35 protein-coding genes and 2 tRNA genes are annotated in these 46635 nt (G+C 43.7%); 9 read left to right on the top strand and 28 right to left on the bottom strand.

Annotation, left to right across the window (positions count from 1 at the left end; all coding sequences use genetic code 11):
• Positions 1–490: 490 nt before the first annotated feature.
• The 4 genes from HMPREF9969_RS08115 to HMPREF9969_RS08100 all read right to left on the bottom strand — a co-directional run bounded on the left by HMPREF9969_RS08115 (position 491) and on the right by HMPREF9969_RS08100 (position 3018).
• Positions 491–880 (bottom strand): hypothetical protein, encoded by a 390-nt coding sequence (locus HMPREF9969_RS08115; RefSeq protein WP_009435334.1) that lies wholly within the window; start codon positions 878–880, stop codon positions 491–493.
• 432 nt (positions 881–1312) lie between these two features.
• On the bottom strand, positions 1313–1729 hold the full coding sequence (locus HMPREF9969_RS08110; protein WP_009435316.1) for a ferritin-like domain-containing protein: 417 nt from the start codon (positions 1727–1729) through the stop codon (positions 1313–1315).
• Positions 1730–1759: 30 nt separating this feature from the next.
• Positions 1760–2254 (bottom strand): MarR family winged helix-turn-helix transcriptional regulator, encoded by a 495-nt coding sequence (locus tag HMPREF9969_RS08105; protein WP_009435314.1) that lies wholly within the window; start codon positions 2252–2254, stop codon positions 1760–1762.
• A 299-nt stretch (positions 2255–2553) separates the two neighbouring features.
• On the bottom strand, positions 2554–3018 hold the full coding sequence (locus HMPREF9969_RS08100; RefSeq protein WP_009435322.1) for a MaoC family dehydratase: 465 nt from the start codon (positions 3016–3018) through the stop codon (positions 2554–2556).
• Positions 3019–3125: 107 nt separating this feature from the next.
• On the opposite strand from HMPREF9969_RS08100, the gene HMPREF9969_RS12875 reads away from it, so the two are divergent.
• A complete protein-coding gene (locus tag HMPREF9969_RS12875; protein WP_156787968.1) occupies positions 3126–3434 on the top strand; it encodes a hypothetical protein in 309 nt (102 codons plus the stop codon).
• Here the strand turns inward: HMPREF9969_RS12875 and HMPREF9969_RS08095 are convergent.
• From HMPREF9969_RS08095 to HMPREF9969_RS08030, 13 genes are all read right to left on the bottom strand, one after another.
• Positions 3407–4729 carry a hypothetical protein gene (locus HMPREF9969_RS08095; RefSeq protein WP_009435327.1) on the bottom strand — a complete coding sequence of 441 codons (1323 nt, stop codon included), beginning with the start codon at positions 4727–4729 and terminating at the stop codon, positions 3407–3409. The genes HMPREF9969_RS12875 and HMPREF9969_RS08095 overlap by 28 nt on opposite strands.
• Before the next feature lie 223 nt (positions 4730–4952).
• On the bottom strand, positions 4953–5606 hold the full coding sequence (gene rbr / locus HMPREF9969_RS08090) for a rubrerythrin (protein ID WP_036895507.1): 654 nt from the start codon (positions 5604–5606) through the stop codon (positions 4953–4955).
• 716 nt (positions 5607–6322) lie between these two features.
• Positions 6323–10069 carry a leucine-rich repeat domain-containing protein gene (locus HMPREF9969_RS08085; RefSeq protein ID WP_198005082.1) on the bottom strand — a complete coding sequence of 1249 codons (3747 nt, stop codon included), beginning with the start codon at positions 10067–10069 and terminating at the stop codon, positions 6323–6325.
• Positions 10070–10077: 8 nt separating this feature from the next.
• Positions 10078–12453, bottom strand: a complete 2376-nt coding sequence (locus HMPREF9969_RS08080) for a S8 family peptidase (RefSeq protein WP_009435335.1) — start codon at positions 12451–12453, stop codon at positions 10078–10080.
• Positions 12454–12456: 3 nt separating this feature from the next.
• Positions 12457–14073 (bottom strand): hypothetical protein, encoded by a 1617-nt coding sequence (locus HMPREF9969_RS08075; RefSeq protein ID WP_009435313.1) that lies wholly within the window; start codon positions 14071–14073, stop codon positions 12457–12459.
• 199 nt (positions 14074–14272) lie between these two features.
• Complete coding sequence (locus HMPREF9969_RS08070) at positions 14273–15583, bottom strand: DUF4302 domain-containing protein (protein WP_009435326.1); 1311 nt, start codon at positions 15581–15583, stop codon at positions 14273–14275.
• A gap of 12 nt (positions 15584–15595) precedes the next feature.
• Positions 15596–16531: a putative zinc-binding metallopeptidase gene (locus HMPREF9969_RS08065; protein WP_009435324.1), complete on the bottom strand. Its 936-nt coding sequence runs from the start codon at positions 16529–16531 to the stop codon at positions 15596–15598.
• Positions 16532–16553: 22 nt separating this feature from the next.
• Entirely contained in the window at positions 16554–18110 is a 1557-nt protein-coding gene (locus HMPREF9969_RS08060) for a RagB/SusD family nutrient uptake outer membrane protein (RefSeq protein ID WP_009435320.1), read from the bottom strand.
• 25 nt (positions 18111–18135) lie between these two features.
• Positions 18136–21444, bottom strand: coding sequence for a SusC/RagA family TonB-linked outer membrane protein (locus tag HMPREF9969_RS08055; protein WP_009435329.1), 3309 nt, complete (start codon positions 21442–21444; stop codon positions 18136–18138).
• Positions 21445–22427: 983 nt separating this feature from the next.
• Positions 22428–22500 (bottom strand) — tRNA-Met (locus tag HMPREF9969_RS08050).
• Positions 22501–22704: 204 nt separating this feature from the next.
• Positions 22705–23646, bottom strand: a complete 942-nt coding sequence (locus HMPREF9969_RS08045) for an HAD family hydrolase (protein WP_083835311.1) — start codon at positions 23644–23646, stop codon at positions 22705–22707.
• A 442-nt stretch (positions 23647–24088) separates the two neighbouring features.
• The gene (locus tag HMPREF9969_RS08035) at positions 24089–24655 is read right to left on the bottom strand and encodes an RsmD family RNA methyltransferase (RefSeq protein WP_009435302.1); all 567 of its coding nucleotides are present in this window, start codon (positions 24653–24655) and stop codon (positions 24089–24091) included.
• 41 nt (positions 24656–24696) lie between these two features.
• Positions 24697–25512, bottom strand: a complete 816-nt coding sequence (locus HMPREF9969_RS08030) for a DUF3822 family protein (protein ID WP_009435307.1) — start codon at positions 25510–25512, stop codon at positions 24697–24699.
• 270 nt (positions 25513–25782) lie between these two features.
• Here HMPREF9969_RS08030 and HMPREF9969_RS08025 point away from each other — a divergent pair, with 270 nt between their 5' ends.
• The gene (locus tag HMPREF9969_RS08025) at positions 25783–26250 is read left to right on the top strand and encodes a CidA/LrgA family protein (RefSeq protein ID WP_009435297.1); all 468 of its coding nucleotides are present in this window, start codon (positions 25783–25785) and stop codon (positions 26248–26250) included.
• Positions 26247–26996, top strand: a complete 750-nt coding sequence (locus HMPREF9969_RS08020) for an LrgB family protein (protein WP_009435308.1) — start codon at positions 26247–26249, stop codon at positions 26994–26996. The genes HMPREF9969_RS08025 and HMPREF9969_RS08020 overlap by 4 nt, the downstream gene beginning before the upstream one ends.
• A gap of 101 nt (positions 26997–27097) precedes the next feature.
• Here the strand turns inward: HMPREF9969_RS08020 and HMPREF9969_RS08015 are convergent, their stop codons facing one another.
• From HMPREF9969_RS08015 to HMPREF9969_RS12870, 11 genes are all read right to left on the bottom strand, one after another.
• Entirely contained in the window at positions 27098–28198 is a 1101-nt protein-coding gene (locus HMPREF9969_RS08015) for an Mrp/NBP35 family ATP-binding protein (protein ID WP_009435303.1), read from the bottom strand.
• Positions 28199–28217: 19 nt separating this feature from the next.
• Positions 28218–28592 carry a hypothetical protein gene (locus tag HMPREF9969_RS08010; RefSeq protein ID WP_009435300.1) on the bottom strand — a complete coding sequence of 125 codons (375 nt, stop codon included), beginning with the start codon at positions 28590–28592 and terminating at the stop codon, positions 28218–28220.
• 165 nt (positions 28593–28757) lie between these two features.
• The gene (locus HMPREF9969_RS08005) at positions 28758–29981 is read right to left on the bottom strand and encodes an NAD(P)/FAD-dependent oxidoreductase (RefSeq protein WP_009435311.1); all 1224 of its coding nucleotides are present in this window, start codon (positions 29979–29981) and stop codon (positions 28758–28760) included.
• A 452-nt stretch (positions 29982–30433) separates the two neighbouring features.
• Positions 30434–31699: a hypothetical protein gene (locus tag HMPREF9969_RS08000; RefSeq protein ID WP_009435332.1), complete on the bottom strand. Its 1266-nt coding sequence runs from the start codon at positions 31697–31699 to the stop codon at positions 30434–30436.
• Positions 31700–32276: 577 nt separating this feature from the next.
• Complete coding sequence (locus HMPREF9969_RS07995; protein WP_232212663.1) at positions 32277–32603, bottom strand: helix-turn-helix domain-containing protein; 327 nt, start codon at positions 32601–32603, stop codon at positions 32277–32279.
• Positions 32604–32703: 100 nt separating this feature from the next.
• The gene (locus HMPREF9969_RS07990; protein ID WP_083835309.1) at positions 32704–33345 is read right to left on the bottom strand and encodes a hypothetical protein; all 642 of its coding nucleotides are present in this window, start codon (positions 33343–33345) and stop codon (positions 32704–32706) included.
• A 228-nt stretch (positions 33346–33573) separates the two neighbouring features.
• On the bottom strand, positions 33574–34236 hold the full coding sequence (locus HMPREF9969_RS07985; protein WP_009435333.1) for a ParA family protein: 663 nt from the start codon (positions 34234–34236) through the stop codon (positions 33574–33576).
• A gap of 34 nt (positions 34237–34270) precedes the next feature.
• Positions 34271–34984, bottom strand: coding sequence for a hypothetical protein (locus tag HMPREF9969_RS07980; protein WP_009435318.1), 714 nt, complete (start codon positions 34982–34984; stop codon positions 34271–34273).
• Positions 34981–35742: a hypothetical protein gene (locus HMPREF9969_RS07975; protein WP_009435310.1), complete on the bottom strand. Its 762-nt coding sequence runs from the start codon at positions 35740–35742 to the stop codon at positions 34981–34983. Before HMPREF9969_RS07975 ends, HMPREF9969_RS07980 begins: the two co-directional genes overlap by 4 nt.
• Before the next feature lie 264 nt (positions 35743–36006).
• Positions 36007–36720, bottom strand: a complete 714-nt coding sequence (locus tag HMPREF9969_RS07970; RefSeq protein ID WP_009435312.1) for a hypothetical protein — start codon at positions 36718–36720, stop codon at positions 36007–36009.
• A 3285-nt stretch (positions 36721–40005) separates the two neighbouring features.
• Positions 40006–40455 carry a hypothetical protein gene (locus HMPREF9969_RS12870; RefSeq protein WP_009435309.1) on the bottom strand — a complete coding sequence of 150 codons (450 nt, stop codon included), beginning with the start codon at positions 40453–40455 and terminating at the stop codon, positions 40006–40008.
• 268 nt (positions 40456–40723) lie between these two features.
• Between HMPREF9969_RS12870 and HMPREF9969_RS07965 the strand changes: the two genes are divergently transcribed.
• From HMPREF9969_RS07965 to HMPREF9969_RS12865, 6 genes are all read left to right on the top strand, one after another.
• Positions 40724–41926 (top strand): replication-associated recombination protein A, encoded by a 1203-nt coding sequence (locus HMPREF9969_RS07965; RefSeq protein WP_009435336.1) that lies wholly within the window; start codon positions 40724–40726, stop codon positions 41924–41926.
• 620 nt (positions 41927–42546) lie between these two features.
• A complete protein-coding gene (locus tag HMPREF9969_RS07960) occupies positions 42547–43497 on the top strand; it encodes a D-2-hydroxyacid dehydrogenase (protein WP_009435319.1) in 951 nt (316 codons plus the stop codon).
• A complete protein-coding gene (locus HMPREF9969_RS07955; protein ID WP_009435323.1) occupies positions 43494–44141 on the top strand; it encodes a trimeric intracellular cation channel family protein in 648 nt (215 codons plus the stop codon). Before HMPREF9969_RS07960 ends, HMPREF9969_RS07955 begins: the two co-directional genes overlap by 4 nt.
• A 102-nt stretch (positions 44142–44243) precedes the next feature.
• Positions 44244–44317 (top strand) — tRNA-Arg (locus tag HMPREF9969_RS07950).
• A gap of 753 nt (positions 44318–45070) precedes the next feature.
• Entirely contained in the window at positions 45071–45502 is a 432-nt protein-coding gene (locus HMPREF9969_RS07940; RefSeq protein WP_009435315.1) for a hypothetical protein, read from the top strand.
• A 561-nt stretch (positions 45503–46063) separates the two neighbouring features.
• Complete coding sequence (locus tag HMPREF9969_RS12865; protein WP_155716547.1) at positions 46064–46234, top strand: hypothetical protein; 171 nt, start codon at positions 46064–46066, stop codon at positions 46232–46234.
• The last annotated feature ends 401 nt before the right edge of the window (positions 46235–46635 follow it).

Genomic DNA, 46635 nt, shown 5'->3' with positions numbered 1-46635 from the left:
TCTATTTGATTCATAACCAAACAGACGCTTCTTGTACTACTTCTCTGTTTATGTAAATCTTTTCAAAGAACTCTTTCTTTATCGCTTTAAGCACTCATAAGCAACTAGCTTATTTCGTAAAAGCGAGTGCAAAGGTATATACTTTGCTAGAAACTACCAAATGTTTTGAGAGAAAAAATCAATAAAAAGTGGTTTTTATTGCGCCTGAGAGGAAATAAAAGGCATTACACCTTATTTATATATAGGCATAGGGAATATTTATATATAGGCGTGTGGAGATGAGAGTAAAGTATGAAAATGGTGGCAAGAGAGGCAAGCGAATATTAGTATTCGTTGTTGGGAGTATTGGTGATGGGGTGTGAGAATACTGCTAAAGGCATATTGTAAAATGCTGAAAGAGGGTTAATAGTAGTGCTAAAAGCTAACATCAACCAGAAAGAAGATCGTTTTCTAAAGAAAAGGCGCCTACCTTTAACAGCACAAAACAATATTATTCCCCTATGCTCTCCACTGTTGGTTTCTTGATTTCAGGCTTCGGAACCTTAACAGAAGGCGCCGACTCCGTCTGTCCTTCAGGCACACTCGGAACGATAACAGGCTCCTCTGGCTCCTCTGCCGACTCTTCCTTCTTCGACTCAACGGGCTTCGGAGTCTCCTTTTTAATCTCCTCTTTCACTTCTTCTTTGACCTCCTCTTTCGTCAAAACAGGCGTCTTCGGACCATTATCAATACCAATAACATCACCCGACATATCCACCTCATACTTTCGAGGCGGCGCCATCTCGCGTGTCTCCATGAGTACCCCCAATGTAATAGCCCCTACTGCCAAAACGATGGCGCAGGTGGCTACTGGAACCTTATAAGTTGGTTTTTTCTTCATTTGTTCACGTATATCTTACATCCTCGTGCACGTAATCTGTACGTTACAAAATTATTAAATAGTTCAGAGAGAAGCGTTATTCAACAAATGATTTTAGTTTTTTTAAGACAGAAGAGCAGCCTTACACAATCTTACTACCGCATATTTCCAAGACATAATAACATCTATCAAGGCTATTCAATACAAACAAATGAACATTGAAATAGCCTCTTTAAAAGACATAAGAACCTCGTAAATAATCACTTGAAAACCAAAGATACCACGCAAAGAGACACCAGAAAAACCATCAAAAGACACACAAAGAACAATTATAACGACGGTCTTTCAAGACAGAAAAAAGGACTCTATCAAATCATCGCTCCCCCACGCTCACTCGCAGATAGGTATGATTTGACACAGTCCTAATGAACTAACAGCCTTATAAACAGGCGTTTATTGTTTATATTTCGCAAGCAGTTCGCCCAACACTTCACCATGATGAACCTCCTGCCGTATATACTCTTCAATCTGTTCGGCGACGTCATCTCGCCCCAACTCACGCACCTTGTCAGCCAAAGGTTGTAGGAACTTTCCTGCTCCCAACTCGCCTTTCTGCATGTTTTCCATCATCTGAAACACATCCGAAGGATACTTTGCATTCAGCGTCGCATAGTACCCTGCATGCACAGACTCCTGATTGGCTAACTCACGAAGACGCTCTGCCAACTCCTTCGGAAGCCCCTGTTCTTCAGCCATCAACGCCAACGAATAATGATTCATCACGCCCATTGCCTTGCCCATAGCGGCAGCCTCGATGAGTTTCTCCAGTCCCGTCCCTTTCGTCAGACCATATATACTCTTCTTCTCCATGCTTTATTCAAATCTTTTCTATAGCCCCGATTACAATATATAACGACACTCTTTGTCCTTCGCAGCCGCTTTATCCTGTGCTCGTTGTTCAGAGAGAGTATTGATTAGAGCGTCTAATTCAGCAGATAACAAATGAATATCATCAACACTTGTACGGTCACTTAGCACCTTTCCTAACATACAAGCAGGTACGCTTGCAGCCTGCCTTTCAAGTCCTTTTGCCTTGTCCGTGAGATAAACGTAGGTCTCTCGTGCATCCAACTTACCCTTCACTCTCGTCACCAGACCCTCGCTTGCCATGCGTTTAACAAGCGGTGTCATCGTGTTTGAATCGAGGTAGAGTCGATGCGCCAACTCCATCACCTTCTGTCCATCCTCCTCCCACAAAGCCATCAAAACGAGGTATTGTGGATAGGTAAGTCCTAACTTCTCGAGCATTGGAAAGTAAGTCTGGGTAATCAATCGACTAGCTGTGTACAATCTAAAACAAAGTTGATTCTGCAATTTCAGTTGGTCATAAGCCATACTTCTAAGTCTTTTTTTAATTTGTGTTCGCCTGTATCAAACATCCTTACAAGCTGATGTTTGTATAATGTTATCCCTCTTAAAAGGTTTTGCAAAGGTACTATAATGTTCCAACTAACGCCCCCGCATATCAAACATTTAACACTTTTTGACTACAAAAGGGCTGTTTCATAGGTCTATTTTACTATTATTCATAAGTTATATAAGCTCATATACCTTATAATAATAGCATTGCGTGTACACGTCTCATGCACCCCAACCTTTGAAACAACCCTTTCGGTTATCGTTACAAATTATGCTTATTCAAAATAGTAAAGGAAGGTTGCGATCCCTTCTAGGGCTGGTTTGCGTTCGCCCTCAATCTCGATTTGGAACTTGATACCCGCCTTGCAAATACCACGGAGGTTCTCAATGCTATCGAGGCTGGCTACCAAACGAATGCGCGAACCTGTCAATACGGGCTTACCAAAGCGCATCTTGTCCATGCCATAATTGACCATCATCTTCAGATTATGCACCTCGATAATCTCCTGCCACATGTGTGGAAGTAGCGAAAGTGTCAAGTAACCATGTGCGATAGTACTCTTATAAGGACTCTCCACCTTGGCACGCTCCTGGTCAACATGAATCCATTGATGATCGAGGGTAGCGTCAGCAAAAAGATTGACACGCTCTTGGTCAACTGCTAACCACTCACTTTCTCCTAGCTTCTCACCCAATCGGGCAGCTAGCTCTTCGTAGTTATTTACAATTAATTTTGCCATTGTCTTAATTTATTATGATGTTTATTTCAATTCTAAAAGATAATCTGTTTTAGTCGACGAGTGGACAAGTTCACACGTCAAAGAGTTGTTTCTTCCATCGGAGAGCCTTGTCACACAATAGGAGAAAGCTCTTTCAACGGAACTTCCGTGAGGCTTTCTTCCTCATCGAAAAGGCTGGGCAGGATTTCAACAAAGGCTCTTCTCCATTCGAAGAAGGCGTTTCCTTCATGCCAAGAGGGGCTCTCTTCATGACAAAGAAACGCCCTCTTGATTTGTCAACAAGCCCATTCACGCCGCTTACCATTCGGAGAGCGACTGACAATGAGCCGCTTTGTAGAGCCTATGACGCAGTGCAAATATACGAAAAAGAATCCGAACTGCAAAGTAATCAATCGATTGTCTCGAACGCACCATGATGTGAACGGAAGAATTGCAACAGCTCTTCTCTCACCTCCAAATCGGCTTCCCACAATGATTCCTCACCTTTCTGATGGCGTTCCAAACGCTTCAAACAACGGGCAATCTTGCGTTTGTTGTTGCGCATCTGTAGTGCATCAGCCTGCACGGGAGCAGCCTCATCAAGTGAAGCACGACGCAGTTTCTGCATGAAACGATCGAACTGATTATATTGTAAAGCCAGTTGCATCATCTTCTCTTGATCCTGTTCTATGTCGTTAAGTCCCATTAGTTGCGCCAGATGTTCATGACTCCAATCATCCGACTTGAGCCAGAACCACTGGAAAAAGTGGTGCTCCTCCATTTCAATCAGCTCTCGCATCAGCGCATCTTCCGCCTCATCTGCCGTCTGAAAGCGGGTGAATACCATTCGAGCAAGTGCCACAGGGTCCAGTTCCAAAGCCTCATCAGTCTTCATAGCCTTCGTCACAACGATACGCCAACGGGTGTCCTTATGTTTCACGAGGGCGTTGCGCGAACCTTGCAACAGCTCTGACAGCTTACCTTGTGCAGCCTGTTCGCGCACCTTCTCCATCTTTTTTCTTAGGTTGCGAACCGACAATGTGCCATCCTCATACCATATATATTGATAGCTTTGAGCCAAATCGTCAAGGCTAACAGCAAATCTATCGTCATCGTCACTGCCCACGAAACTATAGTTATAATGGTCTAACTCGGTGGAAGGAATCGTCAGATCGCCCACAACCATCGCCCCATCTTCAGCCGTGATATTAAATCCGACAAAGGGTAATTGCAGTTCCAAACTGAACGACTCGCCCCCTTTATCGGGCGTGAGGATGCACTTCAACGTCTTACCATCTGCACAATCAGCCTTCTTAACAACGTATCCTTCATCAGTTTTCGTCGCTCCCTCGACCCTTACCTCACCATGAAACCAATCAATCTGAAAGGTTGTTGAGTCGGCATCCTGGCGCACCATGGTCAGAAATTCGGCTGGTTCTACACCCAAATTGATTACTTCAGCAGGGCGCACCTCCTCGTCATCATCAGCTAAGACCATCGCCTCAATGCGTCCCAAAGGGGCATCATCTTCCCACTCTTCCGCACCTTTCTCACGGAAAACAACGAAACTCTGGCGCACCTGCTGGGGCTCTTCTCCCGTGCGACAGAGGCTGAATCGTGTGGCACGACTTAGTAGCGCAGCCTTCACAAAAGGGTTATAATCATCGGGTTGGTGATTCACTTCAGTCCATGCCAGTAGACTTTCTGTTTCGTTATCCTTTGCAGTTTCCATTGTAGAATATTAATGTTTATGTTGTTGCCAAAGGGCAAAAAGTGGCGCAAAAGTACGAAAATTATCTGATAAAACGGGCACTTTAATAGCAAAAGGTGCTATAAAAAAAGAGTTGTATCAGCATTGATACAACTCTTATCGTTCGTTCTCTCACTCGTGACAAAGCCTGTGGAATTACAAAGACAGACGATTATGTCTTGTCGGCGTCACGATGAATGAGGATTTAGTAATTGCTTTCCTCAACCTGGAAGAAGCTCTGTGGGTGGTTGCAAACAGGGCAAACAGCAGGTGCCTTCTTGCCTATAACGATGTGACCACAGTTGCGGCACTGCCAAATGCAATCGCCATCACGCGAGAAGACAACCTTATCCTCGATGTTCTTCAACAACTTGCGATAACGCTCCTCGTGGTGCTTTTCAACCTTACCAACGCCACGGAACTTAACAGCCAACTCTGGGAAGCCTTCCTCCATAGCCTCTTTTGCCATCTGCTCATACATGTCTGTCCACTCGTAGTTCTCGCCTGCAGCAGCATCAGCAAGGTTCTGTGTTGTTGTTGGGATATCGCCCTCATGCAAGAACTTGAACCATATTTTAGCATGCTCCTTCTCGTTACGTGCGGTCTCTTCAAAGAACCCTGCGATCTGCTCGTAACCATCTTTCTTAGCCTTAGAAGCGTAATAGAGGTACTTAGTGTGAGCCTGGCTCTCACCTGCAAAAGCATTCATAAGGTTCTGCTCAGTCTTTGTTCCCTTCAAAGCAGCTGGGTTGAACTCCTTGAACTTGTCGGCCTTTGCGTGGCAAACTGGGCACTCTGCTGGTGCTTCAGCACCCTCATACATGTAACCACATACTGTGCAAATAAATTTCTTCTTCATAATGTTTTTGTATTTAAATAATGTATTTCTTCATCATGCCGCATTGATAGCTCCACTCCTTCTGATGGTCTTCTCGCTATCAAGTGTTATCCTTTTGGCATATTGTAATTATTCCAAATCACACTGCAAAGGTATGAATTATATACGAAACAAGCAATACTTTCACTTCACTTTTTGCCTTTAACGCCTCTATTTAGACGATGAAAAATTAACAAAAACGATGTTGCGTGGGGGCTTATATATAAATAAGGTGAGACAGAAGAACAGGCTTTTCAGACAGAAGGACATAGTTCTTTAGACAAAATGACATAAAGACATATTGTTGTAAGGACATATTATTAAGACAGAGGGACATAGTTCTTTAGACAAAATGACATAAAGACATATTGGTTTAAGGACATATTATTAAGACAGAGGAACATAGGAACAAGAGTCATGATAGCGAAAGGGTAAAAAGAAGGAAACGCCCTTCTCCATTTGAGAAGGACGTTTCGTCTTATCGAAGAGAGCCTTTCTTTACACCTACAAAACGCCCTCTTTATCTGAAAATAATAGTCTCTACTCCCCTCTCCATTCGGAGAGGGGTTGGGGGAGAGGCTTCTTCTTTATCTACAACCAGCAGTCTTCACTCCCCTCTCCATTACTTCCCTTCGGTCAGTGACCGTTGGTTCGGAGAGGGGGTGAGGCTGTAGATGGATTGGTGTGAGGCTTCTTCTTTACTTCAAACAGATCTTTGAAGCCTTATTGCCTACACGTACAATGTATGTACCAGGAGCCAATGAGATGTGCATATCAGCTGTAGCTGCCTTTGCACGATAGATAGTCTTACCATCAATAGAGTAAACAGCTACAGGGCTGTTCTCACCTCCTACGATGTTAATACCACCTGCCACGAACTGAATCTTGACCTCTTCATTGGTCTTCACAGCGTCAATACCCGTTGGAACATACTTAACGTAATCAGTGTGAAGAACGGCACTTGGGAAGGCAAGATTGGTCATTACACAAACGAGATTGTTGATTGGATTATCCAGTTTCAATGTAGTGACACCATTCTCAAGAGTGTATGATTCATTGAGTTCTAGCTCTTCGCCTTGCAACTCACCATCAATAACTTGAACGTTACCAACGAACCAACGGAATGTAGTTGGCTTCCCACCAGCTGTTACCTCAGAGCTGAGATCAACCTTACCATCGACACATTCAACCTTAATTGGGTCCTGAAGGTTGTATGAGTACTTGTTAAAACGCTGTACTCTAGTACCAGCTTTCGTCACTCTCTCAGTAGCAGGAGGCATGGTAGAGAAGCGTAGACGATTGCCAACAAGGTTGAGAACAGTTAGCTCAGGGTTCTGCTTATAAGGTACAGAAACGGCTGTCAATCTATTAGAAGCTAAGAACAACTGTTGCAACTTAGGCAACTTTGACACGTCGATAGACTCTAGTTTGTTCACACTCAAGTCTAAGTTCCACAAGATTGGGTTATCAAGTACAATACTTGTCAAGCTGTTGTTTGAGATCATCGCAAGCTCTAACTTCTTTGCAGAAGAGAGGTCGATAGAGGAAATCTTATTGTCTGCTAATGACAAGAATGACAAGTTTGGATACTTAGACACATCAAAGCTAGCGAGCTTATTACCGCTTAGGTTGAGCTGAGTAATGTACTGTGCATCAGCTGGGAGCTTAACACTTTCCAAGCCAGTATTCGATAGCGTGATAGCGTGTGTGCGTCCCAGTTTAGAGAGATCAGCGTTCTCCATCTGTACATTTGATACACTGAAGACTGAAAGCTCATCGGTTGGGTTAGCAACAAGTACGCGTACTCTAGCTCCTGCCTTAGACTTAGCACGGAAGCGAGTGTAGGTGTCCTTTAGTGTATACTGGTAGACATTGTTGTCGCCACTCCACTCGAAATAAACCGAAGTACCTGCTACTGGACTAGCCAAAGAGAGGTCTACACTATCAGTCTGGTTGACTGTTGTGAACTCTGCCAATACGTTTGTTGGCATTGGGATAGGTGTAGTATAGGTTGTTCGGAACACATTGACACCCTTGAAATCAGGGTATGCCTCATGGGTCATCTCACAATAGATACGACCCGTATTGGTGTTCTTAAACTTAGAAGAACCATTGTTGATGGTATAGTCAGTGCCCTCAGTAAGAGCTTGATTATTCGACTTCTTCCATTTGTACTGAGTAACTTTTCCGTTCTTGGTTATATACTGTTCAGATAGGTCGATACCAGGAGAAGCAGTAGAGATCTCCAATGGGTTCTGTGGAGCATATAGGAACTTACCCTGTCCGAGAGCAAGATAATCAGGCATAGTAGCCAATGTGAAGAAGTTACCACGGATGTCCAAAGTCTTTAATGGAGCATTAGCAGGAACGTAGAACTTCGACAGTTGGTTATAAGAAATATTCAGATTCTCAAGCAACTCACTATGGTTCAGCAGCATGGTGTTGAACTGGTTGTGTGAAGCATCAAATGAGCGGAGGTTGTCGGCATTGTTTACTCCGAGTTTAACAAGTTTGTTGTAACTTACATCAAGATTACGAACAACAGTGATGTTGTTATACTCGATTGTCTCCAAATTGTTGTGACTAAGGTTGATGTCAGTCAATATACTCTTATCGAAGTAAGTAGAAGGTCCCTTCAAGCTCACCTTTCTCATGTTGTTATTTGAGAGGTCTAACTTCTCGAGCTTGTTGTTATAACCGAGGTCAACAGAGTCCATTGCGGCATGAGTCAAAGCGAGTTCACGAAGCTGAGGGAGGTTAGAGAGGTCGATCTTAGACAACTGTACACCGTCCATCTTCAATGATGTAATCTGCTTATCCTGTGGTACATAAACCGTAACAACGTTTGACCCATTAAGAGTTCCTGTAACATTAACAGCGGTAGGAAGCTCGTCTACAACAGTTTTCTCTACCTTCGTGCCATTACCAAAGTCGATCTTCACCTTTACAGGAACAGCTGCCGTAGCACCCTTCACACCAATTGTCATGTTGATGGCAGAGCCTTGTGCGTTGCCAGTAACAAATGAGAAAGCCTTGTCGTCTTGCCCAAATTCAGCTGCAGTCTTTATTCTGAAGTTCTCAGTACGTAGTGAGTAATCCTTCAAGACAGAGTTATCATACTGGATGAAGACTTCATCGTCCAGCGCACGTTTCAGTGTTACCTTACCCTTGTCATAGTCGTAATAATCGTCAGAGAGCTTCTCTGGCTTCGTTGGGTCATCCTTTGGTACACGATAGAGCACACCATTTGTGGTTGAGCTAGGACGATTAACACGACTAGAAAGGTCGACAACAGACCCTACACTATAGGTTGGATTCACCTCAAGATTGTTCTGTTCGTGATAATACTCGAACCAGTTACCAGGCTGAGGGAGCGTTACGAAGTCAAGATAGTTGTAACGGACATTCACGCTATAAAGCTTTGTATTCTTGGTTAAATCAAGGTTTCTTAGCTTATTGCGAGCACATGAGAAAGTGAAGAGTTCAGGGTTTCTTGAGAGATCAAGATTGGTTAAGTTGTTACCATCACAATAGAAGATAGTAAGTAGCGGACAGTATCTTACATTGATATTATCAAACTTTACGTCTGTATTAATACTACCTGATGAGTGAGAGGCATACAACTGTTTAATCTTTGAACTACGGCTCAAATCAAGGGTCTTAATGCGTGAGTCGCTGACATTCAACACCTCCAAAAGAGGGTTCTGACTAAGATTTACAGAAGAGACAGAAGTCATATCCAAGCTCAAACGGCGTAGATTAGGACAACCAGTAGGGTCACAAGAAGTTAGACTTACCGTGTGGTAAGCATCGAAAGACACAAGATTAGGGAAGTTCTTCAATGTGAAACTTGGTGAGATATAGCCTATTTGCGTTACTTCCAATACCTGGAGGTTAGGCAAACGACCAATCATCAACGGCGTTGCAGCTGTGAAGGGGTTATCTTCCAAATAGATTACTTGTAACTTCTGGAGCTTATTAATGTTCAAAGCCTGCAATGAGTTATGCTCAAGATTGAGAATCTTTAAACCTAACTGATCGCTGAACTGGATTTGATCAATCTCTTGACCAGAAGCATTGAAATAGTCGATCTTGCTGGCATCACCATAGATCTTCACCCAGCCGTTAGCATCTACTTGCACAGAAACAGGCGATCCCTTCACAGCGACTTCGCCCTGTTCAGTGGTCGTCAAGTCGGCTTTTCCGACCTCAGCCTCTTCTCCGCCGTTACCGCCATCGACGCTAAGTGTAGTCGAATCGGTGGCTCCGAGAGATAGATAAACCATTGGTGTGGTTCCAGCACTGGTAGCCTTCGCATAGATATTAGTATGGAAGGAGATAATAGGATCGCCCTCTTGTGCATGCACAACAAGCGGACATAAAAGCATCGCCACTATCCCTATGAGGAAAGATGACAGATAGGTAAACTTTTTATTCATATCCATTGAATAAATTAATAAATGATAATTCGTTTTGAAACTCCGCCTGCTACTTGTACAAGGTACACGCCCTTGCCCCATGAAGTGGCATTAACATCAGCCTCATCGCCCACACACTGCTGTGCATGAACAAGCTGTCCAGAGACGGTATAGACGCGCAAACCAAACTGTTTAGCACCTGCGAGGAATACACGGAATGAACGATCGCCAGTCATGGTGATAACAGGTTCTGTCTTCTCAGCCACTGTCTTCACACCATCAATACCTGCTGCCATCTCACGCAACACCTCTTTTAATCCATCATAAGCATTGAACTTGCCCGCACCCCACTGCACAGGATCGCCTGTATGGAGCACTTTATCATCCTTAACAGCAGTCTGCTGGATAATACGGAACACATCCTCGTACTTCAATCTAGGATTAGCTTGAAGCCAAAGAGCAATGGAACCTGCTACAACAGGCGTTGCCATAGATGTACCTAACGTCTGCGCCCAGTAATAAGTCTTGTTCCCTTTCTTCAACTTACCCTGTAGTCCGGCATCAGTAACACCATTGGCAGGGTCGTCAACGAAGTAGCCATTATAAGAAGAGATGATAGCTGCTGCACCAGGAGCACATATATTAGGTAGGCTTCTGCCGTCAGCAATAGTGCCATAAGATGAGAATCGAGTGGCTTCTCCATCTGGATACTCATCGATACCATTCTTTACATTATAGCCATAGACCCATCCGTCGAGACAAGGCCAGTGTTTGCGAACATTGTAACTGCCCACGCTAATAACATTCTTGGCACATGCCATATCACTAATTGAGCCATTGCGCGAACCTTTGTCGAACTTAGGTAGACCATAGTTATCGAAGTAAACAAACTGTGCATCACCATAGGCATCAATGCGCTGACCGGCTTTCTTGCTCTTAAACAAGAGTCCGAGCTTGTAGTGCCCATCCTTATTTGTGACTTGATTGTCGCTGGTCAGGAACTGAGCCAGGGCGTAGTAACGACCCGTTTCAGGGTCTTTCATTGACGCAAGACCGATATATCCATCGAAAGCCTTTGCGAAGCCAGCATCTGTGGAAGCTCCACTAATAGCATAGTCACCACCTGATGAGATGGTAACGGGCTGACCATTAGTATTGTTCTTAACAGTGTATCGCTTAGCAATAGCCTTTGTTAAACCATTGTAAATGATGACTTGCATCTCGAACTCAGTGGAGTCCTGACTATAAACAGCTACCTGCCCATTACGCAAGTTATAGTAGGTTTTGCTCGTCATCTTAAACTCTCCCTCTGACATTGGGCGTATGAGGGTTTGCTTAATCTGCTCTGGTTGATCGAACTTAGCCGTATATGCCACAGGATAACTAGCTTCATTACCTGCTGCCACACAGATGATTACATCCTTACCACACTCTGCAAGGAACTTATTCATCACACTTGTAGAGTCGTGAGCACCAACGTTACTACCTAAAGAAAGGTTGATAACGCAGGGTTTAGGCTCTTTGCCAGATAACTTCGCATAGTTGACAATGTCGTCAACACCCATTGCGATAAACATATCTTGCAAGTCGCCGCATGAAGCAACAAGCTCTGATTCGGGCGCACAGCCGTAGAATGGATTCGGACCAACAGTCTGGACGGATGTAGAATCAGTCACTCTTTTGGCATAAGTGATGTTCCCACGATAGCCACCAGCCATGATTCCAGTAGTATGAGTGCCATGGAAGCTCTTTTCAGAGTCGGTTGTGAAGTCCTTCTCTATCGAATAAGTCTCATCCTTGTGTGCCATAGTGTCCATCACAGCCTGTGGATAATAATTCTGATAAAGGTAGCCTTCCTTTGTAGCTGTTGACTTTGTTATCTTACTGATGTAACCGAAACGTGTGGTGCCATCAGACTTGAGGAAGTTAATATGGTTAGCCTCAATACTTCCATCAACGATACCCGTCACAACACCTTTACCAGTGTAAGCCTGTGGGAGGTCAAGCCCTTGATGAATCTTGTCGACGCCTATCTCCTTACGCACCACATCCATCTTCTGATACACACGACGTGGAAGTTCCATGCGAGAAACGCACATCAGACTTGCAACACGCTCTACATCAGCAACAGGCAAAGAGACAATTGCGATGTTACCACGCACACGGAGCACCTTTACACCTTCTTCCTCGAGCTTTCGCAAGGCATCATCACCCTTAAACTCAACCATTGCCATGGTTCCTTTTGGCAACGATGTTTGGGGCTCATAAGCACGTGTCCGACTATTGTAAGTAGGTATAGAGGTATTGCGCATACGTAATAACTCCATCTGACTCTGTAGGTCGAGCTTGGACTGACCATGTGCAGTCCAAGCCAAACCAAGGCTTAAAATGGTTAATAAAAACTTTTTCATCAATTATTTGATTATAACTTTCTTACCATTGATAATATATATTCCACGTGGCAACTTGGTCTCATTTACACGTGTTCCATCCAAACGATAAACTTCGTTCTTGCCGTTTGCTGATTGGCGAACAGCCTCAATTCCCGTTGGATCTCCCTTAATATTAATCTCTAAGCGATCGCCATCCTGCAATGTTACCTCATATGAAGTACTATTAGGATAAATACTTGCAACCTTCTGACCATTGAGTTTTACAACCATCGTATTGGCGTCTGCTCCATAGGCAGAGAAGCGGAATGGATTGTCATCAGATGTGAACATGAGAGTGTTATCACCTGTATTCATGGTGATTGCAGAGTGATCGGCACGCTCGAAGTTGAAGCCATAAGGACTTGCAGAAAGGTCATCGATAACAATGGTTGCCTTCTTATCTCTTACAATCTTAGAGGTCTTGATCTCAACATTTGCACCATCGGTCAGATTCAACTGATAAGATCCGTCATAGCTAGCAGATTGTGGAATGCCATCAATCTTGACACTATTAATCTTACAACCAGAAACTGGTTTTAACTCAAAATACTTATTGCGCTCACCAAACTCGATGTTGTTTTCGCCTGCAACAAGGCTGACTACCTTATTTTGATAGCTTTGTCCACGATAGAGAGTGATATTCGCAGGAGTGTCAACAGATACTTTTGCGTGAAGCATAGCATACTTATGTGCCTTCACGTCAATAGTGGTCTCATCTGCAACAAGGTAATCGTAAGAGATTCCATAGATGGTGATTTTCTTACCATTAACCTTTAGTTCGTCTAATGCGTAGTCGTTAGTATTGAAGTTCAAACTAATCTTCTTACCTGCTTTCACTGTGAAGTTGCTAGCAAGGTAATTATTAACTTCTTGTCCATCGACCATCACCTTGGATAGAACTCCCTTAATCGCTTCATCGGAGAAGTTGAACTTTACAGGGCAATCAACATCTGGGTAATTAGCTTGAACACTGACAACTGTGTTAGGAGTGAGCGTCACACGATATTCACCATCATTACTTGGAATATCTTTACCATCTTGTGTCACCTTATATATAGGTGCCCCGCCATAGCTAGCAGAACCTATCATAAGTGTGTTTTCAAGTTGATCTACGAATTTAATAGAGTTATCACCATTCTGCAAAGAGAGGCTTGTTTGGGTTTCAGCCAAGCTAGCACGAACCTTTGAGGCATCATCCACTTTCAATGTAAAGGATACATCACGATACTCTTCAAAAGTACCTGACTCTACATCTACAGATATACCAGCATCAAGGTTGGCAACATAGATTGAGCAGCTCTTATGATAGCTGATAGGCTGGTCAACAGGATCTTCTCCAAGCTTACTTCTCGTCACTCCTAAAAGGAAGCAACCTGTTTTTGCCTCAATCTGAATCGATCCATACTGTGGCACCTTCACAGTATTCTCACCATTTTGTAAGTCTAGTGGCTGACCATAATTGACACGTACTGCCACGCGACTAACATCATCCACGTTAACTGTTATGGCTGTCTCCTTATTGTCTTCACCTTGTGCAAAGGTGTTAACAGACAGGAGTAACATGACAGCCAATAGCATAATAGAGTATAATTTCCTCATACTATTTATTTTTATTGATTATTAATTAGTTCATCTCTTGTATATTTCCTCTTATATTATTAAGCGGCATTTAGACTGCTATTTACTGATTAGGAATAGGTAAGGATAGTAGCAAGAAGAGGCACGCCGCATCTAGCAACGTACCTCCTCTCTGCTTATTTATCTATGAATACCCTATAAATTCCATCTCAATTCGTTCTTAATTAAAGTTGACAAGACTAATTCCCTTATTAAAGACTAGCTTGTAGGTAGGATCCAAAACAGATGTTAATGTTATCTTCGTTGGGTTCTTTGGATCATTGAGCGATACCTCATAAGCTGTTTCCAAACCATTCAGTTTGAAACGAACAAGTACATCATCAAAGCGGAATAACCGCTTAAAGGCACTATAGTTATTGTTTTGTGCTCCATTCAACTTGGCTGTTGCTGGCTCATTAGTGCCTATGAACGTAATGTGATTATCGTCATTTATCTCGTAATCATATACTACTCGACCTCCAGCTTGACCAAACACAGCACCGATAGTGAATACTTCATCACCATCATAAGTACCGATGAACAGACTTCGGAACGGGTACCTATTACCAGAAATAGCACTTGCATAAGCATTTACAGTCTTCCATACATCTACAGTCTGGGAGTTTGTTTCAGTCAAATTGACTGTCCATTGACCAGAGATAAGCGCTTCCACTGGTGAAGGATAGTATGGCATGAGCATAACGGTATTGTCGTTTCTGTCCGCCCACTTGTCATTTTCAGAGTAAGTGAAGTTCCTTACGATCTTATCATGCACTTTCTTTGGTGTAAGCAAGTCCATTCCTTTATTGGTATAGATGAATGGGAGGTCGATAACAACACCATTTGTATCTGTTACCGCAATGACATTATAATCCGTCTTAATGGCTTTTAAAGTGTCATTTCCTAGAACAAGACGATAGCGATCAGAGGTCATCAACGTCTTCATATAGTGTGCATCGGCAATGTAATCACTCCATGTTTGATTCTCAGGCACAGGTGTCATGACGATACGAGCCTCTCCCTTCTTACCTTGAAGAACAATACTATCCTTTGAGCAAGACAACACACGGAACTCAAAGTCGCCTTCGAAGCCCTTACCAGCCTGCCCTACTTGTGCGCCATCGAGCTTTCCAACAGGATCAGAGAATTTGTGGAAAGCTTTATTGAAAGTGTCAAATGAGAGCTGAACACCCTGAGACTGACTTACAGTATAATGTGACTCAGCTTCCGACATATCGGTTTCTTCCATCACTTTCACATTCTCCGCCGTATCGAACTTACAGAATATGTTGTATCCACCATACTGCTCAGCACCATAATAAGCCATTCTCCATCCATTAGGAGCAGAGGCCAAAATCGCCTTTGTATTACTGATTGATTCAGCTATACGATTCGCAGAAGACTTGTCAAAGACACTATCTACTTCAGGTGTACAAGCACCTAGCAGCAGTATTGATGTCAGTGCAAATAATAAACTATATAACTTCTTCATAATCTAAATCTCTTAATTTAATGTTTCAAGATCCAAGCTACTTATCTCGCTCTCACGCCTTAATACAATCTTACGTAACTTATCAATATCAACGCCCCAAGAGTCCATTAGGTAGCTGCGAATCAATGATAACTTAGCGAGAATAGCATTCTTTCCATCTTCTTTACCACCCGCTGCGGTTACAGCCTGTGCCAATCTCTTCTGCCACATCTCGTCTGTATCGGTCACATAACATGCGAATACCTCAGCAAAGTCCTCGTTATATTCACCACTGGCATAGCCTGTAACGAATCCTTCTGCACCTGATTTCAGATTGCTGACATTAACCCAGTCAGATGAATGATACTTGCCCTGAGAAATCGTACGGAAGTCTGTTGAATAGTTCTTGAGCTGCGTTAGGATATGAGCAAACTCATGGTGCATTGTGTGGAAGTATGAGAAATTCAAATCAAAGACGCCCGATGTGTTATAAGGGTCATGCTCCTCAATATAGAGGTTATTAAAGTCAAGGTTGTTAACCTGGAACAAGTTCACACGTACACCACCCTCTGCAAAACCCAAGGTAATTGATCCTTGACCATTGTACTGAGCGGATCCAATGAGCTGAAACTCACGGAAACAATGCTCTTTCAAGAACGTTGGTCCCATTAACTCGGTATATGCGTCCAACCAAACATGCTTGATGATCTTTGCCAAAGCGATAGAACGTTTCAGCTCAGCAGGCGTCACATTATAGCTAAGATTGGAGTTCTGGTCAACGTACTTGTAATTAAATCTAATATTGTAAGGCTCGGTGTAATTTTTATACAACCACTTATCAAAATCGTTCTGATGCTCCGCTGTCTTTGTAGGGAATATTGAATTCCCCTTATCAACGTCATCGTTTGAACAAGCGACAGCCGTTAGCACGAGTACAGCTGCTATAAGCATTAATTTTATATTCTTCATATTATATTACCTCCTTCATCGTTTAGTTACGTGGATTAGCTTGTAGTCCACTATTGATAACATCGGATGGCAACTGTATAGCACCACGTAAATCGCCAGCCACGAAATAGATTGGATCTTCACCATCTATGCGGTGCGTAATCTCAATACCATAGCGTTTAATATCCTGGAAACGCAATCCCTGCTGCCAAGTCTCTATACGACGCATCTGTAAGAGGGCGTAAAGCATATTGGTCTGTGTGCCATCTTCTACGCTAAAGCCTTGTGGATGTAATGGTTTCTTTACACCCATCTGTGCATCCATCATCACCTTTGCAGGAACTGTTGAAAGCCCATTAAAGAAGCTGTTGATTGATGCCTCGGTCAGAGTAGGACGTGTTGCAGAACCCACAGTCTCCTCTGTGTGTGATACAACCCACGCATTCATATCAGCCAAAGCTGCTGTGTAATTCTTCAACAAGATCTCTGCCTCTGCACGTACCAATAGCGTTTCATCAGCCGTCAACACAGCATCCAAACTATGGACATAGCCTGTCGTCTTTGCAGCATTGGTGTACTGTATCTCGGACATAATCTTTGGGAAGAACGTAAGCTGTGTATTACCATAGAGCATACGAGACTGATACAGCGTGTTATTCTGTGAGCCTCTACCCCATGGCATAGGTGCCCAGAAGAGTTCTTTCTCTACCAATAACTGTGCAAAGTTAAAGCGGAGTGCACCCGAGCTGATCAACCGTCCCAATGAAGAGTAAGCTGTTTGAAGCATGTAATTAGCCTTCTCACTTGAACTAATGTAGGCATTGTGGATATCTATCGAACCACTGAGTGTCTTATAATGTGCCCAATTACGCAAATCAGCTGATGGTGTTGAACCCAACGACTTAGTAGCATAATCGATCGCTTTCTGCCACTGTCCATAATAGAGATTGAAGCGAGCTGCGAAGGCATAAGCCGCCCGACTGTTGAAGTGATACTTAGGAGCTGTCAAGTAACTATCGTCCAGTAACGGCAGAGCTTCTTCAATGTCTGCATTGATATTCTCGTATAGTTGCTTCAAAGTTCCACGTTCGTTAACAGATACTCCAGGCTCCTTTGGATAAGGGAGACCTAAGTATTGGTCGGCTTTCGTACCATCGTATGCCATACAGAAGATGTTTGAAAGGCGGAACATTGTCCATGCTCTGCACAACAAGGCTTCTGCACGTACTGGTGAAGGATCGCGATCTTTCACCTTACTAAGGCTTGCTAACACCTCGTTGGCATGCCCTACTGCGAGGTAAGAATTATTCCACACGCTGCGTGGATCATCATTTTCTGTGGTCGTAACAGGCTTCCAGCGATAGACTTCACTTTGGTTCGTTTGATACAAGAAAGTCTTACCATTATCCATGACGTTATCGCTACTCCATTCCATTAGAAAGGCTGGAGAACCCTCTGCATAGGCTGAAGCTACGAGCTTCTTAGCTTTCTCAAAGGTATTAACCTCTGCTCGATCATCAGGCAACTTATCTAGGAAGTCGTTGCAAGAGGATAGGGCAATAAGTCCTAATCCAGCAAGCAGTATATTTAAATTCTTCATGTTCTTGTCTATATATAATAATGTGTTAGATGCCAAGACGCAATGTCAAGGTGAACTGACGAGGTGTTGGAAGAGCCACACCACCTGCATTCATAAACTCTGGGTCTTGTCCGTTGAGCTTCTTATCAGTGTAGATAAGGAAGAGATTGGTTGCTTGGAGCTTCAAACTGAGCGCACTCAATGACAAGTGACGAATCAGTTGTGCAGGGAAGTCATACGATAGTGAAATCTCTTTCATACGGATGAAGTCGCCCTTTGCAATACGCTCGTTCGAATAGTTATAAGCGTTATAAGCACGATTGAGGTAACCATCCTGCTGCAGAGTACGTAGGTCGGCAATAGCAGGGATAGTGGTTTTCTCTTCATCACCAGCCTTTGTCCAACGGTTGCGGAACTCCTTAGGCATAGCCAACATATCGCTATAGCTTGTGCTAAAGAACGGATCCAAACGAACCTTATTACCAAAGGCATAGGTCATAAAGAAGCTCAAGTGCCATCCCTTATAACTAAAGGTATTGTTCAAAGAACCGGTAATGGTTGGGTCAGTTGGACCTTCATACTTCAAGTGAGTGAGGTCATAACTCTGGAAGTCAACGTCACTTGTAGTCAATTTACCATCTTGATTGATTACCTGAGGGATACCATCTTTATTCAAACCTTTGAAGTCGAAAGAGAAAAGAGCACGATAAGGATAACCCACCATGGTAAATCCTGTACCTGAAACCATCGACATAATACGTGAACGACTATCGAGTGATGTAACCTCAGTCTTTACGTGTGAGAAGATGAAGTCGGTGCTCCATTGGAAGTTCTTCTTCAATATGTTCTTGCTTGAAATAGATAGTTCTTCACCATGAGACTTCATAGATGCAACGTTAGCATACTCTATGATTGAACCCTTTGTACCATTAGTTGTACGTGGACCAATGAGGTCGTAGTTGTTACGAGTGTACCAATCGAAGACTACATTCAAGCGATTATTGAAGAAACCAAGGTCTGCACCAATGTTAAACTCATGCTTCTTCTCATAGGTCAGATCCTTATTTGCGAACTGACTGATATATAAACCTGACTCCTGATCGACAGCGAATGGACGCCAGATGTTGGTACTGCGGATAATTACCTGTGAGTTGGTAATAGCTGGCTTATCACCTGTCAATGAGTAAGATGCACGAAGAGTAGCGTGAGTCAAAGAGTTCTTAAATGTCTGTTGGAACCATGGCTCCTCATGTACATTCCATACTCCTGATACGTTCCAAGTAGGCAACCAACGTGCAGAACGTGCCTTACCCAATCGGTTACTACCCTCGTAACGGGTGGTGAAGTTAGCTGCATAGCGTCCTTTCCACGAGTAGTTAGCTGTACCAAAGAATGAAACGTCACGCATATAGCTGTTGCTCAACTGGTAATAGAGGTTACCATCTTCCACTGCCTGCTTGAAGTAGTGGTAGTCGTAACTAGGAAGGTAACCCATATCATACTGCATGCCGACACCATCGTAAGCACTTTGTTTACGAACAATGTTGTTGACTTCCATACCACCATATAGGTTTACAATGTGACGATCATTAAAGACATCATTGTAACTAGCCGTTGCACGGAAGTCCCAACTATTCATCTTATACTTTGTCTCATTGTAGAAACCACCCTGAGGAAGCACTGAGTACTTCAGAGAGTTAGGTAGGTCAGGGTCTTGATAGAGCCATGGATTGTTGTCACGGATAGTGGCATCATCCATAGCACGATAAGCCATTGCCATGTTAGAACGCTCGCGAACCTGTGAAGCCTGCGTCGTTGTAGAGAACTTATAAGCACCGAGTACAGCAAGTGTAAGTTTAGTGATAGGCTTATACTTCAACTCTGCTTGCACCTTCATATCGAGCACATCAAAATCGAGGAAGTTGTTGTTAAGCTCGTTATGGATGTTGAATGGAGCATAATTACGTACGTAATATGCCTCTGGATCCAATGCTCGTGAAGCATTCATTGCGTATGAGAACGGGTTGATATCGAAGTTTCGACTCACCGCACCAGACGTTGGATCAACCTCTTGATTGAATGATCCTGGGGCGCGTTGCTTACGATATGAGGTGTTACCAATTAGGTTTAACGACACCTTCTTATTGATATTGTAGTTCGCATTAATTGAATATGTCATACGTCTAACCTTGCTCTGCTCGGTCCATCCTGGGTCATCCATGAATGAGAAAGAGGTGTAGTATTGAGCCTTGTCAGTACCTGAAGACATAGAGACAGAGTGGTTCATTGAAACCGAGTTAGTAAACAACTCGTCAAACCAGTTAGTGTTTCTCATCTCCGCCTCACGCAGGTAAGCATTCATAGCATCCTCTGTGTTGGCAAGACCAAACTTGCCTGTGCTTGCGTTGTAGCTGTTGATGAGATTGTACATCTTACCATAGATACCACTTGTGGCAGCACGAAGTGTACGAGAGAAGGAGAACAATCCGTCTGCAGCCATCTCTTTGTAAACACCCATCTGCTCCTGTGAGTTCATGATATTAAACTGTGAGTAACTAGGACGAAGACGCATAGTATACTCGCCAGTGTAGCTTATTCGGTTACTTCCTGCTTTACCTTTTTTGGTCGTAACTACGATGACGCCACCCATTGCACGTGCACCATATATAGAGGTGGCAGAACCATCCTTCAATATCTGGAAGCTCTCGATGTCATCGGCATTGAGTCCTGCAATAGCCGAAGAAATCAATGTTGCAGCATCACCTGATGATAGGTTGTCGGCATTCACCTCAGCTACATCGTCCATGATGACGCCATCTACAACCCAAAGTGGTTTAGAAGATCCATAGATAGAAGTGGCACCACGCACACGAATCTTCGGTGCTGTACCAAAGGTACCAGACACGTTTTGAACGCTGACACCTGCTGCACGACCCTCCAAAGAGCGACTCACATCAGCCACACCATCGAGTTTTGCCTTCGAAGCATCAATCTTTGTAGCTGCACCAGAGAACAATCTCTTGTCCTGTTGGGTCATACCTGTAACGACAACCTCCGTGAGTTGGTGGTTATCATTGGTCAGTGTGACCTTCATACCATCCTTAGGTGTGACGGTCTGAGTGGTCATTCCAATGTAACTAACTACGAGTTTCTTACCTGCAGGAACGTCAAGTGAGAACTTACCGTCTATATCGGTAACAGTTCCAGTCGTCGTGCCCTGTACCATGACAGAGGCTCCGATGACCCCTTGACCATCGTCCTGAGAAACTACGATACCATTGATTCTTGTCTGACCAAACGCTGTGCCGATGGACAGCAATAGCCCGAACAAAAATAAAGCGAATCTTTTTTCCATAGATCTCTTTTACTTAACTGAATTTTATATAGTGATACTTTCTTTCATTACGTCAACTCTGTACACTGACAGAAAATAGTCTTCTCGAACACTTCTTTGTGTCATCTGTCTTTATGCAGGACACCTTATTATATATATAACAAGTAACAATTTGTTATGTAATCGTGCCTTTTAAACATTGACAGAACCTATGTCTACAAATTTAGGGAATGTTTAGATTAAATGCAAGAGATTCACATAAAAAATTACAATCAGCACTTACTTTTGTTTAAAACATTAATATTTATAATCTAATAATGCGTTTTTACTGCAACTATATGCACTTTTTTTAAACGAAGAGTGTACGCAATACAAGTTTCAATTCGTAACTATCTCCATGCTTAGAAGTGTGTGTGTACATAAATCGAAGGCGTTATTTTTATTTAAGAAAAAGCCTCCCCAAGCCCCTCCAACAGCCTCACCCCCAACCCAACTACAGCCTCTCCCCCGTCCATCTACAGCCTCTCCCCCAACCCCTCTCCGAATGGAGAGGGGAGTGAAGACTGCTAGTAGGATGAGAGAGGATGGTTAGCAGGAATAGAGGTAATTGTGTTTTGGAATTAAGGAAACAGCCTCACCCCCGTCCCCCTCTCCGAATGGAGAGGGGCGTGAATACTACTAGTAGGATGGAAGAGGATGATAAGTGGGAATAGAGGTAATTGTATTTTAAAATTAAAGAGACGCCCTTCTGCAATCGAGAAGGGCGTTTCTTCGTTATGAAGAGAGCCTTTCTTCACACCAACGAAACGCCCCTTTCATTTGCAAACAATAGTCTTCACTCCCCTCTCCATTCGGAGAGGGGTTGGGGGTGAGGCTGTAGATGGCTGGGAATTGGGCTTGTAGTTGGGTCTTTGTTGGGCTGTAGCTAGGCTACCATAAGGCTTTCCCTTCCCCCAAAAACAAACTTAGGAACCCTCGAATGAGGATTCCTAAGCGATGAAAAGTTGCGGGTGCAGGACTCGAACATGCGACCTCCAGGTTATGAGCCTGGCGAGCTACCAACTGCTCCAACCCGCGATATTAACCAGAGAAACTCACTAACTATGTTAGTATCTATCCTGAATTGCGTGTGCAAAGGTACTACTTTTTATCCGAACTACCAAATAATATTGGAAAAAATATCACTTTTCTCTTATCTTTCCAGGCTTTTAAAGCGGTTTTGAATGTCTCTTCATACCTAAAAAACAAGAGTTTCGCTGACTGCAGATAGTATTTTTCTACCTAATTTCCAGTACTATTTAGGGCCACCACTGGGAGCAAATTATTCGCCATGAGATACCGCTCAAGCTGCTTGATGTCGCTTATCACTCGTTCAGCACCTGCCTTTTCGAGACTCTCACGACTCCCATTTCCACAACTGACGCCGATGGTGTGCACACCAGCATGGCACCCCATAAGGATGTCAAACTCGGTATCGCCCACGACAACTGTTGCCTCGGGACGGACATCGAAATGCTCCATAGTAACTAAAACGGACTCTGCATCGGGTTTATGATGTTGCACATCATCCGAACCAATAACGTACTGGATGTAAGGACTAAGCCCTAGGTCGTCCACCAAACTAGACAATGTTCGATGGCAACGACTACTGGCAATCGACATAAGGAAACCCTTTTCATGCAATCGTTCCAGCGTTTCCTTCACCCCAGGGAAGAGCGTCACAGCCCCCTTAACATTCTTCTCGTCGAAGATACGGCGGTAGGTTTCCTCACACTTGTCAGCCTCCTCATCGGTCAAGGTCATTATACTCGTGAAGCACTCACGGAGCGGAAGTCCGATGGTACTAGCGAATTGCTCACGTGTTGGAGAGGGCAGTCCGAGTTCGTCAACAGTGGCAAGCATGGTGTCAGTAATGAGTTTCTGCGAGTCGCCAAGCGTACCATCAAAGTCGAAAATCACCAATTTTATCCTTCCTCCCTTGACGTTCTTGCGTCTCAGTCTGCGCTTCAGTCGCTTGTAGCCCTCCACTCCTAAGATGGTAATTCCACTATATTGAAACAGCTTCGCAATGCCGAAGAACACTGCCCATAACACACCCTTTGCACTCGTTGAGAGGGGTAAAAGCATTTGAGCAAAGGAGATAATATAAAACGGAATACACATCAGAAGAACGATAGTACCCGTTCTGAAGGATAGTCCTTGTAGCTTCGTTTTTATAGACATAATACTGAATTGATTTCTAATTGAGGCTACAAAGGTACACATAAAATTGTGTTTCTATCATGCAAAAGGAATATTTCAATATGGGAGAAGAAGCCTTACCACCAACCTATACAGGCTTACCACCAGCCCATCTACAGCCTCACCCCCGCCCCCTCTCCGAATGGAGAGGGGAGTGAAGACCATTGTTTGCAGATAAAGGGGGCGTCTCTTTGATGCAAAGAAAGGCTCTCTTGGATACGAAGAAACGCCCTCTTCAAAATGAAGAAGGCGTTTCCTTGTTTTTAGTTCTTCTGTTCCAGCTAACGAGGCACAGCCTCGCTACACAGAAACTATATTACACGGGCATTCTGGCACAGCCTTATATCAAACAGAACTAATCATAATTTTGAATTGTGAACTTTGAATTTTGAATTAAAGAAAAGCCTCCCCTAACTCGCTCCCGTTAGGCAACATCCCCTCCTTCGGAGGGGCTTGGGGAGGCTTTAAACAGCGTGAAATTAACGCTGCCATAGCTTCGGTGCTCCAGAAAATGGGGGTGTGACGAGAAGTCGTTATGCTTTCCATGCTCGAAAACGAAGAGTCCATCGGGCGCAAGAAGGTCTTGCGAGAAGATGAGATCAGGGATGGTTGGCAGCTCTGGGAGGGCATAAGGAGGGTCAGCAAAGATGAAATCGAATTGCTGATGACAGCTCTTTATGAATCGGAAGACGTCGCCCTTGATCAATACATGTTCATTGGCACCTATCTTCTCCATGCACTGTGCGATGAAACGAGCATGGTCTCTGTCCTTTTCCACACTAACTACTTCCTTGCAGCCACGCGATAGTAATTCCAGAGAAATGCTCCCCGTACCCGCAAAGAGATCGAGTGCTACCGTCTCATCCCAGTCCAGATAACCATTGACAACATTAAATATATTCTCTTTAGCAAAGTCCGTTGTGGGTCGTGCCTTGAATGTGCGAGGGATGTCAAAGTGCCTTCCCTTATATTTTCCCGTTATGATTCTCATTCGTTATGTAGTATTGTTATCTTGTGAAGTCGTTGTTTTGATTAATCCAGATAGATGGCTTTGATATCGTAAGGAATATCTTTCCTTTCTGCCAAGGCATGATGTTGTGCGAAGTCATCCGCCTGCTCCACCACGCGAGAGAAGCGCAGATACTTAGCCAGTTCATCAGTGAGCAGCTCCGCTTGTGGCATATCTCCAATCAACAAGAGTTCGTCTTGTTGAGTATCCAAACCCGTCAACTTCCATATATATAATAGGTAGTAGAGGGCATCTTGGGCGTTTTCTGTTTCGTAAGTATTGGCAAAGCGAAATCTATTCTGCTGAAAGCTAAACACTTCCATACGCTTTTCATGGAAATAGGCATATAACTTTCGGCGTGCTCCAGCGTATGTTCTACGATAGAGATGCGTCCAGACAGGGCACATCAAAGGCTGTATGCGTATGTCTTCGAAGTGATCCTCGATAACGAGCCTCAAGTCTTTATTCATTGAGAACACCGTTACCACATTCAGTTCCTTTAGTTGGTAAGCAAGCACCTCATCGTTCCCCTTGTGATGAAAGGTGTGATAATAAAGCGTATCCACATCCTGCGTTTCATACTCCTCAATGGGCATGAGCATAACAGGAGAGTCCATCTGAACAAGCACCCGTTTGTATCCACTCTGCAAGAGTTCCGATGTTCTGAATGCGTCCCGAAGGTTAGCAGCCACCGAGATACCCGTATTCATTTCATAAGGTTCGTATGCCAAGACACCATTCTCTTGTGGGTCTCCAACGGAGAAGGTCATGTTATTACGACCAATCCTTATGGTTAATCGAAGTTTCTTATCGGATATCTTGTTATCAATCTCAGTCATTCTGATGGGGACATAAACGTTTTTAAAATATCTGCAAACTTACACAATTTATTTTGATTATGGTCGTTTTCTTCTTGATAAATGTCATCTACTTGCCCTCCAAAGGCTCCTTTCTGGGCTAGATAAGTGATAAGCTGGTTAAAAAGATATACCTTTGCAGCCACTTTTCTGCACTCTGTCAGATGATTATTCAGCGTTAAATGCTGTCATTGATATTACATCTTTTCTAAATGGCAATACAGTTTTTTTGTTATCTTCGGATGCCTTGCATTGGGAGAGCTTATCGTATGGGCGACAGGAGTTAAGCTGCCGTCCAGTATCATTGGTATGTTGTTTCTCACCTTATTCCTTAAGTTGGGATGGGTAAAACTTAGTTGGGTTGAACACTTATCGGAGCTTCTTATCGCCAATCTGGGCTTCTTCTTCGTTCCACCTGGGGTGGCGTTGATTCTTTATTTGGACCTGATTGAGAAGGAATGGTTCCCTATTGTGACGGCAACTATCGTCAGTACGGTGCTCGTGCTAGTAGTTACTGGGCACATGCACCAGCTTGTTATCAAACTAGAACGTCGAATGATAGCACTCGACTTACTACATCATCGTGCCCATAAGAGGCAGGCGGAAAAGATGAAGGAGATACTCAAAGAATATGCAGAATACACCGAGGAGGAACAGATTCTCACGACTGAAGCCTTGCAAGGAAAGGATATTATGGATGAAAAGGAGGCTAAGTTATGATTTCAATTGACCAAACCATCAATCAGACGGTGAACCTCATTCAGGACGGACGAGACATCTTCTCTAATCAATATGTTATCCTGACGCTCACCTGCGGGACGTTCTTTTTGATCAAACGACTACAAAAGAAGACAGGCTGGATGCTGTTAAATCCCATCCTTATAGCTATCATTCTTATCATTATATACTTAAAGGTAACGGGTGTTCCCTTTCAAGTGTATAAGCAAGACGCACAGCTCATTGACTTCTGGTTGAAGCCTGCGGTCGTAGCCTTAGGGGTTCCTCTTTATTTACAGTTAGACGCTATCAAACGTCTTTGGTTGCCCATTGTTCTGTCGCAGCTAGTGGGCTGTTTGGTTGGAATTGTGAGTGTTGTCACAGTTGCCAAACTATGTGGTGCATCGGATGTTGTCGTGTTGTCAATGGCAAGTAAGTCGGTCACAACCCCTATAGCAATGGAGGTTACGCAGAGCTTGGGAGGTATTCCTTCACTCACAGCTGCCGTTGTTGTCATCACAGGTATTATAGGAGCTTTGGTTGGATTCAAGGCTTTGGCGATTGGACATGTGCGTAGTCCGATAGCTCAGGGACTATCTATGGGCGCTGCTTCTCACGCTGTTGGCGCATCCACGGCGATGGCTTATAGCAGTAAATATGGCGCATTTGCCAGTCTTGGAATTACATTAAATGGTATCTTCACTGCGCTCTTCACCCCTTCTATCTTGCACTTCATCGGGGTTTCGTAAGGGCTGAACGAAATAAAAGAAAGTCTCACTAAGATTTCTATATACGATAGATTTCTTAGTGAGACTTTCTTTTTTTCATGCTTCAAAGGCGTTATCTCGCCTTAATTCTTTACCTCAACAATCTTCGTTGGGGCTTGTTCTTTATTCCGTCTGTTGACTACTGTCACCACAGACTGCGCCAGACTCAAGAACGCCTGACCGGTCACGGTGTCTACTTGAGAGGCTGCCGGTGTACCTTTATCGCCGTTTTCACAAATGCTCTGAACGATTGGTATCTGTGCAAGTAACGGACAGTTGAGTTCTTTCGCTAGGTTCTTACAGCCGTCCTTACCAAAGATATAATACTTATTCTGCGGTAGTTCGGCTGGAGTAAACCATGCCATGTTCTCTACCAAGCCTAAGATTGGAATGTTAACCTTGTCGTTTCGGTACATATCAATGCCTTTTCTCGCATCGGCAAGGGCTACACTTTGAGGAGTGGAAACAATCACTGCACCTGTAATTGATAGTGTTTGCATCAGTGTCAAGTGGATATCACTGGTCCCTGGAGGCGTGTCGAGGATGAAATAATCAAGCTCTCCCCAATCGGCATCAGCGATGAGTTGTTTCAAAGCTGACGTCGCCATGCCTCCTCGCCACAGCGTTGCTGTATCGGGATTAACGAAGAATCCGATGGAAAGAAGCCGCACGCCATACTTCTCAACAGGCTCTATTAGCTGTCTACCATCCTTCTCAACGCCATACGGACGGACGTCTTCTACACCGAACATCTTAGGCATACTCGGACCGAAGATGTCGGTATCGAGCAGTCCTACCTTATACCCTAAGCGGGCTAAAGCGATAGCTAGATTGGCAGAAACGGTGCTCTTTCCCACTCCACCTTTACCCGAACTAACGGCAATGATATTCTTCACTTGTGGCAACAACTTGCCTACCTCTGGGCGAGGTGCACTCTTGAACTCGGTTTCGATGGTCACTTCTACGTCCTTCCCCACCGAGTAGTGAATCTGCGCCTCGGCTGCTTTAAGGGTCGACTTGAGGAACGGGTCGGTCTCACGAGGGAATATCAACGTGAGCTTTACCTTGTTTCCATTAATACTCGGAGTATCTGCCAGCATCTCACTCTCTATGAGATTCTTCTTCGTCCCGGGGTAGATTACCTTCTCCAGGGCGTCTGTTATCAATTTTGGATATAGTGTCATAATAAATTAAATGTCTATTTCAAGATTCACAATCAACCGCTTTAAAGGCATCCCATTCAGCCATTGCTTGCTTCCAATCGGTCATCTCGCCCGACTCTATCGCACGTCGTTCAGCCTCCACCTTATCGCGTTCCTTATCACGAGCACGCTTCGCCTTCATATCCGCAATAGTAGCATCATCGAGTATCTGGATGGCTCCGCGGTCGATAGCCTCATAGAGTTCGGCTTCACCGAAAGCCTTACCAGGCACATTAAAGTCGGATATGTTAAACTCAAATAGCGTTCTGAGGTCATGCCGAACGAGCTTTTGTTTGGCTCTGTTACCCGCATTCTTCAATCGAAGTAGCTTCGCTATCTGTTTTATTTCGCTGTCTGCAAACTTATTTCTACCCATAGTTTTTATTTGTAAGAAAGCTCCGCTCACCAGCCCCTGTTCCTCCTTTCATCTCCCTGTGAAGCCTAGGAGGGTGAAAGAGGGAGATAGTGTGGGATGTAATTGATTATGCGAAGTTACTAAAAAGATTGTGAAATCACAAGTTTTCTATCATCTTTCAACGTATTACTGACGCCCCACAACAACCCCCATAGTCCATGCCGCTTGCAGGTTGAAACCGCCTGTTATGGCATCAACATCCAACACTTCACCTGCAAAGAACAGTCCTGGACAATGCTTACTCTCGAGGGTCTGCGCATGAACAGACGACAGACTCACACCGCCACAGGTGACAAATTCGTCACGAAAGGTGCCCTTTCCAGCAATAACATATTGGTCGTTGGTCAGCGTCTCGACAATTCTATTCATCGTCTTACGCCCTATCTCCGCCCAAGGTTTGCATGTCTCAAGCCCTAATTTACTGATGACATAAGTCCACAAACGCTGTGGAAGACAGAAAGGGTGCAATGTCCCAATCTGTTTCCGTGGGTTCTGTGCCTGCAAACGGAGCAATTCCTCCTCCACTTCCTGCCGTTTCCTCTCGCCCGTCCAACTGATGGCTAGGGGCGAATGGTAGGCTTTCTCTGCCAGAAAACGGGCTGCGTAAGACGATAACTTCAGTGTGGCAGGACCGCTAACACCCCAGTGTGTGACCAACAATGCGCCCACGGAGCGCATTTTAGAGCCTGGTATCGACATCACAACAGGGTCGACAACGGTTCCCATGAGGTTGCAGAACGCCTTATCTCGTATGTTGAACGTGAAGAGAGAGGGCACGGGTGGCTCAATGGTATGCCCTAGTTCGGCAAGATAAGCTAGTCCACGTGCCTGCGGCGAACCGCCTGTTGTGATGATAACACGCTGGAATATGCGATGAGAACCCTGTTGGAACGCTAACTGCCAACGCCCATCCTCCATCTGCGTAAGTCCTGTCAGACGGGAACGGCAGCAGATGGTTACACCCAACCGAGTGGCTTGTCGTGTTAAACAATCCATCACTACGTGCGAATCCTGCGCCTTCGGAAAGACGCACTCATCATCCTGCGTCACCAAAGGAACGCCCCGTTGCTCGAACCATCGATAAGTGTCTTCATGATTAAAGGTGCTCATCAAGCGTTTCATCAGCTTGTGTCCACGTGGATAAGCCTGCTTTAAATCAGTGATGCGAGCGAAACTGTTGGTCACATTACAGCGTCCGCCGCCTGTCACCTCCACCTTTGCTAGCACCTTCAATGCCCGTTCGAAGATGGTCACCCGAGCCTCCGGATGTGTTTCCTTTGCCGTTATCGCTGCCATGAATCCAGCTGCTCCTCCACCGATAACAGCTATATCTAAATCTGTTTTAAGCATACTTATTCAATTCTAAATATAATGTTCAAAGAATCTAACGCCCCCACCCTCTCTTCGAAGCGGGGCTTTCCTCGTATGAAGGAGAAGCCTCCCCAAGCCCCTCCGAAGGAGGGGATGTATTCCCCCAAAACGCTTCTTTCTATCTAAAAGAGCCTCTCCTTCATGTGAAAAGGGCGTTTCTTCGTTATGAAGAGAGCCTTTCCTCACACCAACGAAACGCCCTCTTTATCTGCAAATAATAGTTTTCACTCCCCTCTCTATTCGGAGAGGGGACGGGGGAGAGGCTTTCCTTTATCTGCAAACAATAGTCTTCACTCCCCTCTCCATTCGGAGAGGGGTTGGGGGAGAGGCTTTCCTTTATTTCCAACTAACAGTCTTCACTCCCCTCTCCATTCGGAGAGGGGTTGGGGGTGAGGCTGTTGTTGGTCGTCTGTTAGGCTTCTTCCTTATTCTCAATGAGCCATATAAAAGGCTGCACCTAAGGCTCCTTTATACTCGTCAACATCAATTCTATCTCCCTCCTGATAGGTCTCATACTCCTTTTTCGATACTGTTATCTCACCATCCTCTTGCATAGTTCCGCAGGAGGCAAAGCGCACTTTATACGCATGACTGCGTCCGCTCGTCTCAAACTTATCCTTCACATAACTGATGTGATGATCTGGTTCGGAGTAATCAAACGCTACATTATAGGTTATGATGGTGCCAATCGCATAAAAGATAGCGAAGAAGAGGACAAAAATAAACTGCTCGGTTGGATTATCCACGCGTGATTTTGTGAAACTGAAGTTGTACCAGAGGAACGGAATAGAGACCACAACAATGCACAGAAGCATATAGGGTATGAGCGGATAAATGTCTATTATGTTCTCACGCAACGCAAAACACAACAGCACCAAAGACACAAGATAGGTACTACTAAACAGTGTTGGGCGGTCGGTACTATCACGATATACATCGAAAAGTGCCGTTCCTTTCGACTTGATAAACACAATGCTCGCCAGCCAGGGCATAACTGCTGCCGCCAAAAAGACGTATCGGTAATAGGGCATTGGCACGAAGATGAGGGCGACGGTGACGATGTTTGCAAGGATATTCACCGCTCGTGCCCATAGACGATTGCGTTCGTTCTGATTGAGTCGTTCGACTGCACTGGCTCCTAAAGAGCTATTCTGCCTTATCGACTGGCGGTCTTTTCTCTTCTCACGGAGGAAGTAATTATGGAAATAACGCCCTGCCCAACGTTCCACGTCATGGTAATCTCGATAGTAAACACCGAAGGTTATCTTCTTTCCTGCACCTTGATAGGGTACGAATTCGATACCATTCCCGTAAGAAGGTAGCACACTTTCAATACTATTGAAGAACAGAACTCGAGTGCCAAAGAGGGTTTCCTTGACAATTCTATCCTCATAGATATACACCTTATCACGCCTTGTATAGAGGATGGCAAATACTGGAAAAAGGAGGAGGAAAAGCCCCATAAGTGTGGAGATATAATCGTCCAGCGAGGCAGAACCATGTAAAATAGTAGTCAAAACGCCTGTTTGTACGGCATCATAGATGATTACAATGCCGAAAGCAAAGAGTGCGATAGCAAAGAAATACAATATGATTTGTCCTGTAAGTGCCATCTTGTAAGGTACTACTACCCTACTATCTCCCCTCTTCCCGTCCGTTGCCGAGGCTGGAATCTGTATGTCTTTTCTATGTTTCATCGTAACTGGTTTAATATAAAAAACGGCCTCTCCCCCAACCCCTCTCCGAATGGAGAGGGGAGTGAAGACTGTTGTTTGCAGATGAAGGAGGCGTGAGCTTCTGTGGATTCCCATGTTCCTTTAGGAGCTCTGTGTCGCTTCGCGCCTTCGTGCCATCTGTGTATTCCGTGTTCAAAATGCCCCTGCAAAGAATCGTTTAACCATTTCTTCTATGTGAAGAACTGTCTAATCACAGCCCAACTACAGCCTCACCCCCTCTCCGAACCAGCGGTCACTGACCGAAGGGAAGTAATGGAGAGGGGAGTGAAGACCAATGTTTGAAAACAAAGGGGGCGTTCCGTTGAGATGAAGGAAGCCTCTCCTTGATGCGAAGAAACGCCCTCTTTAAATGGAGATGATGCCTCCCTCCTATCCCCTTTCCTACAGAGAGGGGAGCAGATAGTGCCATTGCCCACAGGACAAACAACTCGCTTACTTGTCAACCCGTCCACACGTCAACTCGAACCAACCACACTTTAGAAGTGAAGCAAGACCTTGGGGGAGGACATCCCCTCCTTCGGAGGGGCTTGGGGAGGCGTTAATTTGAATTGTACAAAACCCTATATTTCCTATTACGATTCGCCCCTTCCGCCTGCAAGAAACCGAATGATACAAGTTGACGGAGGTAACGTTTGGCAGTGGTTGGAGTAAGTTGGAACTCCCGTATTATGACTTCGGTCGTAAGCTCCTGATGGCTATTTGCGAAGTAAATAATATCGACCAGTTTCGCTGCTAGTGATGGTTTTATCGACCATTTACCAATTATTTCCTCCTTTAAAGCCTCTTTATCGACCATTCCCTCGCCTATCGACCGCATGAAGTGGTCGATCTCCTGCTGTAGATGCTGGCAATGCAAGAGCGTCATATAGTCAATAAAAACGTATCAAAGAAACGCCCCATTTATTTGCAAACAGCAGTATTCACTCCCCTCTCCATTCGGAGAGGGGGCGGGGGTGAGGCTTTCCTTACAGCAAACTCTCCCCAAAGATAGCGTTCTTAATGTCCTTCTCATGCTCGAAGACAAAGCGTGCCACGATTGCACTAAGGATGGCTGTTGAGGGGAGTTTGATACTCGTTGCCGACTTTAATCGGTCTAGTACGCTCTTCAAATTAGAGTCTATATATACCGTTGCAAGGCGTGAGTCGCGCATTTTATAGTCTCGTGCAAGGTCGAGGAAGAGCTGCCAACTATCCTCACCGCTATCCTTTGCCATTGAATACTCACGTGCCAACTGCCTGCCCTCAGCCTTTGGTAACTTCTTTGCAGCTGGTGCCGTGCGGTCTTTCTCATCATTCACTGCATCGATTGCAGACACCTGACCAAACCGAGACTGCTGTGTTTCTGGTTCTGTTTCAGCCGTCTGTGTTACCTGATCAGTGGACTGCTCCACTGCTGTCGGACGCTCGTTTTCCACCTGCTCTACTGCCTGCTGCACTTCTTCCTGTGGCTCTTCTTCCGTCTTATCAACGACTTCAACCTCCTCATTATCAGTCTGTTTGTCGTCTGCATTAGCATTAGCTACACTTGTATTTACTCTCTGAACGCTATGAGCCAAGTCTGCCATTGCACCCGGCATCACAACCATTGTTCTCTTCTTCTTTGCCATGTTTAATTCAAAATAGTATTTTTAAAAGTCAAAACTAAACTCCAACCAGCCTCACCCCCGACCCCTCTCCGAATGGAGAGGGGAGTGATTAGATAGTGTGGATGTCATTATCTAAATAATTCCTACCCCTCGCATTTAGTACTATCTACTCCCCTCTCCATTCGGAGAGGGGGCGGGGGTGAGGCTGTAGAGGGGCTGATGTGAGGCTTTTTGAGTTTTGATTCTCTTCTATTTCATCCTTTTCACCATAAACTCAAACGCTTCTTTCACTGCGCTCCGTTGCGTGGCTAGGAGCTCAAAAGTGTTCGTTCGCTTCAGAGTTGCACGACTATTTACGGCTGGCGTAACCTTTCCGAACTTGCCAAACACTTCATCAGTTTTCTCCCACATATCCTGCTCCTCCGCCGTACCAATACGTGGGTCAATGCGGTTAGGAACGAAGAATAACTGTGCATGCATTTGTGGGTTATGCTCACGTAAAACGTTGATTACCTGTACAAAAGTACCTGTTGAGTCGAGTGTCTTATCCTCATATTCATAAGGACAAACGATGTAATCGGCTTCAACAAACAATGGTGCCAATCCGTCCTCACTGATGTTACCAGGGGAATCGAACAACACGAAACCGTCAACCTGCGATGCCGAATCCATCAACTCCTGCATGGTCTCGACGTCAGTAACATCGAAATCCTGCACGTTGTAAGGCTCTTCTTCACCCTCATAGAGCTGTGCGTCTTTCTGACGTTGCATGAGGATGGTCTTCTGCAAGTCGGTATCGATGATGCAAACATCTTTCCCTTTCCATGCGAGATAATTGGCAAATAGGATGCAGAGGGTACTCTTCCCTACCCCACCCTTTTGGTTTGCAAATACTACTTTCTTATTCTTCATTATTGTTGTTGATATTTATTTCTATTCTTATTAATTATATTGTCGTATTATTGTCACCTATCAGCATTTTCTTCCAAACCACTCCGATACCTATCACATCAGCGATAATAAAGATGGGAAGGGCATAGGAATAAACATCTGAAATCCATCCTTTTACTCCCATATCAAGCCCCAGAAGGAAGATTAGAAACGAACCGATAACCACCAAGACAAGGGCTGACAACATCCATATCTGTTTGATTATCAGATGGTAAAGTTTGCCTCCTGTAAGCATTATTAGGCGTACAATGAGGAACAAATAGGCAGTTACTGCCACCCAACGGGATAGACTCACGATGGTTTTCCAGCTTATATAGAAGGCTTCGCCACTATAGTCTGCCTCGGAGAAAAGCTCTAAGGGCTTCACATCTGTTAGGTAGATTGCACCGAAAACTACTAGTATCCATGATGCGTAACTAACGATTGTCCAACCACTTACAGCACGTCCCAAGCGGTGCGCCACACGTGCAAATACGGCGATCATAGCCATGAAGGAATAGCTCACCAAAAGCTCTGCTATCATGGAGAAATGGTCGACAAGCGTGTTTTGTTCATCTGTGAAGATGTTGTCATTAACGATCTCTAACTGACTACCTAATGCCATTACGTCACCCAATACACCTAGGATGAAGAGCGAAAGAAAGGCACTCATCAGATTCTCTTCGAGCCTCGTTGCAGGCAAACAAGATATTATCTTTTCTTTTTTCATTCGTCTATTTCGTCTATAAATAGTTCTTCTTCGTCCTTTAATAACCACTGACCTTTAATGTAGTTATCCGTGCTAGGAGCATGGAGATGGGCTGCATCTAAGATATTCCTCCATAACACTCCGATGTAGAGAACGACGGATAGATAGCACAGACATAATATAATTTCTAACATCAAAGGAACGTTATTGTTGGCTGCTCCCGGTAGACAGAATTGTATCAAGATGAGGAACACACAGAAGGCTGCTAACTGCTTCACAAATAATATCTTGAGGTGACCTTTACTCAAAAGAAGTGACCGACTGATAATGTAAACATAGCAGAGAAAACTCAAAGTAACACATGTAAAGTAAACTCCATTGCATGTATTCACAATGTCAGCATCGAACTCATTGCTCACTGAAGAGCTGGTTGTAAAGGCTACGATGATGTTTACACAAAGGTTGATCATCAAAAAGCTAGCAAACAGCCAAGCACCTATTGCTATGCTCATCCAGCCTGTATGCGACCGACCAATACGATAGATAACAAGTCCAAAGAGGGTCATCAAGCCCGCAAACCCACAATTAAATGGGATGTTCGTGAGGGTCTCTAAATCCATTTGACGTAGACCAGAACCATACCAGAAGAGCGTGTTCGGACCAAGAACATACACCATAGAATAGGCTATCATACCGATAATAAAGAGCGTAAGGAAGATATTTGAAGCTCTTTGCTCCCATTTCTTCACAGGTAGAAAAGTTATATCTTTGGCATCCATAACCATGTTTTATTATCTTTTAGACGGCTTACAAGAGCCTTATTGCATATTATTTACTTATTTTACTATCATTTTGTAAAGTTCACACTACCCTTTTCTTCTTCATTTCTGGCGTTTTTTTAACCACCTTACCATCTACTCGCAAATACGAGAAATACAGCAGTTATAAATGTTGAAGAATCTTACTTTCGATTCAGGTAACGCCCTCCCCCACCTTATTTATATATATATTATACATAAAGTTGTGCTGGGAAGCACACTTGCTTACGCTTGACTCGCATCTTCCTCATCAATGTCCTCTTCTGTAATATCCGCTGACATCGAACCGCGAAGGGCTATCGATGGAATCAAACCAAGCACGAAGACAATCAGTGTGAGGATGGTTCCGTAAGTGTCAATGGCTGTCATTGATAGTCCTCCAACCTCATTGTACATATAATAAAATACTCCGCCAGTTAGGAAAATGAGGATTGGACAAAGAATGATAGACATACCATACAAACGAATGGAGCCTCGGAACTTACGCACCAAACCGATTCCTAAGAATAGATTCAATAGTCCAATAACAACATTGTTGTAGCCTCGGAAGGTCTGAATCAATGCCTCCTCGCGTGGTGTCTCCATCATAATGTCGTGAGCAGGTAACAATGCTCTGTAACAAACAGCAGCTGTTCCTAGCACAGACAAAACCATAATCACAATCATAGCTAACTGCAAAAAGAAATGCTTACTATTATTTAGGCACCTGCGAAAAACCTCCCACATCACCAACTGAGTGGCGCATACAAGAATCGACTCTGCTATCTGAATCGCCGAAGAACTTTGAACAGTTTCAAAGGTCTCAGTCAATGATGTCATCCCATCAGTGGGTGCTCCTGTCCAGTGATCTATGCTATTTACCAAACTAAACGCTAGAAACAAACCAAGGCTCCAGTTGAGAGTTTCACTCTGAACAGATGATATTTTAAACTTCTTCATACGTTTTTATATATTTATGTTTTAGTCTTTCTAAATAAATAAACATCGCTTCGTTCATTTATATTAATGTGTATGCAAATATACACCTAAATACTGAAAGAAACAAATACATTCAAATGTTTTTGTTTGAAAAAGTAATAAGATAAATCATTAAAAACACATTTAAACAAACAAATAAACACTTATCTACGTGTTTATTTGTTTATATATTTAGTTATTGAAAACGCTTATCGACATATCAAATAAGTATCTAAATAGATATTAGAAGTATTTTTAAAACAAGAAGAAGATACTATACTTTTACATATTTAGATATATTTTCAAAAGAAAGTAAGCCTAGAGAAATATATTATATATTTATTGATTCATATAGAAGAGCGTTCTAACAAGAACGAAAGGAGGTTATATATTTATATAAATCTGACACTAGAAAGTACGAACGTAGGTTCCTATTTTAGTATATATATATATAAAAACAAAGATACAAACGTACGTTTTCAATCTTAGGAAGTAGCAATTTCAAAGAGAGGATATAAACAAATAATTATTTATATATTAATATATAATATTGTTATTCAGTAATTTATAAGTACTAAAAGAGGATTTATAAAGAAAGAACGAATACATATCTTGATAATTGGAGATAGGCAAGGAATATAAAAGGAGCGTAGTAGAAGACTGTAAAATGAGGAATGATACAAACATAGGATACTGTTTGCAAATGAAAAGAATAGTATATATTTATATAATAATAACACATAAATAACAAATTGAGAAATGTATATAAATATAAAGTAGAGCGTTTTTTTAAGAAGAAAATAAAGGCTATATACTTTTATACTTTTATATATTTAATAGTTAAATGGAGCCCAAATTAATATTATAAAAGTGTTTATATAAATACATACTATTAAGAACAAATAAGTAAATAAGTATTTTTTTATTTATATATTAGTAGTGTTTGAGAAGCAAGTAAACATATATTTCATTTATAATAGTATTATATTTTTATATATATAAGCAGTTAATTAAAAGCGTAATAACATATTCAAAGAAAAAAGTAAACCCTTAGATACATATAAAAGGAGTACATTTATAATATGTATATATAAATATGTTTTAAAACAGATAAGCAAAAGAATAAATACATATTAGTATTAATAAGGTAAAACTAAGAGCTCTGCAAGGAAGAAAGAAGTAGGGAAGAAGAAGGCGAAATGGTGTGCAGGAAGAGGAAAAGAAACAATGATAAATACATGAAAAGAGGATAAAAAAAGAAGCTAAAAAGATTCCAATAAGTACATAAAAGCACTTTCAACGAAACAAAGAATGCCCAACTATAAAACCAAGAAGACACACCTGTAAAATAAAGAAAGCCAACCTATAAAACAAAGGAAAGTCAACAAAAAACAAAGAAGAACTCAGCAATAAAGCAAAGAAACGCCTTCTTCAAAGCAAGGAAAGGCTCTCTTTAACATGAAAAGAGGCTCTCTTTAAATAAAGAAAAGCACTTCCTGCATTAGTAAAGAAACTCAGAAGGGCAATTAAAGGATATAAAAGCCACAGAAATAACATCTCTTTTTGTTCACAAAAAACTACTAACTATCTAGGAAAGAGTAAGATACTAATTTGAGAAATAGCTCTGATTAGCAAAATAAAACGAGTACATTTAAATAAGAGGAAGGCTCTAAAAACTAAAGATAAAACGGATAAAAAATAAAGAAAAAACATTCATCTAAATAAGAAGAAATAATCCATAAAAACAGAGATAACATCTATCTGGAGTGGAAAAGACGACAAAATAGTAAGATTATAATGGGTATATTAAAAGGTAAGTAACGACAAATAGGGAGAGAAAACTTACTTACTTAAAACCGAGAACTGCGACAAATAAGTAAGATAAAATACCTTCAACTAGCAGAAAGAAGCATTGGAAAGACGACAAAAAAGGAAGTTCTTTGAGGAAAAAGGGCTTTGCGACAAATTAGGAAGATATTTCTTTGAGTGTAGAAGAGCATATAAAGAGTTGTAAATCAGTATGTTTATAAAGGCAATTAAAGCCAAACGGCGACAAAAAAGTGAATTGTTTGGGTTTTATTTAAACGTTTCATACAATATAGAAGAGCTAAAGTACTGTTATACAGAGTAGTTAGTAAGGATGGAGAAAGACATTCTTAAAGTAAATAAGTTCCTAATATGTCGCTTAAAACGAGGCTCAACTTCTATAAAAAATGGGCTCTTTTGGTAGTAAAAAGGGAATAAATCGACAAACAGGGAACAAAAAACTTAAATAAAACTAAGTATTAATTATGAAGAAAGAGACATATTGGGAAGATTGAAAAAACGACAGATAGGGAAGAAGAAAACGAGTAACAAGACAAGAGAAAAGCGACAGGAAAAATAGGAGAATATCGGTTAAGAAAATAATAGGAAGATGCGCAATAGATGATAAAAGAAAGCTGACAAAAAATAAAGTTATCGAGAGAGAAGAGGGTAGGGGAGGGGGGATTTAAATGAAGTAGAGCATAAGATAAAATAAAGCTATCCGATTAAGAACAAAACACTTAGCGCTGAGTTAGTTAGGAATAAACCTATTAGAAGGATTAAAGACCATCGACTATAAGATGAGAAGTAAACCGACAGAAAAACAACAAAGAAAGCATCAAGACTAAAAAAAGAAAGCGAAAGAAGCGGCGGAAAAAACGAACAGCAAGCACAAAGCAAGCGCCCTTCAAGCGATGTTGCGACAAATAGGGAGGGTCGCCCAAAAGCCCTTAGTAAAAGTCATCTCCACACAGGCAAAGATCTTTTTAACCCTTAACTTAAAAACTTCTCATCGAGTTAGATATCGTTAGTTAATCAATTATAAGATATTAGTAAAGGTGTTTTAAGATACTGATATACAATGAGTTGCAAGGTTAACTACCGACAAATTAGTAAGTTAGCGACGACAGATTAGTAAGATGGAGGCGACAGATTGGGAAGTAGCTTGCGACAGATTAGTAGGTAGATGATGGATGTGTTCGACGAATGAGGAGCATTGGTTCGACGTTTAGGGAGCCTCTTGTCGATATTTACGAATAGTTATGACAAAATAAGGAAATTGTTAGTTGTGATAGAGAGGATAGTCGTCTTTTGGATGCGAAAAGCCGTTTTGAGTCGGAGTAAATAGTGAGAACTAATATAAAGGATAATCAGTTATAAAATACTAATTGCTTGATAGTTACAAAAGAAAGCGTTTTTAAGATCGACAATAAGGGAAGATTTTATGTGAAGAGAGTTATGCTAAGATACGACAAAAGTGTAGGCTTTTGAAAAATCTTTACTTGCTTTGGGGATAGGGGAGGGTGATGAGTGAGGCAGATGGGGCTGTTTGGGCAGATAGGGGAGGGTGATGAGTGAGGCAGATGGGGCTGATTGGGTGGATAGGGGAGGGTGATGAGTGAGGCAGATAGGGCTGATTGGGCAGATAGGGGCGGGTGATGAGTGAGGCGAATAGGTCTGATTGGGCAGATAGGGGAGGGTGAGGAGTGGGGCAGATGGGGCTAATTGGGCGGATAGGAGAGGGTGATGAGTGGGGGTGATGGGGCTGATTAGGCAGATAGGGGAGGGTGAGGAGTAGGGGTGATGGGGCTGATTGGGCAGATAGGGGAGGGTGATGAGTGAGACAGATGGGGCTGATAGGGCAGATAGAGAGGCATTGGAAAGTCGCCAAACCAGTGGGTTATCCATCATTTTAAAGGCTGGATTTTGAATTATGAGAATAATTGCTTACTTTTGCCTAATGATAAACAATGCTCATGCCAGTGCTTAGCAATGTGGCAGACAAAGGTTCGCTCTACAACAACCAATGCTTAGCTAGACAACAGCTGCTACTTAGTAATGTGATTGTCCATGTCGAGTGCAACAACTACTGACGATAGGCAAGACGATTGCGAAGGATAGCTTGCACTCTTGCGAGCGGTGGGCAGGAGCGGAGTTATCGCTAGAGATAAGAATAGATATGGAACCATTGGCAGAAAGGATGCGTCCTCGGACGCTGGATGAATACATTGGGCAGGAGCATCTTGTGGGTCAGGGAGCTGTCTTGCGACGTATGATCGACAGCGGTCATATCAGTTCGTTCATCCTCTGGGGACCACCAGGCGTTGGCAAAACCACGCTCGCTCAGATCATTGCCCATCAATTAGAAACACCCTTCTACACGCTCTCGGCGGTGACAAGTGGTGTAAAAGATGTACGCGAGGTGATCGATCGGGCGAAGAGCGGGAGGTTCTTCAATTCGGTTTCCCCGATACTCTTCATCGACGAAATCCATCGATTCTCTAAGTCGCAGCAAGACTCCTTGTTGGGTGCTGTGGAGAGAGGAGTTGTGACGTTGATAGGCGCAACGACGGAGAATCCCTCATTCGAAGTCATCCGCCCACTGCTGTCGCGTTGCCAGTTATATGTGCTGAAATCGTTAGGGAAAGACGACCTACTCCGCCTCGTGCAACGTGCAATTACGGAAGACACGGAGCTGAAGAAACTCTCGATAAAGCTCTCCGAGACGACCGCCCTACTGCGTTATAGCGGTGGTGATGCACGTAAATTGCTCAATATTATCGACCTCCTCGTGAGTGTGCGGGCGTCAGATGAGATTGTTATCACCGACGAACTCGTGGAGAAAGAGCTGCAGGAAAACCCCTTGGCATACGATAAGGACGGTGAGATGCACTATGATCTTGTATCTGCATTCATCAAGTCGATCCGTGGAGGAAACGCCGATGCCGCCCTCTATTGGATGGCTCGGATGATTGAAGGAGGCGAAGATCCACGCTTTATCGCACGCCGAGTAGTGATCAGCGCAGCCGAGGATATCGGACTTGCGAACCCCAATGCTCTGTTATTGGCAAACGCTGCCTTCGATGCAGTCGACCGCATAGGATGGCCAGAGGGGCGCATACCTTTGGCGGAAGCAGTGGTCTATCTCGCTCGTTCCAAGAAGGACAATTCGGCTTATAAAGGTATCAATTCCGCCCTTGAGGAGGTGCGCCGTTCGGGTAATCTACCCGTTCCGTTGCACCTTCGGAATGCACCGACAAAGTTGATGAAAGACCTTGGTTATGGCGATGGATATAAGTATCCTCACGATTACGAGGGGCATTTTGTCGAGCAACAGTATATGCCGGATGAGTTGGAGGGGAGGGAGTTTATACCCGACTAACGGCCTCCCAACAGCCCCACCCAGCCTCCCCGAAAGGGGAGGAGCAGCCTCACACCCTCTCCGAACCAGCGGTCACTGACCGAAGGGAAGTAATGGAGAGGGGAGTAAGGATGGTTGAGGAAGCCTCCCCCGACCCCTCCGAAAGGAGGGGAGTGTTGCTTGGACGTTGGCAGGGGATGGTCGGTCGGAGTGTAACGAGGCTGTACCTCTTTAGCTGGAACAGCAGGACAGCAAACAAAGGGGTGCTCTTTTTAAAACGAAGGGGGCGTTTCTTTGAAGCGAAGAGAGGCTTTCTTCATTGCAAGGAAACGCCTTCGTTGATGGGAATGAAAGCTTCACAGCCTCTCCGAACCAGCGGTCACTGACCAAAGGGAAGTAATGGAGAGGGGCGTGGATAGTATCATTTCCCACAGAACAAACAACTTGTCTACTCGTCAACTATCAACTCGTCAACTTATAAAAAACAAATAATAACAACAAAAAGAGGCACTCTCACAGCCTTACTCATATATCCTTACCAACTCCCGTGAGGCTACATCCCCTCCTTTCGGAGGGGCTTGGGGAGGCTTTCGGAGGGTGAGTTCGGTTTTGGGGAGGCTTCCGATAAACAATAAAAAAGTATGAAACTAGTTATTCTCGACTGCCATGCAGTCAACCCTGGCGACCTCTCATGGGAACCAATAAAGCAACTCGCTGATTGTACGATATACGAAAGAACACGACAGGAAGACGTCGTTGAGCGTGCAAAAGACGCTGACGGAATACTCATCAATAAGGTGAATATCACTGAAGAAGTGCTCCAACAACTGCCTAAACTGAAGTATATTGGAGAGCTGGCAACAGGTTATAATAATATTGACATCGCTGCGGCACGTGCAAGAGGAGTTGTGGTTTGCAATATCCCAGCCTATAGTACCGATAGTGTGGCACAACATGTTTTCGCCTTACTATTGAATGCCGCAACACGAGTAGACCATTACGCCGAGGCTGTCAGACGTGGCGAATGGTGCAAGCAGCAGGACTTCTGCTATTGGGATACGCCTCTGATCGAGCTTGCGGGGAAAACTCTTGGTATTGTCGGACTCGGTCACATCGGTCAGAAAGTGGCGCAGATTGCGCACGCCATGGGTATGGATATCTCGGCATACACCAGTAAGAACAGCACCGACCTACCCGAGTGTATCCGCAAGACAACCCTCGAAGGACTCTTGAGTACGTCTGACGTCATCACCCTCCATTGCCCTCTTACGGCAGAGAATACGCACATGATCAATGCTGAAAGCCTACAGAAAATGCGCCCCGGAACCATCCTTATTAATACAGGACGTGGTGGGCTCATTGACGAACAGGCTGTTGCTGATGCCCTCGAAAGCGGTCATCTCAAAGCCTATTGTGCAGATGTTATGACCGACGAACCGCCTCGGAAGGACAATCCCCTTCTACAACAACCCAAGGCATATATCACTCCGCACGTGGCATGGGCTACTCGTGAGGCACGCGAAAGACTTATGGCTATTGCCGTGGAGAATATCAAGAAATTCATAGAAGGCACTCCGCAAAACTGCGTATGACCTACACTGACCCCCATCTCGTCCGTACCCTCCAGGTGATCTTGGAGTTCCTAGGCACCTTCGCATTCGCCATCTCCGGTATACGGCACGCCGCCCAAAAGCACTTCGATTGGTTCGGAGGCTACGTATGCGGCTTTGCTGTAGCCATCGGAGGCGGTACGATACGTGATGCCATGCTTGGTGTGCGCCCGTTCTGGATGTCGAATATCATGTACGTGTTGGTTACTGGACTTGCACTCTTCCTCGTTATCCTATCGAGGAAATGGATAAAGAGGCTCGATAACGCATGGTTCGTCTTCGATACACTGGGCTTAGCTCTGTTCACCATAGCCGGTATTCAGAAGACCATCGCACTGGGACATAGCTTCTGGGTAGCCGTTATCATGGGGTGTATCACGGGTGTGGCAGGTGGCGTCATACGTGATGTTCTGTTGAATAACATCCCCGTCATCTTTCATAAAGAGATTTACGCCGTGGCTAGTGTGGCAGGTGGTCTCACCTATTGGACGCTCTTCTCACTCGGACTGGGGCTTCCGCTGACGGTGATAGTCACCTTTCTTATGATTTGTGTAATACGCTTTGTTGCAGTAGGTTACCATATTTCGCTACCGACACTACACGATGAAGACGAAAAGAAAACGTAAAAAAGTTGATGAAAAGTTTGGTGGGTTGAAATAAAAGTAATACCTTTGCACTCGCAATTAAGCAATAGCACTATTGTTCTTAACGTTTGCAACCATTTTAATGGTTCCGTAGCTCAACTGAATAGAGCACTTGACTACGGATCAAGAGGTTACAGGTTTGAATCCTGTCGGAATCACAAAGAGGACATCTTAATGGTGTCCTCTTTTTTTTGTGTGCGTGTGCAAAGACAGAGGGGAAGCCTCTCCCCCTTCTACAATCAGCCTCACCCCCTTCCCCTCTCCGAATGGAGAGGGGCGTGAACACTACTAGTAGGATAAAAGAGGATGGTAAGTGGGAATAGAGATAATTGTGTTTTGGAATTTAAAAGTAGCCTCGGGAGAAATACATCCCCTCCTTCGGAGGGGCTTGGGGAGGCTTTTAGTAGAATTAAGGAAACGCCCTTCTCGATTGCAGAAGGGCGTTTCTTCGTTATGAAGAGAGCCTTTCTTCACACCAACGAAACGCCCCCTTTATCTGCAAACAATAGTCTTCACTCCCCTCTCCATTACTTCCCTTCGGTCAGTGACCGTTGGTTCAGAGAGGGGGTGAGGCTTCTTTTCACCTGCTCCCATTAGGTATTCCTCCCCTTGGGGGAGGCTAGGTGGGGTTGGTGAAACAATTTCATCGAATTTAAAGGGGCTTTCGTCGAGTTAATATATGTTTCATATTTTATTAATTTAAGATATCTTTTTTTGCGATTGAACATTCTTTGCACAACATCAAACTAACTTTGTCAGCAAATCACATAGCCCACTTCTCACCCCAGCAAGTGGGCTGGTGATGTTAAAGGAAATGCGCCCCACTTCCCTTCTCCTACCGCTCAACAAGTGGTAACAAGCGTGGGTAAGGCATGAAGCCACACATTATTAATGCTTAAAATAGTACAACTATGGAACATGAAAAGAAGAAAAAAACAATGATGAAACCAATGAAGAAATGGACAGAAGAGGACTTGCAGCGATTGAAGTCCACGATTATTAATGATTTTTACGACCTAATCAATCGTAGTGAGAAGGAGGGTTTGTATTGGAAAGGTGCCACCTGCGACCTGATAGATATGGCACACATGGTGTGGGAGAGTGGAGCTTTATTGCGCCCTGATGGTCGACCGATGGACTTTATCTCTATCGTTCGTAACATCTGTCGGGTACTGCACGTGAGGGTTCCGAGCAATCCCTCTTCAACGGTGATGGCGGTACGGATGCGTAAAAACATACGTGTTGGGCCGCTCTTGGAACGCTACTTGTATGTGATGACTACCATCAATATACAGGATCCCGTGCGGTTAGAAATAGGTAGAAGGAAGCCTTATCAAAGCTAACAACCAGCCTCACCCCCGCCCCCTCTCCGAATGGAGAGGGGAGTAGATACTACTATAAACAAATAAAGGGGGCGTTTCTTCACATCGAAGAGACGCCCTTTTCATTGCAAAGAAACGCCCTCTTCAAATTGAGAAGGGCGTTTCCTTAATTTCAAAATACAATTACCTCTATCCCCCCTTACCACTCTCTTCCATCCTACTAACAGTTTTCACTCCCCTCTCCATTCGGAGAGGGGTTGGGGGAGAGGCTTTTCTTTATTTGCAAATAATAGTCTTCACTCCCCTCTCCATTCGGAGAGGGGTTGGGGGAGAGGCTTTCCTTCATTTGCAAACAATGGTTTTCACTCCCCTCTCCATTCGGAGAGGGGCTGGGGGAGAGGCTGTAGTTGGGCTGGGGGTGAGGCTTTCCTTTATTTGCAAACGCAACTGTTTTATATATAGTTTATGCTTATTTAACAAAAATGGGGGGTAAATAAAGGTTTATTAATACCTTTGCAGCCAATTAATACGCCGTTTTCTATATTAGAACAAAACTATTTAACAAATACAATTAAACCATTTATGAGAAAGAAGAGAACCTATATTCCACCGAGAGTGGTGCAGATTAATTGTGAGTATGAGGGCATGATATGTCATAGTAAGCCAATAACTCCTGATGCAAATAACTCTAGTGAAGAAGATTGGAATCCGAATGAAAACATCGGAGGAGACGATGAACACGGATTTGAATAAACCATTGATAAGACTTAAAAAGATGTTATACAATTTAAAGAGTACAATACAAAGATTGGTTTTGGTGCAGTGATAGCCTTGTTAGTGGCTGTAATAAAATGTAGAAAATGATGCTGCGAGTAATCAAAAAGCAAAAGTTGGAATTGAGATATCGAGTCAGGCTATGATAATCTAGCCCCTCTTCACGTGCTGTAAGTAGTAATACGATAATCAAAAGTCTGTTGTTGATTTTAACGACTGCGGTGCTTCTACCGAACTTGTCCCTGATCAATCAAGTAAAGAACCTGCAACACGTGCCATAACAGGCAATACGCACTATACAATTCGATTCTATGAAGGGTCAACGAGAGTAGGGGAACTAAAGGGAAGGATGAACGGTTCAACCTTTACTCCTGATGCGG

This window comes from Prevotella sp. oral taxon 306 str. F0472 (genome assembly GCF_000257925.1).
Lineage (GTDB): Bacteria > Bacteroidota > Bacteroidia > Bacteroidales > Bacteroidaceae > Prevotella > Prevotella vespertina.
The sequence above is the reverse complement of the archived record's forward strand: the minus strand, read 5'-3'. Positions and strand labels throughout refer to the sequence as shown.

What these genes read in the sequence shown, in the direction of transcription:
- HMPREF9969_RS12865 (WP_155716547.1), top strand. Translation starts at nt 46,064, where the DNA reads ATGAGAAAGAAGAGAACCTATATTCCACCGAGAGTGGTGCAGATTAAT.
- HMPREF9969_RS07970 (WP_009435312.1), bottom strand. Translation starts at nt 36,720, where the DNA reads ATGAAGAAGTTTAAAATATCATCTGTTCAGAGTGAAACTCTCAACTGG.
- HMPREF9969_RS08080 (WP_009435335.1), bottom strand. Translation starts at nt 12,453, where the DNA reads ATGAAAAAGTTTTTATTAACCATTTTAAGCCTTGGTTTGGCTTGGACT.
- HMPREF9969_RS08070 (WP_009435326.1), bottom strand. Translation starts at nt 15,583, where the DNA reads ATGAAGAAGTTATATAGTTTATTATTTGCACTGACATCAATACTGCTG.
- HMPREF9969_RS08105 (WP_009435314.1), bottom strand. Translation starts at nt 2,254, where the DNA reads ATGGCTTATGACCAACTGAAATTGCAGAATCAACTTTGTTTTAGATTG.
- HMPREF9969_RS08075 (WP_009435313.1), bottom strand. Translation starts at nt 14,073, where the DNA reads ATGAGGAAATTATACTCTATTATGCTATTGGCTGTCATGTTACTCCTG.
- HMPREF9969_RS07985 (WP_009435333.1), bottom strand. Translation starts at nt 34,236, where the DNA reads ATGAAGAATAAGAAAGTAGTATTTGCAAACCAAAAGGGTGGGGTAGGG.
- HMPREF9969_RS12870 (WP_009435309.1), bottom strand. Translation starts at nt 40,455, where the DNA reads ATGATGGATAACCCACTGGTTTGGCGACTTTCCAATGCCTCTCTATCT.
- HMPREF9969_RS08110 (WP_009435316.1), bottom strand. Translation starts at nt 1,729, where the DNA reads ATGGAGAAGAAGAGTATATATGGTCTGACGAAAGGGACGGGACTGGAG.
- HMPREF9969_RS08055 (WP_009435329.1), bottom strand. Translation starts at nt 21,444, where the DNA reads ATGGAAAAAAGATTCGCTTTATTTTTGTTCGGGCTATTGCTGTCCATC.
- HMPREF9969_RS07965 (WP_009435336.1), top strand. Translation starts at nt 40,724, where the DNA reads ATGGAACCATTGGCAGAAAGGATGCGTCCTCGGACGCTGGATGAATAC.
- HMPREF9969_RS07990 (WP_083835309.1), bottom strand. Translation starts at nt 33,345, where the DNA reads ATGGCAAAGAAGAAGAGAACAATGGTTGTGATGCCGGGTGCAATGGCA.
- HMPREF9969_RS08100 (WP_009435322.1), bottom strand. Translation starts at nt 3,018, where the DNA reads ATGGCAAAATTAATTGTAAATAACTACGAAGAGCTAGCTGCCCGATTG.
- HMPREF9969_RS07955 (WP_009435323.1), top strand. Translation starts at nt 43,494, where the DNA reads ATGACCTACACTGACCCCCATCTCGTCCGTACCCTCCAGGTGATCTTG.
- HMPREF9969_RS08115 (WP_009435334.1), bottom strand. Translation starts at nt 880, where the DNA reads ATGAAGAAAAAACCAACTTATAAGGTTCCAGTAGCCACCTGCGCCATC.
- HMPREF9969_RS08045 (WP_083835311.1), bottom strand. Translation starts at nt 23,646, where the DNA reads ATGTCTATAAAAACGAAGCTACAAGGACTATCCTTCAGAACGGGTACT.
- HMPREF9969_RS08015 (WP_009435303.1), bottom strand. Translation starts at nt 28,198, where the DNA reads ATGACACTATATCCAAAATTGATAACAGACGCCCTGGAGAAGGTAATC.
- HMPREF9969_RS08065 (WP_009435324.1), bottom strand. Translation starts at nt 16,531, where the DNA reads ATGAAGAATATAAAATTAATGCTTATAGCAGCTGTACTCGTGCTAACG.
- rbr (WP_036895507.1), bottom strand. Translation starts at nt 5,606, where the DNA reads ATGAAGAAGAAATTTATTTGCACAGTATGTGGTTACATGTATGAGGGT.
- HMPREF9969_RS08020 (WP_009435308.1), top strand. Translation starts at nt 26,247, where the DNA reads ATGATTTCAATTGACCAAACCATCAATCAGACGGTGAACCTCATTCAG.
- HMPREF9969_RS07995 (WP_232212663.1), bottom strand. Translation starts at nt 32,603, where the DNA reads ATGACGCTCTTGCATTGCCAGCATCTACAGCAGGAGATCGACCACTTC.
- HMPREF9969_RS08000 (WP_009435332.1), bottom strand. Translation starts at nt 31,699, where the DNA reads ATGAAACATAGAAAAGACATACAGATTCCAGCCTCGGCAACGGACGGG.
- HMPREF9969_RS08005 (WP_009435311.1), bottom strand. Translation starts at nt 29,981, where the DNA reads ATGCTTAAAACAGATTTAGATATAGCTGTTATCGGTGGAGGAGCAGCT.
- HMPREF9969_RS08060 (WP_009435320.1), bottom strand. Translation starts at nt 18,110, where the DNA reads ATGAAGAATTTAAATATACTGCTTGCTGGATTAGGACTTATTGCCCTA.
- HMPREF9969_RS08035 (WP_009435302.1), bottom strand. Translation starts at nt 24,655, where the DNA reads ATGAGAATCATAACGGGAAAATATAAGGGAAGGCACTTTGACATCCCT.
- HMPREF9969_RS07975 (WP_009435310.1), bottom strand. Translation starts at nt 35,742, where the DNA reads ATGGATGCCAAAGATATAACTTTTCTACCTGTGAAGAAATGGGAGCAA.
- HMPREF9969_RS08095 (WP_009435327.1), bottom strand. Translation starts at nt 4,729, where the DNA reads ATGGAAACTGCAAAGGATAACGAAACAGAAAGTCTACTGGCATGGACT.
- HMPREF9969_RS07980 (WP_009435318.1), bottom strand. Translation starts at nt 34,984, where the DNA reads ATGAAAAAAGAAAAGATAATATCTTGTTTGCCTGCAACGAGGCTCGAA.
- HMPREF9969_RS08030 (WP_009435307.1), bottom strand. Translation starts at nt 25,512, where the DNA reads ATGACTGAGATTGATAACAAGATATCCGATAAGAAACTTCGATTAACC.
- HMPREF9969_RS07960 (WP_009435319.1), top strand. Translation starts at nt 42,547, where the DNA reads ATGAAACTAGTTATTCTCGACTGCCATGCAGTCAACCCTGGCGACCTC.
- HMPREF9969_RS08010 (WP_009435300.1), bottom strand. Translation starts at nt 28,592, where the DNA reads ATGGGTAGAAATAAGTTTGCAGACAGCGAAATAAAACAGATAGCGAAG.
- HMPREF9969_RS08085 (WP_198005082.1), bottom strand. Translation starts at nt 10,069, where the DNA reads ATGGATATGAATAAAAAGTTTACCTATCTGTCATCTTTCCTCATAGGG.
- HMPREF9969_RS07940 (WP_009435315.1), top strand. Translation starts at nt 45,071, where the DNA reads ATGGAACATGAAAAGAAGAAAAAAACAATGATGAAACCAATGAAGAAA.